Raw genomic sequence first — 57,671 nt, 5'->3', positions numbered from 1 at the left:
CGCGCCCCGCGTGGCCAAAGCCTGTGCCACAAAGCACCTCAAGTAGCGTGAGCCTTTAGCTCACGGCTGACCGCTGACCTCTGTTGGCTGAATGCTTATCTCATAACTCTATATCTCATCTACTTGAGTGGTGGGATGAGTTCACTTTTATCAGCAACGCCAAACAAAATTTTTTCAGTGATAGTATCCAAAGAGACATCAGATATTTGTAAAGAATTGTATAGTCGTTATATTGAAATATAAGTTCACAGGAAATTTTAAGTTATTTATATTATTGTTGTACTAATTGGTTGAGGTGCAGTGTAATTGACTTAATCGGGAAGAGGTAAATGGTGGGAGGGAATAAAAGATGGAAATTAAAACTAAAATTTCGAAATTTTTCCTAAATTTTGCCACTTTTCTATTGATTCTCTAAATTTGACTTCTATAACCACAACTGCCCCAGAAACTAAGTCATCTTCGATGGGTTGTGTAGGTAGTTAACAGGTTGACCCGAAAATATTTCCTTTACACCCACAAAAATTCCTCCCCTAACACGGTTTTATCCTGACTTAATCAGGGTGCTCGCTACATTCGCGCTTGATTTAACATTGATTATTTAATAGTAGGTCACGTCGCCTGCGGTTGCTAGATAAACCCAGAGTGAGAGGCTGATGGGTGATTAAAAGTTAAAGATTTGCAAATAAATATTGCAGGAATTTAAGCAATGCCAAGTTTCAAGACTGATAACCCCTGTATACGATTTGGTATATTGCATTCCTTAAGAGGTACTATGGCAATTAGCGAAGCCCCCCTGGTGGAAGCTGAGCTGATGGCGATCGCAGAAATTAACCAAACCGGAGGAGTTCTTGGTCAACCTATCGAAGCGATCGTTGAGGATGGCGCATCGAACTCAGCGGAATTTGAGAGCAAGGCCAGAAAACTGATTCAACAGGATCAGGTAGCCACAGTCTTTGGCTGCTGGACGTCTGCTTCTCGTAAGGCAGTTTTGCCTGTATTCGAGGTGTTAAATTCTCTGCTATGGTACCCCCTACAATATGAGGGTCTGGAATGTTCCCCCAATATTTTTTATACCGGGTCTTGTCCAAATCAACAAATTGAGCCAGCGGTGAACTGGCTGGTGAAAAATTACGGTAAGCGATTTTATCTGATCGGTAGCGACTATATTTTCCCCCTGACTGCCAACAAGATTATTAAAGCGCAACTGAAACAACTGGGGGGGACAGTGGTTGGGGAAGATTACATGGCTCTAGGCACTCAAGATATGGGTGAGGTGATCACCAAAATTAAACAGGTTCAACCAGATGTGGTCTTCAACACCCTCAATGGTGACAGTAATGTAGCCTTCTATCGCCAGTACAAATCCTCTGGAATTAGAGCTGATGAGATTCCGATTATGGCAGTGAGTGTGGCTGAGGCGGAACTCCAAAGGATAGGGGATACAGCGGCGGGACATTATGCCAGCTGGAGCTATTTCCAGAGTCTGAACACTCCTAATAATCAACGGTTTGTCCAGAATTTTCAGCGTCGTTACGGAGCTAACCGAGTGACTAGTGACCCCATTGAAGCCGCCTACGCCCAGGTTTACCTTTGGAAACAAGCCGTGGAATCCGCTCAATCATTTGAAGTAGACCGGGTACGGGTGGCAGCTTATGGTCAGAAATTTGATGCTCCGGGAGGATTAGTCCAAATCGAACCGAATCACCATATTGCCAAAAAATGCCGGATTGGGCGGATTTTGCCTACTGGACAATTTGAAATTGTGTTTACCAGTGAACGTCCGATTAAACCCCTACCCTGGTTAGGGGTTGAAACCTATAACTGTGCCTGTGATACACAAACTCACCAATACAATGGGTCGGCTAGGGCCACACCATTGATCGAACCCTACAGCACAAATGTGGTGATTGAATTATTGGCTGAGGTGGCTCAATGGATTGAAAAAGCTAGGTCTTTCGAGACCAATGCACAAGTATTAGAAATGGCAACGGCACAGTTGAAACATGAAATAGTTGAGCGGCAACGAATTGAAGCAAAACTCCAGAAAGCGTTCGATGAGCTAGAGCTAAAGGTTGAACAACGCACAGCTGACTTAAAAGCATCTAATGCTCAGCTAATTACGGAGGTGCGAGAGCGTCAGCAAGCTCAAGAAGAACTCAGGGCAGCTAAAGATCAGTTAAAGGCCGTGTTGGAAGCGGTACCGGGGATTGTCTCTTGGATTAGTTCGGATTTGCGCTACTTGGGTGTGAATCGCCATTTAGCCAAAACGTTTCACTTGCCCTCAGAGGGGTTTGTGGGTCAAGACATTGGGTTTCTTGAGGCTAGCTCAGAGTTTAATGACTTTGTCAAGGAGTTTTTTGCCAGCCCAGAGCAAGATGCTTGCCGAGAGGTCTTGGCTATTGTTAATGACGAAAAGCACAATTATTTAATTGTTGCCCAGAAGTACAATCAAGGCTCAGCTGCTTTCACCGTTGGGATTGATATTACCGAACGTCAGCAGGCCCTTGAGGACCTGCGCAAGACCAAAGATCAGTTACAGGCAGTTTTAGGCGCAGTACCAGGGATTGTTTCTTGGATTAGCTCGGATTTGCAATACCTAGGTGTGAATCACCATTTAGCCAAAACGTTTCACTTGCCCCCAGAGGCTTTTGTGGGTCAAGACATTGGGTTTCTTGAGGCTAGCTCAGAGTTTAATGACTTTGTCAAGGAGTTTTTTGCTAGCTCAGAGCAAGATGCTTGCCGAGAGGTGTCGGCTATCGTCAATAACGAAAAGCACAATTATGTGATTGTTGCCCAGAAGTACCATCAAGGCTCAGTTGCTTTCACTATTGGGATTGATATTACCGAGCGTCGGCAAGCTGAAGAAGCCCTGAGGCAAGCTGAAGCGAAATATCGCAATATCTTTGAAAATGCTGTAGAAGGTATCTTCCAAACCACCCCCTCAGGACGTTACCTCAGTGCTAACCCAGCTTTAGCTCGTATCTATGGTTATGAGTCCCCAGAAGTATTAATTAATACTGTCACGAATATTGAGCAGCAACTTTATGTTGATCCGAACCGTCGCTCCCAATTCATCCAGTTATTGGAAGAAAATCCTACCTTAGTGGATTTCGAGTCCCAAGTCTATCGCCAGGATGGCAGTTTGACTTGGATTTGCGAAAATGCCCGTGCCATTAAAGATGAAGATGGCAATCTGCTGTATTACGAAGGTACTGTAGAAGACATCTCTGAGCGTAAGCAAGCTCAGGAAGCCTTGCAAAAAGCCAATGAAGTGTTAGAAACCCGAGTGGAGGAACGAACAGCAGCACTACGGGACGCCAATCATCAACTACGGATTGAGATTGTAGAGCGCAAGCACATCGAAGCAGCACTACGTAAATCCGAAGCTGAGTTGCGGGTACTGTTTGGGGCGATGACAGATGTGATTACCGTTTTTGATGCTCAAGGACGATACATGAAAGTAGTCTCGACCAATTCTGAGGTTTTATATAGTCCAACGACCGAACTACTTGGTAAGAGTGTCTACGAGGTTTTTCCCCCCAAGCAAGCTGAACTTTTTGTCACCCATATCCGGCAAGTCTTAGATACTAAACAAACCCTGAATATAGAATACAGTTTACCTATAGGACATTATCAAGTAGGAAGTATTAAGGATGAAATTAGTTCTAACTCAGACTTGAATGGCCACAAACTTTCGGACTTCGATTCCAAGAATATAGGGCATCACACTAACAACTATTATCACAATTCATCCGATTATGAAAAATTTTCGGAATTCAATGGCCAAAAGCTAGTGGGGCAAACTGAAAAACCCTTTCATACTTCACACTTTAGAGGTGATAATTCCCAGGTGTGGTTTGCTGCGAGTGTCTCACCCCTGCCAAACAATTGTGTGATTTGGGTCGCTCGTAATATTACGGAGCGCAAACGGGTTCTAGATGCACTCCAGGAAGCTGAAGAGAAGTATCGTAGCATCTTTGAAAATGCCGCTGAGGGGATTTTTCAGATTACATCGAATGGGCAGTACCTGAGTGTCAATCCAGCTTTAGCTCGGATGTATGGCTACTCTTGCCCAGAAGAAATAGTTACTAAAGTGACCGATATTAAACAGCAACTTTATGTCAACCCCAACAGCTATGCTGAGTTTATTGCTGCGGTTGAGGAGCATGGTGCTATCTCGGATTTTGAAGCTAGGGTTTATCGACAAGATGGCCAAATCATCTGGACATCCCAGAATGCTCGTGTTGTGCGTGATGCTCAAGGGAAACTACTGTACTACGAAGGCACTGTAGCCGACATTACCAAGGGCAAACAGGCAGAAGCAGCGCTGAGAGCTGAACAAGAAAAGTCGGAACACTTGTTGTTGAATATTTTACCTCACTCCATCGCCCAACGATTAAAACAAGAGCCAAAAGCTATTGCGAATCGCTTTGAGGAAGTAACAATTCTGTTTGCTGATATTGTGGAGTTTACCAAGCTTTCTGCTCGCATCTCTCCCACAGAATTGGTTAATCTACTTAATCAAATTTTCTCAAGCTTTGACCAACTAGCGCAGCACCATGGATTAGAAAAAATTAAGACTATTGGAGATGCCTACATGGTTGTTGGTGGTCTACCAAACCCTAGGGATGACCATCCAGAAGCGATCGCAAACATGGCATTGGATCTGCAACAGGAAATTACTCGTTTCCAGCGGGATGATGGAGAACCATTCCGCCTGCGCATCGGGATTAACACTGGTCCTGTGGTAGCTGGGGTGATCGGTATCCAGAAGTTTATTTATGATTTGTGGGGGGATGCGGTTAATGTGGCATCTCGGATGGACTCTCAAGGGGAACCTGGGAGAATTCAAGTTACTGCTGCCACTTACGAGCGTTTAAGAGACAAGTATTTGTTTGAAGAGCGAGGAATTATTAATGTGAAGGGCAAAGGAGAGATGATCACCTATTGGCTGACTGGGCGAAAGTAAGTGATTGTGGAAGGTTGTTCGCTCTTGGCGTCCGAAGTAGGGTGGGTTGAGGGTTGTTCGCGTAGCGTGGCCAAAGGCCAAGGTTGAGGGTTGACCCCCTGCCGATCTTTGGGAGGATCAAAGCTTTAGTGTTAACTAGCAATTACCTGATTCATCTTCCATCGGCCTCTGCTCTATATATTTTTTTTGACTTTTTTGTAAAAACGTTTCACCAACATGCTAGCATTTTAAGCTTTGCTTGTCAGTAAATACACTTTGACACATCGTGCCGGTTTTTTGTGAAAGAGTTTGTCCAAAATTCATCCCACACTCAAAACGAAGTGTTGAGATGTGGGATGAATTTTGGCGGAAGCTAAGAAAGGGATAAGCTGTCTGTCACTATCCAGAATTCCAATAGGAATGCTGTATTATATAGTGTAATAGCCGGTGAAGCAAGTGTTTAATTTTAATTACAAATGACGAAATCAGTGTTGTGGTCAATTGCCCTATTTTCAATTGCCCTATCTGTACCTTTAGTCTTATCGAAATCCCTGTCACCTGGCTCTGAGTTAGAAACATCTTCCTCAACGTCTTCTGCTCCAAATTCCCCAGATCAAGTTTCCCCTGAGTCGGATGGGTTGGCTAACTCAGAGGATACTCCCACATCCGAACTAACATCTACCGCCACAGATCCAACACCATCCCCATCTCCTACCCCCAAGGATGAGAATTCCACTGTCTCTAAGTCACCACCCTCACCAACCCTAGCCCAAACTAAAGCTACCGAAGCATCAACCTCTAGCAAGCAAGACACGAAACAATCTACTGCTACTACTAAGGATAAATCCCAGGATAAATCAGATCAATCAGCCAAGACTGAGTCTTATAATCATAACAACCAGCCGCCCAGCCAGTCTGAAGGAGCTACCAAAAATCAGCAACCAGCACCAAAGCCATTGAATGATGCTCCCATCCTAGAAATGCGAGTTGCTGTAGCCAATGGTGTTAAGTCTCTGGTAGTGGCTACTTCAACACCGGGTGAGTTGCTAGATGCTAGGGGTCAGCCCCTGGGTAAACTAACGGCCAATCAGGGAAGTAATGTAAAACCATTAGGGGACTATATTCAAATTGGTAACTATAAGACCCCCGCAGGGCTTTGGGTGAAGCCAACTAACGGAGGGTATGTATTAGTGGGAAATCGCTGGTATCGAGGGGATTTGCTATTGATTTCTAAGGGAGATAGCATCTTGGCAGTAAACTACGTTGACCTTGAGCTTTACCTGACTTCGGTGGTGGGAGCGGAAGTGTATCCTAGTTGGCCAATGGCAGCTCTGAAAGCACAAGCCATTGCTGCTCGCTCCTATGCTTTGGTTCATGCGATTCGACCTGCTAGTAAGTTCTATGATTTGGGAAACACTCAGCGTTGGCAAGTTTACAAAGGAATCAAATATGAGTGGAACACCACGGCTCAGGCAGTTCAAGAAACTCGCGGCATTTTTCTAAGTTACAAAGGTGGGGTGGTAGAATCCTTGTACGCGGCTTCTGACCATATTGTCAAAAATGTATTTGGTGGTCAGGGTATGAGTCAAACCGGAGCTCGTGACTTGGCTAAGCAGGGTTACACCTATCAAGAAATTTTAGGCAACTATTATCCAGGCACTAGTTTGGCTTGGATTGATACTGTTGAAGCGGATTACGATTAGAGTTCTGTGCCAATTGAGCAACCCTATTCTGGAAATATGTGGATAGAATAGATATTTTGTTGTTTTCCACAGGGTGAAACTATCATGAGCCGTGCTGAAAAAGTTGTTCTAGCATATTCCGGTGGCGTAGATACGTCGGTTTGTATCCCTTATCTTAAAGAAGAATGGGGAGTAAAGGAGGTGATCACCCTAGCGGCAAATTTAGGTCAGGGAGATGAACTAGAACCAATCAGACAAAAAGCCTTGGACGCTGGGGCAACAGAATCCTTGGTTGCTGATGCGACCTACACCTTTGTCAAGGACTATGCGTTTCCAGCCATTCAGGCTAATGCTCTTTATGAAAGTCGCTATCCCCTCTCTACTGCTCTGGCTCGTCCCCTGATTGCTAAATTATTGGTGGAGGCTGCTGAAAAATACGGTGCAGATGCGGTAGCTCATGGTTGTACCGGTAAGGGCAATGACCAAGTGCGTTTTGATGTGTCGATTATCGCCCTTAACCCCAACTTGAAAATATTGGCACCAGCTAGGGAGTGGGGTTTCTCTCGTGAAGATGCGATCGCATATGGTGAGCGCTTTGGTATTCCCTCACCAGTGAAAAAGTCTTCCCCCTACAGCATTGACCGTAACCTGTTAGGGCGGAGTATTGAAGCGGGGGTGCTTGAAGATCCGATGGTAGAACCACCAGAGGAAGTTTATGCCATGACAAAAGCGATCGCAAATACACCAGACGAGCCAGAGTATATTGAAATCGGCTTTGAGCGAGGTATTCCCACTATTCTTAACGGTAATCTCCTTGACCCCGTGACTTTGATTAGTCAACTCAACGAGTTAGCTGGCAATCACGGTGTGGGACGGATTGACATGGTTGAGAACCGGGTAGTTGGTATCAAAAGCCGAGAAATTTACGAAACACCAGCCCTATCGGTGTTGATCCAAGCTCATCGTGACTTGGAAAGTCTGACTTTGACTGCTGATGTTACCCAGTACAAGCGAGGGATTGAAGACACCTACAGTCAAATGGTCTACAAAGGCTTGTGGTACAGTCCCCTTAAGGATGCTTTGGATGCTTTCATTCAAAAAACCCAGGAGCGGGTATCCGGTACAGTCAAGATTAAACTTTTCAAGGGTAATGCCATAATTGTAGGACGTCAGTCAGAGAATTCTCTCTACACTCCGGAACTAGCTACCTACACCTCGGAAGACCAGTTTGACCACAAGGCCGCTGAGGGTTTCATCTACTTGTGGGGATTACCAACTCGGGTGTGGTCAGCAAAAACCAGGAGTTAGGAATTTTGCGTTACGGTAATTGGGTTAAGGTAATCCTTAACTACCAATTACCGATTACCGTTTGCCAATTTAAACTAATCCCCCATCTCCAATTTCTGCCTACGAGACTCAAACCATTTAGGAACAACAATCGAGCCAATCACCAAGATCAGAGCAACAATCGCAAATTTAGATACCGAAGAGATTAATAGCTCCAGAGGTATCAAGCGTCCGCAAAAGTAGGATAAACTCACCATCACTGATGCCCAGATCGTAGCACCAGCTAAATTGAATAATATAAATTTCGGGTAAGGCATCTGAACAATCCCTGCCATTGGACCAGCAAAGATCCGCAGTATTGCCACAAATCGACCAAAAAAAACGGCCTTAGCAGCGTTCTTACGAAATTCGGTTTTAGCCTCTGTCAGTTGTGCTTCTGTGATCCGGACTAAACCCCCAATTCGCAGTAGTAAGGGCCAACCACCGATTTTCCCAATCCAGTAACCACAGTTATCTCCTAAGACAGCACCAGCGATCGCAGAGCATAGGACTACCCAATAATTGAGTTCGCCGCTACCTGCACCGAAGCCACCTACCAGGGTAATGGTTTCTCCCGGTATGGGAACCCCAGCGTTTTCCAGGGCAATCCCAAAAAAAACTGCCCAGTAGCCATAGTCCTTAGCTATGTCCTGGACTGTTTCCAACGATAAAAGCTCAAAAGACATCCAGCGTTACAAAAATTAATACTTTTTAATATTTTGGCTCGATCGTGTCTTTTGTGTCAATTAAAGCAGTATTATAGAAAATACTGGACAAACACAACCAGAACCAATTCGAGCTTTTATCAAAAGCTTGCTCGGTTAAATTAAAACTTGACTGGCGATGAATCCCATGCTGATCTTAGCTACAGAGTGGAGCTTATCGCCAGAATACCTAAAATTCACAATCCCATCAGGTGGGTACCAGTTCACCAGGACGAAGCTTTGCCCACTTCCCAGTTTCCTGCTTAAAGCTATTACACCCCACAACGTCCCATTCCATTTCGATTATATCTTCAGTAGAACGGATATTGACATTGATGGTGGGCTCAACCGCTTCAAAGTTGGGAGATTCCGTCAGGTGAGGTACCTGATGCTGGGTTTCCACAGCATGGTATGTAGTACACCGGTCTACGTAGTGGCAGTTAATGCAAATACACATTGCTTAAACTCCATTTCCTTTATTTTAGCATAGCTCAATTCAGAAATTTATTAGCTAGCTTATAATATCAAATACTTAAGTATTGGCTACTCTGTTTGCTACTTTTATAAAGTTATATGTTCGAGTTTACCACAATTGATATATAGTATTATTTCTGAGATTTCAGAAAATGACTAATGACTAATTACCAAACTGCTATATCACCCCAAAATTGGCCGTTTAACTGGGAGTTACTCCCTTCTGAGGCTTGCTTGGTGGGTGGTGCGGTTAGGGATGCTCTGATCAACCGACAGTCGGATTACTTAGACTTAGACTTTGTTTTACCCACTAAAGCAGTACGGACAGCAAGCAAGCTGGCAAGACGTTATAAGGCCGGATTTGTGGTTTTGGATGCCCAGCGTCAAATAGCTAGGGTAGTGTTTGGCAACGCAACAGTTGACTTTGCTCAACAGGACGGGGATAGCTTAGAGGCTGACTTACATAGGCGGGATTATACGATTAATGCGATCGCATTTAATCCCCACACCAAGGAATTCATTGATCCATTACAAGGTATCTTGGATTGCCGTAAAGGGATAATCCGGATGGTGTCACCAGAAAACTTACAAAATGACCCATTACGATTACTGCGGGCTTATCGACAAGCTGCTCAGTTGGGTTTTCAGATTGACCCAGCCACCCAATCAGTGCTAAGAAAGGTAGCACCATTATTGAGCCAAATCGCAGCAGAACGGGTACGGACAGAATTGGGCTATCTCCTCAAGTCTCCTCAGGGTGTACCTTGGCTAAAAGCGGCCTGGGAGGATAATGTATTACGACCATGGCTGCCTGATGCCACCGCTGAATCTTTCGAGTACATGACAGCAATTAACCCATCCGCGATGGTACTGGCAGAAACCTGGCCTAAGCTTGGGGTGGAATTGAACTTAAAGGTGACTAAGCATTCTTTATCGTTGCTAAATTTGGCTAAGCTAGCAAATTTATTATCATCAATACCAGCAGTTGCTGAACAACAGCTGTTAGCTCTAAAGTACTCTCGTGTTCAGACTCGAATAGTAGTCAGGGCAATCCAACATTTGCCCCAATTGCTGTCTTATACTACTGCCAAGGATATCCCATTACGGGACCAGTATTTCTTCTTTCTTAACGTTGGAGCTGTCTTTCCTGTGGTAGCGCTTTTGGCAGTTGCCAGGGGCATGGCTGTGGATACTATAGCACCCTTGATTGAGCACTATTTGAATCCCAATGACCAGGTTGCCCATCCCACACCACTGGTTACTGGTAAAGATTTAATCAAGTCTCTTAAGTTATCCCCTAGTTCTAAAATTGGTGAGTTACTGACTGAGATTCAACTTGCACGGATTGAGGGCAATATCGATAGTATTAAAGGTGCTCTGGAATTTGCCGCAAAGCTGGACTCAATCAACTGTGGCTCTGAAGACAAAAACAAATAACACATGATATTAAATCCGATTAACTTATTATCATAAGCTATCAGCTATCAGCTATCAGCTATCAGCTATCAGCTATCAGCTATCAGCTATCAGTTATCAGCTTATGGGCTATGGACAGGCTACTTGAGGTGCTTATGGGCATAGGGTAAGCAAAGGGAAGAGCTTTTGAATAAAACAGGTAAGCATTAGTTTAATCTGAGTTATGGAAAGCTGTTCGCGTAGGGTGAGCTTTTAGCTCACGGCTGACGGCTGACGGCTGACCGCTGACCGCTGAATGCTTACATCAGCAGTCATTTTGACCGCCGATTGATAATTCGATCCACAATAAAAGCAAAAATCGTAGCAAGGACAACACCAATCAAAACATGAAATAGCACAAACCATAAAGTGTAACTCAAGCAAGGCTGGAGTCCAGCTTCAGGACAATCATCTAAGGATCCCTTCCATTCTAGTGTGCTCAAGATCGCTTCTAGAGGTTGTTTAGCGTCGCTTTGGGACGAAATACTACTGACCGCTAGGCCAGTACCCACGAAGGTGATCCAAAGTTGTAGTCTTTTCTCCTGTTTATCAGCTTCTTTGTCTCGGGCTCGATCAGCCTCTTCCTTATCTCTGAGGGCTTTTTCCAAAGCGCGATCGCGTTCTGCTTGTTCAATTTCCACAATACCTCTGATTGAGGAAATCGCTTTGTCTAATAGGCCAGAACTATGTCCAAAATAGCTTAAGTTTATTTTAATTTGCTCTTGATAAGTATGGCTTATTTTATCAGAAAATACTGACAAAATCCTTAAATCATCCTTTGGTAATTTTTCTTGAAGTTGTTGAAGCTTTTCGGAATAATTTTGAGCATTAATCTTGATTGTCAAGCTATAGCTTTCTAACTGTCCCAGCAAGTCTGAATAGTTCAAGTCTAGCTTCGGCAGTATTCTCAGCTTATGCTTAAAGTCCAACAGTTCTGCTTCAGATAATGATCTCTGATTATCTTGACTTTGAGCTGTGGCACAGGCTTCCAGCCTGTGATCTGTCGTTTTATCTTGACTTTGAGTCGTGGCACAGGCTTCTAGCCTGTGATCTGTCGTTTTATCTTGACTTTGAGTCGTGGCACAGGCTTCTAGCCTGTGATCTGTCGTTTTATCTTGACTTTGAGTCGTGGCACAGGCTTCCAGCCTGTGATCTGTCGTTTTATCTTGACTTTGAGTCGTGGCATAGGCTTCCAGCCTGTGACCTGTCGTTTCATTGATTATTTTTTTGATATCTTGATATTGTTGTTTAACATCACTATACACCTCCCGGCTGATTTGATAAGCTCGAATAACTTTTTGGCGATAAAAAAATAAATCAATAAAGTTTTGATAAAACCAGCAAAAATTTTCGTCAGCTCGGGCACTATAGTTGCCATTCACCTCTTCTCCTAAAAATAGCCAAACAAAAATTTGGCCATAGTCTTGAGATTGATCGGGAATGCCATATTCAAAAATTGGACTATCAAATAATTGACCTTCTTGATACAGCGGTGGACAGTTATCCTTATCCTTTTCTCCCAGAAAATTCTGCACACACTGATCAGCTATCTCTTTCCATACATGGGAATCTTGCTGATGCTTCTGGGGTAGCCAAGCAGTTAGTAACAGAATTTGTCCTAGGGAACTGTTAATGTTACTGTTAATTTTACTGGGAAGAAAGCACTGGTCTGGATTAAAATAGTTGAATACAGTCAGGTCTACGTCTTCAGTTTTCTGATTATTCTCAACTTCAGGAATCCGAATATTCAAACCGAGAGCATAACTATCATAGATCTGGAGTGGACAAGCTTGACCAGTAATCCTTATTCCTTTGCCATTCTTCAGAGATAATTTTCCCTCCAACGGTAAGAGAATATTATCAGTTGTGGATCCTTTTAGTAAAGCAATGCGGGAACCTTCGGCAACGTCTCTCAGGTCTAGCTTATCTTGAATTTGAAATTTAGCACAAATCTGATCGTACTTGTGCCAAAGTAGTTTGCTGTTATAGTCGGTGTCTGGTTGGGAATCACTACTAGATGCATTCCTAAGATGGAAGGCAAAGAGATGAATATTAGGTGCGTAGATTTTATGAGTCATTGTTTGAGATTTTTAGTAAGCATTCAGGCGTCAGCCGTCAGCTGTCAGCTGAATGCTTATTTTATTCAATAGCTGTTCGCGTAGCGTGCGCGTAGCGCATAAGCTGATAGCTGATAGCTGATAGCTTACCTGACGGCTGACGGCTGATAGCTCAATGCTTACCCTTGTTTTGATTGCTGACTCTTGTCTTGATCCTGTTGATTAGTTTTAGCTTTAATAACTTCTTGGTTGGTTTGTCGCAGTTCAAATAGATTTTGAAGAATACTTGCTTCGGAATTAGACGGAAGCTTGGGCGAATTCTTTAATTCCTTATTAGTTTCAGCAAATGGGCGTAGAGTATCTCTGACTTCTGTATGGGTTTGTAACCAATTAGTTAGTATCTGATCTAATTCAGCTTCTGTTGGAGTGTCTAAAGTTACTAAAAGTTGGTCTAAGTCTTGCAAGTCTATAAGTTCAAATTTTTTCGAGTGAGTTTTTAGTGCTTGCGTAAAAGCTTGAATAATTCTTGAAATTTCCATTTTTTTTGTTTAGGTAACTAAAAATATTATTGTCCAATGGCGCAGTAAGCCGCCCAATAATAAGGATAATAAAAGGGTTTTTCTTCACGGTTAAAGAACCGGAGTACTTTCTTAATTTTCTTATTAAAATTATTATCCAATTTCAACTCTTGAGTTAACTGTTTAGCCCAATCTAGTAAGTCCTGTACAGTGGCATCCCGCAGCCAGAGTTGGGATTGATTCAGGGCAAGTGCTAAGGACATCGGCTCTCGCAGATTCTGATAAAATTTAATCATCAACAACGCCGTAGATAAATCCTCTACCCTCCACAGGCTACTAACAACTGCTGGACTTCCGGCAACTAGGAAACCACTGGGTAAACCAATGTATTCATCGCTGGTGTTATTAAAATCGATTAATCCTGTTTCGCAAGCAGAAAGGGTAACAAGGCGACATTGTTCTAATTGTAACTCAAAGACTTCATCGATAGTCAGACATTGCTCTAGGTCAAATACTTCCTCTTCACTTATTCGTAAATAGCGCTCCGAATTGGGTTCAGCAGATGCCGGTTTCTGGGCATTGGCCAGGATTAGAGCCGATTTCCGTGGTTCTTGGTAATTAAAGTAACCGTGACAGCTAAAATGGACAACGTGGAATGTGTTGAAAACTTTGCTATCTATGGCGGCTTTGGTGGCAGCGTTTTCCACCAGAACTTCTGTATCTGGTGGTGAATTGAAGTAGCCTTTAATTACTTCTACTTCTAGGTTAGTGTAAACTAAATCAGCACTGGGATTTTGGACGGCAAACAGATGGGTAAAGTTGGGGCGTTTTCTGGTTTGAGCAAGTTGGAGTAGTTGACAGCTAGGAGCGTAACTTACCCCTGCTGGAAACTGTTCCATTAGAATTTGAGATGTAGCTTCTCCCTGCTTACTGGTAATCGGTAAAGCATGAAGGGGCAACAAATGTAAATACCGATGGGGGATTAAAATTAAGCGATCGCACCTTTCGGTAATCTGCTCAATGATGTCATCAATGGACAGAATATCAGCCAACTCATGTAGGCGGTTACTCAGGTCGTTTTGCCAATTATTTTTATTGATTTTATCAGCTTTGTAATCTCGTAAATACTCATCTTTCCAATTTACAAATTTGTCTAAGTCTTGTGGCTCAGATTGCCAAACTATTGGCTGTTGAGTTTGACCGGTAAAGATAAACGTGAGCAGTTTATCCCCTGTAATGTAAAATTCTACAATAGCAGTGTGGTCATCTAAATTGTTCTTAAATTGCTTAAACTTAAACCTAGAACCGATAGGTAAATATTGGTATTGTAAATCATTACGCTGCTTTCGCAACTGTTGGAGATGTTGTGCTAAGACTTTTGGATTGTCAGCGTTACCCTGTTGGATTTCGTACTGACCTGCTGCTATTTCATCCCTGTATTGTTCTAGTTTAGTAACAACTTCTGGGTGAAAGATGGTTTTCAGGTCACGGCTGAGAATCTTGTCAACTAAATTCTGGGTTTTGCTCCGTTCAACATATTCAATGGCTGCGGTGATATTATTTAACTCTAGGCAAACTTCCACCATGCCTAGATAGCTTCGGTTGTACTTTTCAGCTAGTTTGGTTTTGTAGTCTTCTACTCCAGAACCAGAAATAATTTCATCTCGCAGGAATTCCACTGTTTCAATGGCAGCATCAAAAGCCTTGTAAGCTTCAGGGAAATTTTGAGCATCTTGGTAAGCCAAACCAAGGTTATTGTTAGTATCTAGATAGTCTCGGGGAAAGCTCTCACGGGTGCTTACTTCTAAAGCCAATTGGTAGCAAGCGATGGCAACTTCTAGGTTTTGTGCTTTCTCACCTTCGATTCTTTGAGCGTAAGCTTCACCGAGATTGTTTTGAGTCATTGCCCAATCAATAGGAAACGCCTCACGGGTGCTTACTTCTAAAGCCAATTGGTAGCAAGCGATCGCATCTTCTAGGTTTTGTGCTTTCTCACCTTCGATTCTGTATAAGTAAGCAATACCGAGATTGTTTTGAGTCGATGCCCAATCAATAGGAAACGCCTCACGGGTGCTTACTTCTAAAGCCAATTGGTAGCAAGCGATGGCAACTTCTAGGTTTTGTGCTTTCTCACCTTCGATTCTTTGAGCGTAAGCAATACCGAGATTGTTTTGAGTCGTTGCCCAATCAATAGGAAACGCCTCACGGGTGCTTACTTCTAAAGCCAATTGGTAGCAAGCGATCGCATCTTCTAGGTTTTGTGCTTTCTCACCTTCGATTCTGTATAAGTAAGCAATACCGAGATTGTTTTGAGTCGATGCCCAATCAATAGGAAACGCCTCACGGGTGCGTACTTCTAAAGCCAATTGGTAGCAAGCGATGGCATCTTCTAGGTTTTGTGCTTTCTCACCTTCGATTCTGTATAAGTAAGCAATACCGAGATTGTTTTGAGTCGATGCCCAATCAATAGGAAACGCCTCACGGGTGCGTACTTCTAAAGCCAATTGGTAGCAAGCGATCGCATCTTCTAGGTTTTGTGCTTTCTCACCTTCGATTCTTTGAGCGTAAGCAGCACCGAGATTATTTTGAGTCGTTGCCCAATCAATAGGAAACGCCTCACGGGTGCTTACTTCTAAAGCCAATTGGTAGCAAGCGATCGCATCTTCTAGGTTTTGTGCTTTCTCACCTTCGATTCTGTATAAGTAAGCATTACCGAGATTGTTTTGAGTCGATGCCCAATCAATAGGAAACGCCTCACGGGTGCGTACTTCTAAAGCCAATTGGTAGCAAGCGATGGCATCTTCTAGGTTTTGTGCTTTCTCACCTTCGATTCTTTGAGCGTAAGCAATACCGAGATTGTTTTTTGTCATTGCCCAATCAATAGGAAACGCCTCACGGGTGCTTACTTCTAAAGCCAATTGGTAGCAAGCGATCGCATCTTCTAGGTTTTGTGCTTTCTCACCTTCGATTCTTTCTAAGTAAGCATTACCGAGATTGTTTTGAGTCATTGCCCAATCAATAGGAAACGCCTCACGGGTGCTTACTTCTAAAGCCAATTGGTAGCAAGCGATCGCATCTTCTAGGTTTTGTGCTTTCTCACCTTCGATTCTGTTACGGTAAGCTTCACCGAGATTGTTTTGAGTCGTTGCCCAATCAATAGGAAACGCCTCACGGGTAAAAACAGTTAGTGCCACTTCATAGCCAGTGATGGCAATTTCCATAGTGCTGGCTTTGTCACCCAAGGGGAATTGCTTAATTAGAATGCTAAAATTGCCAATAACTGCTGCTAAGTATTCCGCTTCATCTGCTTCCGCTTCCGCCAGCTTACTTGTTGGCCAATCCCGCAATTTTTCTGCTAACGTCTGATTAAGTTTGTCGATATTTGCTTTCAGTAATGGATAAACTACCTGCTGATCAACATTACTGTCTGCGGTTGCTTGTAGAACCTCTAAGAGAAAGTCAAGTTGGGCATCAGATGTATTGTCAGGCATTGCCATCAACTGCTATACAATAGTTATTGAAACATTATAGCGTTTCTTAAGAAGTCAGAATTCAGTGCGTAGGGTGAACAAAATGATATTATCTAGAATTGTTAAAAGAACCAAAGGGTTTTTGCCCACCCGACAAGCTTTGCTGACTGGCGCGTAGCGCTATACCTAATTGCAACACTGAGATGCACCTAACCAGTCCTGCCATGTGAGAAAATTGTACTCGTTTATTAGCAACAAGTACTAGTTAATGAGAAACTAGTACTTGTTAAGAAGAAACCGATACCCGTTTGTTACACACCAGTACTGATTTTTGTAAACGAGTACTGGTGTGTGAGAAATTAGTACTCGTTAGGAAGAAATGGGTACTGGTGTGTTATAAATGATTACCTGGTCTGGTGTATTGTTAACCCTTGAGCCTTATAGCCCTATTGCCTATTGCTTACTCCCTGCTCCCTAAAAGCCCAGACGTTGTACCTAACAGCAATTGCAAACCGCTGTATTGATAATTGTGATATTTTTGCCATCATGGAAGTAACTCCTATTTAGGTGGGAGGAAAACCGCGCTGGCCTCGCTTAATGGTTTTAACCAGCGCGGTTATTAGTCTCAGTCTCAATATCTATAGTATAGATAAATCCTGAAAAAGATGCAAGGGGTAATTTATTTTTTTTACATTTATTTACAAATACTATTGTTAGGGATTGATGCACTCAATTATGGATAAATTATGATAGCAATGTAAGTCTAGTTTAGGACATTTTTTTTATTTAAAAGGTAACAATAACGTAAGTATTCAGCAATCAGCTATCAGCTTAAGCGCTACGCGCACGCTACGCGAACAGCTATCAGCTAATGCGCACGCTACTTGAGGTGCTTTTGAATAAGCGATGCAGCGCTAAATTTCTGGGGGGGTTTCCCCCCCTTGGCCAAGGGTTTGGTCTGATAGCATAGGATCACATCCGAAAGTTTCGGATATTCTTCTGACATAGGTCATTGAAATAGCTGTGGATAGTATTTCTACGGCTATTTTTTTTTTGAATTTAGAATTTAGAATTGATAATTAAGCATTAAGAATTAAGAATTGATAATTGAGAATTGAGAATCGGGAATCGGGAATCGGGAATCGGGAATCGGGAATCGGGAAGAGTGTGGGGCGGGGGCGCGGGGAGTGTGGGAAGTATGGCAAGTGTGGAAATTTTATTATAATTTTTGCCTAATTTCATGCATTGAGATGCACCCAATACTTGTGGTTTAATAACCTTCCCAACATCATCAAAGTATGATAAAATTCTTAATTGTAACTAGCTAATAAGCTAATACAGCGTTTTCCATAACTAAGAGGTACACAGGATTTTTACCTCTTGCCTCTTGCCTCTTGCCTCTTACCTTCCCCTCCTGGGAGGGGTTAGGGGTGGGTTCCTCTTACCTACTCCCGACTCCCGACTCCCGACTCCCTATTCCCTATTCCCTATTCCCTATTCCCTATTCCCTTTCCTATCAAAAAAATGCAATTAGAAGACTATTTTAACTTCCTCAGTGTGGACGATATTCGGCTCAAAGGCACAAGAATAGGAATAGAAACTATTCTCTATGATTATATCCATCGTGCCCGCACTCCCGAAGAAATTGCCGAAACTTATCCATCCCTAAATCTAGAACAGGTCTACGCCACTATTCTTTATTATCTACACAATAAAGAAATGGTCAGCCAATATGTTGCTGACTGGTTAGAGTGGAGTCACCAACAACTGAAAGCACAGCAACTTAACCCCTCGACTTCTGCGCTGCGATTGCGGAAGTTGAGAGCAGAACGGAAAGTAATGAAAAAAGCTGATGACTCTCAACTATCTATTGGATGAAAATGTCAAATCGGGAATCGGGAATCGGGAATCGGGAATCGGGAATCGGGAATTTAGAATTTAGAATTTAGAATTTAGAATTTAGAATTTAGAATTTAGAATTTAGAATTTAGAATTTAGAATTTAGAATTTAGAATTTAGAATTGGGAATTGGGAATTGGGAATTGGGAATTGGGAATTGGGAATTGGGAATCGTGAATTGGGAATTGGGAATTGGGAATCGGGAGTAGTGTGGGAGTTTTATTATTTAGCGTTATGTAAGCATTCAGCTTCGATGTAAGCTAACATTTCCTCAAATTGTGAATCGTCCTGATATTTTCCAGCCAATTTTAGCCAAGGATTTTCTTGAACTTCTAATTCGTTCTGGAGTACCTTAAATACAGCTTTTTTTCCCTCTAAGGGTAATTGCTTTACTAACATGATGACTTGCTCAACTGTTATATCTAAGGTAGGCATACCGATGACGTCACGTTGTAAATTTATACTTGTTTTATTATAGTTTCAGTGGCTGGAACGGGCATGTTGGTGGCATGGGCATGTTGGTGGCATGGGCATGTTGGTGGCATGGGCATGTTGCTGTGGAATGGGCATGTTGGTGGCATGGGCATGTTGGTGGCATGGGCATGTTGGTGGCATGGGCATGTTGGTGGCATGGGCATGTTGGTGGCATGGGCATGTTGGTGGAATGGGCATGTTGGTGGAATGGGCATGTTGGTGGCATGGGCATGTTGGTGGAATGGGCATCTTGCCCGTTATCAATCTTTGGCGAGCCGGTCTCTAAGCCACCCTACGCAATTCCCGACTCCCAACTCCCTGCTCCCTACTCCCTACTCCCTATTCCCTTTCCTAGATCCACTTACCAAATACTGCTTAAATCCAAAACAAAACCAGGGAGAACCTCTTCTCCAGATAGACTTGTCGGAAATTCTAAAATTTCTACTGGTTTCCCCTGACGATAAATCTCAATTCGCCTATTTTCCCGATCGATTAACCAACCCAAACGGGCTCCATTTTCTTGATACTCCTGCATTTTTGCTTGTAGCGATGCAGCGCGGTCTTGGGGGTTTCCCCCATGAGCGACTGCCGTGGTTTCCCCCATGAGCGACTGCATCAAGACATCTCTTGAGAGAATCAGTAGGAGAGCGCAACTCAACCACAAAATCAGGACACAAAGGCACAAACTTTTGTTTTTGCTGTAGAGTCAAAGTGTCCCATCTTTCTTTAGTTATCCATGACGCATCAGGAGAGCGGTCGGCATTATTAGGTAGTTTAAATCCACCAGAAGAGTCAAAAACAACCCCTAAATTATGCTTTCTATTCCATGCTTGTAATTGATAAATCAGATCAGCCTTGCGATTGCTGGTTTCTCCACCAGTTGGAGACATGATCACAATTTATCCCAATACAGTACGTTCAAAGCGATAGTCACGGTTATCTTGACAAAATTGCCAAAATTGCTCATCAGTTAGTTCAACGATTCCCTTTAAGTCTAGGGTAATGGTATCCATGATTATCGATCGTGATATATCTCTTTGGTTTTTAATATAGCGGTTTTCAATTAGGTGAGGTTTTTAGGGAACAGGGAGCAGGGAACAGGGAATAGGAAACATCACCTGCAACCTTGGCCAATAGGCCACGCTTCGCGAACAACCAGCTAACCTACCCGACACCGAACGCCAAGGGCGAACAACCTGCGATCGCATAAACAAAGCTAGACTAAGGACAATTACCCAAGTAACACTAGCGGGGAATCTCAACAATGCTCAAACCCAAATTAACCTTGATTGCTTTCCTATCAACCACTGGAATTGCCAGTGCTGTTTTGTTGGGTTCAGTTAGTCCAGCTGAATCTTGTATGTACAAGAAGTCCATTAACTACATAAGAGCTGAGCAAGTGAATTGGTTACGCTCTCCTTGGGCAGCGGTTATTACCTTGCCAGGATTAGCTATAGCAGCAGCTTTGTACCTGGGTAATCGCTATTATCTAAGCGATCGCCAGTGAGCTTGTCAGCATTCAGCCGTCAGCATTCAGCCGTCAGCTTTGTGGCACAGGCTTCTAGTTTGTGGCACAGGCTTCTAGTTTGTGGCACAGGCTTCGACGCATCGGACCTAACGTAGCGTGGCCAAAGGCCAAAGCTTACCTCTTTTATTCACAAGCTGATAGCACCTCAAGTAGCACCTCAAGTAGCGCATTAGCTGATAGCTGATAGCACCTCAAGTAGCATGGGCATTAGCTGATAGCTGATATAGCAATCCGTGTAGGAATTGTGCGAATTTTTGTTCCCTGTTCCCTACTCCCTACTCCCTGCTCCCTGTTCCCTGTTCCCTGTTCCCTGTTCCCTTGGCTATAGCTGATAGCTGATAGCTGATAGCTGATAGCTGAATGCTTACCAAAAAATTGATTACAATAGTATAAAATATACTAGTCCTAAATCAGTGGAGAAATCACTATGAGTCAGGAAGAGGAAGTAACTTATACTCAAAAGACAGAGCGCATCCAAGCCTTTACCCAACTGATTAAGTCAGTCGCTCCACTGATTTGGACTTTAGTAATTATTATTGTATTCATTCCCTTAGTCAGCAAACTTATCATCCCCCATTCGAGCAATCCGGCTCAAATTACCCCCTCTGCTGAATCAACAGTTGTTATTGAACCTCATCCCGACTTTAGTAAAGTTAATCAAGCAGTTGCTGATGCCGTCAAACAATCTCACGCCAGTGCTGAAGCCTTTGCCGCCCAGGAGTTAGATGTTTGGGAAGCAGAGTTAATCCCCCGTGTAGATAGTTTTTTGGATTGGTATTTTGATTATTTCAATCAAAAAAAGATGGAACTTTCAGTTCCGTTTATGTGGGGAGCGTCGGCTATCATGCATCAAATCAATCCCAACCTTCCCTCTGGCAAGCAAGCCATTGACGCCAAACTTACCGAGACATTCCAAAAAGAATTTTCTAAACGAGTACTAGTTCCTCAGAATGCTCAAATGAGGATGGAACTAATCACGAATGATACGATTGAATTATATATGGCTGAGTTGGGCAACAATCTTAGTGACATCCAAAGCCAATATCAAATTACTCAAGGTCAGTGGGATAGATATATTAACGAAATTTCGACCACAATTAATGATACGGAAGGAAACCTATCCAATATTTCCTTGAAATTGTTAATTGGCGGTAGTGGTTACTTGGTAGCTAAACCTATCCTGGTTTCCATGGGAGGAAAAGTAGCGAGTAAAGTTAGCAGCAAACTAGCTGGCAAAGCCGCTAGCAAAATGGCCGCAAAAACTGGTGGTTTAGTGGCAACTGAATTAGGAGCAAGTATCATTGATCCCCTGGCTGGTATCGGTTTATTGATTTGGGATGTTTGGGATTACCGTCACACCCTGAAAGTAGAGAAACCTATTTTACGCAGCAATATATTAGGATACTTACAACAGGTCAAAAAATCTCTGTTGAACAATCCAGAAACTGGGATTATGACAGCAATTTATCAGTTAGAAGATGGGATTTTACAGTCAGTTGAATCTACAACTTAGTAAGCTGAAAGCAGTCAGCGGTCAGTGGTCAGCTTATTTTATACAAAAGCACCTCAAGTAGCGTGCGTGGCTCAGGCTTTGGCCTTGGCCTTTAGGCCACGCTACGCGAATGGCCACGCTGTGCGAACGACGCTGGGAGGTAGCCCATTAGCTGATATAGCAGTCGCCAGGGCAGGCGCGGACATGACAAAAGTCTCAAACCTAAGTAAGCGCAAGAGTTTGACTTCTGACTTCTGACTTCTGACTTCTGACTTCTGACTTCTGACTTCTGACTTCTGCTATAGCTGATAGCTTACCCTTGACCCTTAAACCAGCCACCTTGGCCAATAGGCCACGCTACGCGAACAACAAACCTTCAACAAACCTTCAACTTTAAAAGATTGATGAATTTGGTCTATAAATGTGCCTAATCCCTTGACATATCCCCAAAAGTTAGAGTAGACCATCAATAATATATGCTTACAGTTTAAACCGGATTGGATATTACTCAACCTGGGGCATCCTATGGAAATTTCCTTAATTAAACAAGGGCAATTAAATGCCCAGAACTGGTCTGGCAATAACATCACACCAGACCTATCAGTGGTGGTACCAATCTACAATGAGGTGGAGAGTTTGCCCCACCTGATTGATGCGATCGCATCCAGCTTAACCGATACTCAGCTCAGCTATGAGCTGATTTGTGTCGATGATGGCTCTACAGATGGTTCCACCCAACTGCTCAAGGAGCAAGTCCTCTCCCGCCCTAATGTGCGAGGGGTAATTTTGCGTCGTAACTATGGTCAAACAGCTGCCATGGCAGCTGGGTTTAATTATGCTCGGGGTCGTGCCATTGTTACCTTAGATGGTGACCTACAAAATGATCCAGCTGACATTCCCATGCTGCTTGTCAAACTTGAGGAAGGCTATGACTTGGTTAGTGGCTGGCGCAAACATCGGCAGGATGCGGCTGTAACTCGCTTACTGCCATCCAAAATTGCCAACTGGCTGATTGCACGCACCACTGGGGTTAAACTCCATGACTATGGCTGTTCTCTGAAAGCTTATCGCTCGGAATTGGTAGCGGACATGAACCTCTACGGTGAGTTACATCGGTTTTTACCAGCCTTAGCATTTATTGAGGGGGCAAGAATTACCGAGTTACCCGTGCGTCACCATGCTCGTCGCTATGGTAGTAGCAAGTATGGTCTGGGGCGAACGTTCCGGGTGCTAATGGATTTGTTGACCATCTTCTTCATGAAGAAATTCCTCACCCGACCCATGCATGTATTTGGATTACTAGGTCTGAGTTCCCTAGGCACGGGCATAATCATTGGGGCTTATCTGACCATTCTCAAGCTAGGACTGAATCAAGAAATCGGGGATCGGCCTTTACTGATCTTGGCAGTACTTTTGATCTCGACTGGTGTACAACTGTTTAGTCTTGGTCTACTGGGGGAACTACTGATGCGTACTTACCACGAATCTCAGGGAAGACCGATTTATCGGGTCAGAGAAGTGGTGTCCTCTAATGTTGAGCAACCTTAGTGATATCACTTAGAAATCCAGTTGGTTAGTGGCTAACCAAAGTATCATCAGCCCCCATTCACAATTTAAATTGTGAATGGGGGTGCTTTGGGGAGATAGGGAGATGGGGAGATGGGGAGATCTCACAGGGGTAGGTTTTTTACATTTGGGCGAGTACGTACTTTTATTGTCTTTATCCAGAGCACGAGTGGGGGAAATATTGTCAAGTACCAGAGCGCGAGTGGGGGAAACCACGGCAGTTCCATCAAGACAATGATGATTTTTAACAACAAATTAGGTATATTTTCTTATCCCCCACACCCGGTCACCCCACACCCGGTCACCCCACACCTAAGGTCTTTGTAAAAAACCTACCCTTATGAGGATGGGGAGATCGGGAGATGCTCAGATGCTAGACCAGCTTTTGCACAAGTGGCTCGTACTCAAATTTAAATGCATATTAGCTTAGCCACCAACCAAAGGGATTTCTTGAAGATTGGCAATTTTTAAAGATTATATGAAGTTTCTCATCAAGATTTCATTAAGCTCCAGATTACTCGTTGATTTGTATAATTTGTTTAGGGTTTAATTAAAAGAGAATTTTTTTGGAGAAAAAATCCCTTAAAACCAGTTCTGCATAACACTTAGTTGTGCAGTAAGGTTCATCCTCAGGGAATAAATTAGGAGCAGTTTTAGTTTCTAGTTAAACAATTATTTAATCCATTTATATCGGTGTTTACCATTGAGTCATACATTCTTGCTCAGTGAAGGCTGTTAGTCATAGCTGAAATTAACCACTGGTTATTGTTAAATTATTTTAAGCTCTACCGTAAAATTACTGAGCAATAGTGAAGCTTTAATCAAGCTGGCTTGGAAAGCGGGCGCTCTTGCTCAGGGTGCTTTGAATAACATAGGGGGAGATCAACGTGTATTTAAAGAGCAAAACTAATCGGCTTAGAGATCGGCTTGAGGTCAAAAGCAGCAGGGATAAATGGACTGTCTGGGATAATAAACCAGTCTCCTATGATCAACGAAATGTCAGTAGGATGAACATTCTATTGCTCGCTCCTCATCCGTTTTATCAGAATCGTGGCACACCCATCGCAGTCAACCTGGTCTTGAAAGTGCTTTCTGAACGGGGAGACAAAGTTGATGTCGTGACTTATCCTGAAGGGCGTGACATCAATTATGAAAATATCAAGATATACCGAACCCCTAAGCTTCCTTGGGTTCGGAATATACGACCAGGCTTCTCCTGGAAGAAAATCGTCTGTGATGTTTTCATGTTGCTTGCTGTAATTCGCCTAGTGACTAAGAAACGCTACGATTTGGTTCATGCTGGAGAAGAATCCGTCTTTATTGGTTTAGGGCTCAAAATCCTGTGTAAGATTCCCTATATCTATGACATGGATTCATCTATAGCCCAACAAATGATTGAAAAGTATCCTTTGCTACATATTTTTTCGTCAGTATTCAACTTTTTTGAAGGACTGGCTGTGAAGAATGCCAAAGTCGTGGTTTCAGTTTGCGATGCTTTGGCAGCAGATATTCAAAAGTACAAGCCCAGAAAAACTGTAGTTATTCCAGATATATCCTTGCTTAACTCTAATTTTTAACAAATTCCTAAAAAGTAGTTAAAGTTAGACTAAATATTGAAACCCTCTAGACTTTAGAATTGGAGGATAATAAATTAACTAATAATTGTTAATGATAAACAAAACCTATTGTTAGGATGCCCTAAGACTAAGTTTTATTTTGTAAAGAAAGATAATTATCGTAAAAATGTGCAGGTTATTGTAAATTGTTGCTGAAAAATTCAACAGTTTCAAGTTCAAGATTCAAATTCAAGATTCAAATTCAAGATTCAACATTGGTGTAACTATGTATAGTACTATGTATAGTAATTTGAGACGTGAGCTAGCAATCGATAATCTACTCCTGATGTATGTAGGCAATCTGGAGACTTATCAGGGGATTGACCTACTTCTAGACAGCTTTGCGTTGACCCTTGAGCAGACTGATCAGGCTGAGTTAGTCATTATCGGTGGAGAAGCGGACGACATTCGGAAATACACGAATAAGTCTCACTGTCTTGGCATGCAACAACATGTCCATTTTTTAGGACCGAAACCAGTTGATGATCTGGCTATCTATCTGGAGCAAGCTGATATTTTAGTCTCTCCGAGAACTAAGGGTAAAAATACCCCGATGAAACTCTACTCCTATCTCGATAGTGGTAAAGTCTTGTTAGCCACAGATTTGCCAACCCATACCCAGTTGCTAGACAATCACGTTGCTCTGCTGAGGAGCCCAGATGCCAAAGCTTTCGCGGAGGGAATGGTGGCTCTGATCGCTGATGAAAAGCTACGACTGAGGCTGGGCAGTGCTGGCAAGAAATTGATTGAAAAAAGGCATACTTATGCGGCTTTTCGGCAAAAATTAAACAGTCTTTATGATTGGCTACATCACGAGTTAGTAGAGCATATAGCGTAAGCACCTAGTGTAAGACAAGTAATGAAAAGGAACCTAGTAGAGTTAGCCAGAAACTCTTACGACCTATTAGTGATCGGTGGTGGCATCTATGGAGCTTGCGTAGCTTGGGAAGCAACCCTCAGGGGATTGTCAGTAGCCTTGGTAGAAAAAGCTGATTTCGGTGGCGCTACCTCTGCTAATAGTTTGAAGACTATCCACGGAGGATTACGGTATCTCCAGCATGCTGACCTTAAAAGGATGCGTGAATCCATTCATGAACGCACCAGTTTAATGCGGATTGCGCCTCACTTAGTTCATCCATTACCAGTATTGATTCCCACCTACGGCCATGGCATGAAGGGAAAAGAAGTGCTATCTGTGGCACTTGCTATCAATGACCTGATCAGTTGCGATCGCAATCGCCAACTCGATCCCCAAAAACACATATCCAATGGTCGGGTAATCTCTAAGCAAGAGTGTCAGCAGCTGCTTCCAGGAATTCCCCAGGAAGGGCTAACTGGAGCAGCAGTCTTTTATGATGCTCAGGTCTACAACTCTGAACGGTTGACCCTCTCTTTTCTACGCTCAGCTGAGCAAGCTGGGACAGTGGTGGCTAACTACGTAGAAGTTACTGGATTTCTCCAAGCTGGAAATCGGGTTACGGGTATTCAGGGGCAAGATGTGTTAACTGGGAATCAATTCGACATCCGCGCCAAGACTGTGGTCAACACCAGCGGACCATGGACAAATCGGGTGTTAAGTTTACTAAACCAACCCCAGCAGCAACCCCAGCAGCAACCCCAGCAGCAACCCAGAGTTCCCCTTGCCAAAGCCATGAACCTGGTGATTCGCCGTCCCCTCTGCCAAAGCTATGCTGTGGGTATTTCCACGCCATACTCCTATCGTGACTCCGATGCCATAGTTAACAAGGGGTCTCGCTTACTATTTATTGCGCCCTGGCGTGGTAAATCCCTGGTCGGTACATCCTATGCTGTTTGGGATCAAGACCCGGATAACTTCAAGATTACTGAACAGGATATTCAAAACCTACTCGATGACATCAACCAAGCATGGCCATCGGTTAAACTCAACCAAGCCGATGTCGCCTTCGTCCATGGTGGCTTGCTTCCTAGAACTGGCATTACTGAGACCGGAGAGCCACAACTGGCTAAAAACTATCAAATCTTCGATCATGCCAAAGAAGAATTGCCAGGATTGATCTCGGTGGTTGGGGTGAAATATACCACTGCCAGAGATGTGGCTGAGAAAGTCGTTAACCAGGTATTTCGGTCATGGGGGCAAAAGCCTCCCAAGTCCCTGTCATCAGTTACACCAATTTACGGTGGGCACATCGAACAATTTGAAGTGTTTTTGCAGACAGCAATCTTTAAGCAACCCTATGGACTGGGGCAGGAGGTAATGGGCCGCCTCGTGTATAACTACGGTAGTGCCTATCAAGATGTACTGCTATATTTGGAGCGAGGATCAGATCACTCCTGTACACCTACTGATGATTTAGCTGTACTCAAAGCTGAAGTCTTGTATGGGGTTGTTGAGGAAATGGCTCAAACATTAGGTGATGTGGTGTTCCGGCGAACGGAACTGGGTAGTGCTGGTCATCCCGGAAACGAGGCCCTCAGAATCTGTGCTGAGGTGATGGGGGCGGAATTAGGATGGAGTCGGTCACAAATAGAGCTAGAGTTAGACAAGGTTAATCACATTTTTAATGTTGGAGGTGTATTAAGTCAGGAGAAAAGTATTGGAATTGAAACCCTTAACGGTCCGGTAAGTTTAGCCCAGAAGATCCGTTGAGGTTTTGGTCCAAGATTTTAGCTGAATCTGCTGGAAGCAGCACCAGTTTATGGAAATCAGGGAAATTCTAACAGAAATCCATGGTAGCTACCGCTCAAAACCATCAATTAATCCTAATTGATGGTCACGTTCACCTTCATGACTGTTTTGATATCGATCAACTGCTGACCTCAGCTTGGGAAAATTTCCAGCAATTTTCTGGTCAAGCAGGTGATGGAGAAAATTTTCAGGCTGTATTGTTATTGACAGAAATAGAGCATCAAAAATGGTATAAGAAGTTAGCTGATTTAGCTCAAAACAATAATCAGTCTAGGGTAAGCCAGGGAAAAACTTGGATGTTCCACCGTACCCAGGAAGATTTATCCTTATATACCTGTAACGCCTTAGGGCAAGGAATGTTCTTAATTGCTGGTCGCCAAATTGTGACAGCGGAAAACCTGGAAGTATTAGCCTTGATCACTGACCAAAACCTTGAAGATGGTTTACCCTTAGACGTAACGATTAGAGCAATCCTTTCCGCTGGGGGAATCCCTATACTACCCTGGGGAGTTGGTAAATGGATCGGAAATCGGGGAAAACTATTACATAAGCTCTTGGAAGACAATAATTTTACCAAGCTTTTTCTAGGAGACAATGGTGGACGTCCTGTATTCTGGTCACGACCAGTTTTGTTCAAACAAGCAGAGAAAAAAGGATGGCGGATATTACCAGGAAGCGATCCACTTCCTTTGGCTTCTGAATATTGTCGTCCTGGAAGTTTTGGATTTACTATCCAGGGTTCCTTGAGTAATCAAGAACCAGGAAAAGATATCAAGGAAATGCTCCTCAATCCCCTGACACCTATTCAGGGGTATGGTTCTCTAGAAAACCCCTGGCGATTTATTCGTAACCAATTAGCAATTCGGTCTAAAAAAAATAGCAATTAAAAATAAACAAATGACTAAAGGAATTTAACAGTGGTTTCTACAGGTGATTTTCCCGAAACAGCCGATATCGAAACATCTTCTGAGGATTATGCCTCCCGTTTTGCCGGGGAAATTGGGGCTTGGCTACTGAAAGTCCAGGAAGACGCTACGTTGAAAATGCTGACTCCTTATCCTAAAGCCACCATCCTTGATGTGGGAGGAGGACATGGTCAACTCACAGGGGCTCTGATTCAAAATGGTTATCAACTAACTGTGCTTGGTAGTGCGGATGTCTGTAAGGGGAGGATTCAGAATTTTATTGATGCTAATCTTTGTTCCTTCAAGGTGGGCAATGTTTTGGATCTACCTTACCCAGATGGAGCTTTTGATGTTGTGATCAGCTATCGATTCCTCGCTCATGTCACTCAATGGCAGTCTTTTTTAACAGAACTAAATCGAGTAGCAAAGCAAGCTGTCATCCTAGACTATCCTACAGTGAGGAGCGTAAATGCTATTGCCCCCTATCTATTTAAGTTCAAGAAAGGGTTGGAAGGAAATACACGAGAGTTTGTCTGTTATCAGGAACATGAGCTTCTAGAATTTTTTAAATCTATTGGTCTGAGCAAAGCTGAGCGCTATCCTCAATTCTTTGTGCCTATGGTACTGCATCGTGCTTTGAAATCTCCTAGCTTCTCTTCATTTATGGAGAAGTTAGCTCGACTATCAGGCTTGACTAATTTGTTTGGTTCACCAGTAATTTTAAAGCTTACCAAGACTTAAGCCAGATGCCGATTAAAATTAATTGTATAAACTTGCTTGGTGAAATTCCAATATTTTTTAGGTTAGCTCAGAAAGTAGAATATGGAAGATCCTCAATTCAAACTCCCAACTGGCAGTCGCGTCTTAGTGACTGGAGCTACAGGGTTTACAGGTTCAGTTCTTGTACGTAAATTAGTGGCACAAGGTTTAGATATCGTCGCTATTGCACGTCCTAGTTCTAAACTTGAGCCTTTCAATGACCTTAAAGTTGAATGGATTAGAGGGGATGTTTTTGATGAAGAGTTAATCAAGAAAGCCATAAAAGGAGTTAACTATATATTTCATATTGTAACTCCTTTTCGAGAAGCAAAATCTGCTGACAATGTCTACTATAATGTCCACGTTTTAAGCACACAATTGCTAGCAAAATACGCTTTAGAAGAACCAGAGTTTAAGCGTTTTGTTCACGTTTCAACAATTGGTGTTCATGGTCATGTCGAAAATCCTCCTGGTGATGAAAATTGTCCAATGAATCCTGGAGATATATATCAGGAAACCAAACTAGAAGGAGAACTGTGGATCAGAGATTTTGCTAAAAAGGAAGGCTTACCAGTCACTGTGGTACGACCCTCAGGAATCTACGGTCCTGGGGAGAAACGGTTTTTGAAAATTTTCAAAATGGTTGGCCGTAAGTGGATACCAATAATTGGCAATGGCAGTAACTTACTGCACTTAATTCATGTTGATGATTTGACCAATTTTTTTATACTATCAGCCACCCATCCTAAAGCAGTGGGAGAAGTTTTTATTTGTGGAAGTAAGGAGGCGATAACCTTTAAAGAAATGGTCTATATTATTAGTGAATACTATGGAATTTCCTTTAAATTCATTAGCTTGCCAGCTGCGCCACTGTTTGCCTTAGGGGATTTTTTGGAATTCATCTGTCGTCCCCTGGGTATAGAACCACCTATTTATAGAAGACGGCTAGCATTTTATACGAAAGACCGCTCCTTTAACACAGCCAAAATGATAAATTTACTGGGGTTTGTGCCTGTCCATTCCGATGAAGAAGGGTTAAAGGAATTAGCCCAATGGTATCTTGACCAAGGATGGATATCTCTTTGATTTGGGTTAATGGGTATTCAATCAGTGAAAACTGGCTGGTTATACTGAATGAGTAAGTTGAATGAGTAAATCCTGATTAGTATTCTGATTCCTAACTTCTTGGCACAACTATTTGTATCGTTCATCCCGTGAAAACGTAATAATTTGGTAGTGATTGAGGAAAAAATGAAAAAAATTACAGTTCTCGGTAACTTTTCAGGTCGCAATGCAGGAGATGCTGCTATTTTAGGCAATCTGCTCGATGATATTGCCGCAGCACATCCCGATGCGTTGTTTATAGTACCAACTCTCAACCCACGCTTCGTCAAACGCCATTTTGGCCACCACAATCTCAAGGCACTTGGATTAATGCCTTGGAATGGTGCTATTAAGATTTTTGGTTTGCCAACTTTCCGAGCAATGTTGCAAGCTGATCTGGTGCTAGTAACCGATAACATTCTGTTTGATCGCAAGTTACTCAACCCACTGTTTAACTATCTCTCCACAATTTCCTTAATCGCCCCAGCTTGTAAGGCACGCGGTATTGCGATCGCACTTTACAACGCCAGTCTAGGACCAATTACTACATCACTGGGCAAGTATGCTTTGCAAAGAGTTCTTGATGCTAGCCCAATGCTGATCCTGCGAGATGAGCAATCAAAGCAACTGCTTGACCAACAGAAACTGAATTACCAGGACGTTTACATCAATGCGGATTGCGCCATCAACACTACCCCGCCACCAACAGAACGCATGGAGGAGATCATAGGCAAAGAGGGGCTTTTCAAAAATCCGAAAGGCACTATTGGTTTCAATATCAATGCCTACATCGATAACTGGCGCAAGGATAACAAGACTTTTGGGCGCGAACGCTTTTTGCAGGCAATCGGGTCTACTCTCGACCGACTGATTGAGGAATTAGACATTGAGATTATGTATACCATCACCCAAGTCATGGATACCAAGATTACCAACGAGAGTTTGAAGTATGTCAAGCGGCGCGATCGCATCCGGGTAATCAGTAATGCTACTTATACCTACCAGGAAATTGCTGGCTTGCTACAGCGGGTAGAAGTCCATGTGGGGATGCGGACTCATTCCGTAATTTTGGCTTCAGGAGTTCTCACCCCTGTAGTGGCCATTAACTCCTACCCTAAAACAGCAGGCTTCATGAAAACCATTGGTCAGGACAACTGGTTGATCAACTTTGATGAACTAACCACCAACACCTTGACAAATTTAATTAAGTCTGCTTGGGAACAGCGCCATGAAACGCGAGCGGCAATGACACCACTGGTGCAGCGGGAGCAAGCTAAAGCCCGCAGTAGCGTTGAACTGGTGAGCCAATTGTTGGCCCAGAGGCAGCAATCTGAGGTGCAAGTTACAGCTTGAGCAACAGAGAGGAAAAATTGAAAAAATCGAAGGCAACAGAATTAAGCATGTCTGAAGATGGCTATTTGCCACTTCACAAACAGCAGCAGACTGAGCCATTGTATGTGGTTCCCAAGGATCTGTGTACCCGTTGCGGTGCTTGCGATCCCATCTGCCCTGTAGACTGCATTTCCTTTGACGAACACCGATACCCAGTTATTGATACTAAAACCTGTGTTGACTGTGGACTCTGTGTAAAAGTTTGTCCCGGTATAGACTTTGACTACACTGCTCAGTATAAGAAAATGTTCGGCGTTGAGCAGGCACCAGAGGGGCTTGGTGGCATTTACGAGAGCGCCTTTTTGACTTTTGCTAACAATCCCCAGGTGCAGGCAGAAGGTAGTGGTGGTGGACTCGTTTCCCAACTGCTGATTGGTATGGTCAAAGAAGGGATAATTGATGCTGCCCTGACTGTGGGTTATGAGCCCGATGATCCCATCACACCCACACCTGTGATTTGCCGCACCGAGGCAGAAATTCGCGCCACGGCTGGCTCCAAGTATTGTGTTGTACCCCATGCCAAAGTCATACGTGACGTCAAAAAACTGGAAGGCAAGTTTGCCTTTGTCGGTGTAGGCTGTCAGATTGAGGGTTTACGGAAATTGGAGAAGGTCTATAAGCCTTTGGTACGTCGGGAAATCTTCACCATTGGCTTAGCTTGCCACGGCACCCTAGAAAAAGAAGGTACTACTGAGTTGCTATCCCACCGTCGTCTTCCCCAAGAGAAGATCAAGCGCTTCTTCTATCGTGGTGGTAACTTCCCTGGCAAGTTTCAGATCGAAACCCTCGACGGTCAGCGCCTCGACCTGCACAGGTTTGATTACAAGGATGGTGCCTATAATTACCTCTACCATCTCTATACACCCCAGCGTTGCCTGATGTGTCCTGACTATAGTGCTGAGTTTGCGGATATTTCAGTTTCCGACTTCTGGGTGCGCGGTGAGGATGGCGAGTACCTACACCCGGAAGGTACAAGCATGGTCATGTGCCGCACGGAACGTGGTCAAAAGATTTTACAACAGATGCGTGAATCGGGCTATATTACCGCTATGCCTTTAGGTAAGCAGGAAGTGGAAGCCAGTTTTGATCACCTCTACCGTGACAAACGTGTCTCTCCCTTCGTGCGTATCCAGTGGCGTGAAGCCCAGGGAATATCTGCACCCCAGTACCATTTACCGATTTCCCCACCAACTAAAGAAGACCACCGTCACGAGGGTTTGCGTCAGGCTACCTTTATTTTCTCTAAGCGCAAATGGATGCGCCAGTTGATGCTGGCCATCTTTTTCTCACGGTTTGGGGAAGTGTTTACAGCAGTGAAAATGCGCTACAAAGCCTTCAAGGCTGCACGGCGCTTACGCAAACAAGCAAAAAAAAGGCAAAAACAAGACCCTGCCTTGGATACCCAATAAATAATTGACATCAAGTAAGTAAGGTAAATCTAATGATCAGTATACATGAGCAAAACTCCAAAACCTCAATCTGGTAATAGTAGATAGTAAACCAATTACCAATTACTAATTACCAATTATTAATTACTAATTACAAATGACAAATTACCAATGAAAAATCTTTAACAAGCTCTTGGAATGCCGAAAAACTCGACACTACGTTTTGTCCGCATTGCTGGCACAACTGCACTATTAGTATATGTTGTTCACAAGGCAGGGTTGTTCAGCGCTGACGGACGGCGGGATTTGTTAGACACCTTCGTTCACGTCAAACCACCATTTTTGTTGGCATCGATTGGGTTTGGGCTGTTGCTTAATCTATCTAGCGCCTTCAAGTGGTACATGCTTTCGCGCTCTCGTGGCTTGCCAGTTAATCTTTGGCGGCTGTTTGCTTACTATATGGTTGGTCAATTCTTCAATCTGGTGCTGCCAAGCAGCATTGGGGGCGATGTGGTCCGGATGCATCAACTAGGGCGCTACACTGGACGCTACGCCGATGCTGTAGCCTCAGTCTTTGTGGAACGTTTCACTGGTTTGGCCACCCTGGTCTTGTTAGCAATGGTGGCAGTAGTGGTCAACCTGCACCTGTTCAACCTGCCCTGGTTGACTATTGGCCTTGCCATCGGGTCAATAGGCATTGCATTGATCTGCTGGTTGATTATTGACCAACGACCATTCCGATTGACCCAGAAGCTATTGGCAAGGCGTGTACCCTTGCTGCAGAAACTCTTCGTCAAGATTGAGAAATTTCGGCAAGCAGTGCTGGCCTATCAGAGTGACCCAGGGGCAATCTGGGGGGCTCTAATTAATTCTCTAATCTTCTACTTCTTAGCGGTCATGAATGTCTGGGTTAGTGCACTTGCCTTCGGCTCCAAGATCGATTTTGTCAGCATGCTCGTAGCAGTGCCAGTTATCCTCTTTATCATGAACTTACCAATCTCGATTGGAGGTATTGGTCTGATGGAGTTTGCCTACAGCTTCACTCTTGGGTTGGTAGGTGCTACCCCTGCACTAGCATTTTCAACGGCATTGCTGTTGAGAGCAAAGACCCTGTTCCATGCTGGAATTGGTAGTCTACTTTATCCGTTCGTCAGTGATGGTAGCCCCATCCGTGAGGGAGTACCGATGGAAGTGACGAACAAATACGGAGAAAATGGTGATGACTAGTAAACATGAACAGTTTCGCTTCAGCGCTGTCTCAGCTGATAGTAAAAGCTCGTTTATAAAAAAGTATCAGGATTTAGTCTTAGGTGATCGTAGTTGGAGGCGACTTCTACAATATGAACTGCTGACGCTGCTGGTAGGTCAACTCCCTGGTGCTCTTGGGCTAGGGCTGCGGCGCATCTTATACCCGCAGTTATTCGGTAGTGTGGGTAAAAATGCACTCTTCGGTCATCACCTCACCTTGCGTGCACCGGGTCGTATTCACCTGGGTAGCAATGTGGTACTCGATGACTATGCAGTACTGTCCGTAAGGGGTTTTGAAGATGAGCGGATTGAGATTAGTGATGGGGTGCAAATTGGTCGCTCGGCTCAACTCAAGACCCGTGCTGGCTCTATTTTTATCAGTGCCCATGCCAATATTGGTGCAGAGTGCCGCATTGACTCGACTACCGAAGTCCATATTGGTCAGCACTGCATTTTCGCTGGTCGTTGCTATTTAGGTGGTGTTAGTCACCAATTTGATCGTACTGACATCCCAATTGTCCAACAACCACTAGCAACTAAGGGTGGTGTACACATCGGTGATGATGTCTGGCTAGGAGCACATGTGATTGTTTTGGATGGGGTAACTATTGGTACAGGTGCAATAGTCGGTGCGGGTGCAGTAGTAACCAAAGACATTCCAGCATACGCGATCGCGATGGGTGTGCCAGCACAGGTACGAAGCTGGCGCAAGGTAGAGCTTGCGGAGAGTTATCAAAATGGATCAACAGAATATAAAAAACCCTAGTTTAGGATACCAATCCCGCAAAAACAGATGGGATTTTGGTCTATTTTCAGCATTTTTATTGTTCAGTTTTATCAACTTGGGATGTGTGAGTCAGTCCAGCACGGAAAAATCAAGGACTCAGGCTAATAGTTTAGCTTATTCTCAAATTGAACCCCTAGTCATTCCTGTAGGTGGACCAGCTCCAGACAGGCGTATTGGTGGGCTGATTACAACAGATATTAACGATGACGGCCAACAAGATTTTATCATCACTAAGTCAGATTATATTGCAGTTCACGATCATTCTGGAAAAAAGCTCTGGGCAAAGCAGATCAACATTCAAGTGGTAGGGAAGTCGGAGCAAAACGGACTACCTGGAACTCATGGACCAGGTGTCCAAGCAGCTGATGTAGATGGAGATCAAAAGACAGAAGTTCTGTTTTTAACCAAGGACAATACCCTTCATATTGTTGAGGGGGTTAATGGAGAGACTCAGAAAACTATAAAACTCCCATCTCTAGAAGGTACAGAGGGTTGGGAGCACCTAGTAGTAGCCAATTTCCGGGGCAAAGGCGATCGCGATTTACTACTTCAGACCACTAATGCTGAAGGATACCGTATGGGTCGTTATCTAGCAGCCTATTCCCTAGACAACCTACTCAAAGGTGAAAACCTTAAACCTTTGTGGACCCGAGATGATTTCCTTGCCAATGCCCACAATGGGGCACGGGTGGCAGATCTCGACGGAGATGGCAAAGATGAGGTTTTGGGCGGGACGATTATATCACCATTAGGAGAGCTACTGGTGCGAATTCCCATAAAAGGTCATATTGACTCCCTGTTTGTGGCTGATGTGCGTCCAGACATCCCAGGATTAGAGGTGGTAGCTCTGGAAGAGGGGGGTGGCAATCGGGTTTTCCTTTATAACCGCGATCGCGTAATTTGGAAAACCCACTACAAGCATCAAGAACCACAAAATGCTGCCATTGGTGATTTTGACCCCCAACGACCGGGATTAGAAGTGTGGTGCCGCAGCCGTTACAACAAGCACCAGAAACCCTTTGTATTTGATGCCCAAGGTCAACTGATTGCTGACTATCAAATGGATGATGTTGCTCCCAAGGGATGGACAGAAAAAGGTGTAGAGGTGATCTTCCCGATTGATTGGACAGGAGAGTCGAGGCAATTAGTGGCTGTCAAAGAGCGCCATAAACCAGGAGACGTAGGCATTTTCGATGCCCTGAGTGGAGAATTTCTCCATCGGTTCAAAGAACAGGCGGCGAGACTTTACGTTGCTGATGTGTCTGGGGATTGGCGGGAAGAGGTGATGGTTCTCAATGGGAATCAGCTGCACATTTACAGCAACCCCGAAGCTAATCCCAATCTTGATCGCCCACGGCTATGGACTCAAAACCAGTACCGCCGCAGTAAGATGACTTGGAATTACTACAGTCCATAAACTAAAAAACAATGGAAAAAAGGTTAGCTGCTAGGAAAAAATTGATTCTTACGATAATTAAATGCGGCGTTTCCATAGTGCTACTGTCTTGGGCGTTGCGCAAGACAAATCTGCCCGAAATTTTCCTAGCTGTGAGTTCTGCCAACATTCCTCTTTTAATAGCAGCGTTTGTGGTCTACTTAGCCAGTTACTACATCAGAGCTCATCGGTGGCGGGTACTGCTTTTGGCTCAGAATGTGAAAGCTAGGATCCCTTATTTGTATAAGTCCTACATGGTCAGCATATTCTTCAGTAATTTTTTGCCCTCCACTATTGGTGGGGATGCTATTAGGGCTTATGATGCCTGGCGCTTGGGAACCAGCAAGTCAGTCGCACTAGCCACTGTGTTTTTGGATCGTTTCCTCGGTTTACTGGGTTTGATGCTGTTTGGCCTCGGGGCGCTGTTTTTTTCTCAGACATTGATCGCCCAGTTACCATTACTTCACCTGTGGGTAATGCTAGGTACAGCAGCAATTATGCTTGTAGTCTCGATGATTTTCATACCCTCTCAGAAGATTTCAAGGGTTATTAGCAAGATAAAACTACCCTTTTGGCACCCCATAAAAAACAAGGTATTGAATATTATTAAAGCTTTCCTAGCCTTTGGGAACCGCAAACATGCCTTGGCTATATCGATGGGGTTGTCACTGATGGTGCAAATCAGTGTCATCGCTCATTATTACCTAATTTCCAAGGCACTGGATTTACCGGTTCCCCTTCTTAGTTTCTTTGTGATCATTCCCCTAGTCTCCTTGATCATGGTGTTGCCTGTATCGATCAACGCGATTGGTCTCCGTGAGAATGCATTTGTATTCTTTTTTGCGGCTTACGGCTACAATTTTGCCAGATCCGAAGCCATTGCCTTTGCTTGGCTGGCTTACGGAATCGTGGTAATTCAGGGGCTGCTGGGGGGAATTGTATACGCTTTGCGCAAGTAAAGGTGATTAACTCAGATCAGGTAAGGTCGTGATCAGGTAAGGTCGTGATCGGGTAATCGGATGATCAGGTAATCAGGTGTAATGGTGATCAATAAACAATAGTCAGAGCAAATATAAATTACCAAATATAAATTACCAAATATAAATTACCAATTACCAAATATAAATTACCAATTACCAAATATAAATTACCAATTACCAAATATAAATTACCAATTACCAAATATAAATTACCAATTACCAATTAAAATTACCAATTACCAATTAAAATTAATAAAATGCCATCACCAGTAGGACACACATTAGCCGGTATTTGTGGATTTGTTCTGGCACGCCCTTATGTAGCTTGGCATCAGCAAACTCGGCTGTTGTATGGTTCAGTATTGCTCACGAATTTGCCAGACATAGACATTCTGCCTGGATTGCTGCTGGTTGGAAATCCAGGAGCTTTTCACCGTCAGGCCACCCACAGCTTGATAGTAGCCGCCGTAATTGGCATCTTCGTTGCTTGGCTAGTGGGACGTTGGAGGTTAAATCGGCTCCGGTGGGGAATTTGGGCAGCTCTAGTTTATGGCAGCCACATTCTCTTGGATATGCTAGTAGCTGACCCAACAGCACCTTTCGGAGTCCAGGCACTCTGGCCTTTTTCCCTAGAGTATTTTATTTCACCTATTACCATCTTTGCCCGATTTGATTATTTTAATCCAGAATTGGGTATGGTGCGCACCATATTGAGTATTCCTAATTTCTTGGGAATACTGTGGGAAATCGTAGTACTTACACCATTGGTAGGACTGGCATGGTATGGGTTTGGGAAAACTGACGGCAGAAAACCATTGGCAAGATAGAGGCCAAGGGTGATGGGCTGATCAGGTGATCAGGTTATCGAGACAATAATAGATCTTTTGCATAAATGACTAAAACAAGGCTGATAAGTAATATGGCCGTGTGTCCCAATTTACTTTGGTAAGAGGTTAATCGTTCTTTGTTGATGGCGATCAACCATCTTTCCTGAGCCATGATGAACCCTCGTCTGATCACGGTGGTTCTTAATACTGATTGTAGATAAGGTTGGTCAGATCCATGAAAGCAGAAAAACTTAATTCAACAGAAACCTCAATCCAAGCCGATTGGCTTTGGGAATCGATTCCCATCGCCTTAATTTTGCTATTGGCGGCTGGGTTTGACCTCTATCAACTCGGCACAGAGAGCCTGTGGGTGGATGAACTCTACAGTGTTAATGATGCCAAAGGCTTACCAGGCCATCTGGGTCTAATCCGCCCAGTGTATTTCATCCTCCTGTGGCTCTGGATGCAGTTTGGCACCAGCGATGCTTGGTTGCGGGGGTTGTCTGTCTTGTTTGGATTGGGCAGTGTATTTCTAACTTACCAGCTTGGTCGTCGTGTAGCGGGAAAGCCAACAGGCTTGATTGCTGCCCTCCTCTTAGCTCTATCGCCGCTGTTCATCAATTTTGCCCAAATGGTTCGTATGTACACCCTAGGCACTTGTCTCGGTCTAGGTGGTACCCTAGCGCTAGTGCATGCTCTTGAGAATCCTACTACCACCTCAATGGCTTGGTGGGCTAGCCTACGACTGTTGGTAAACCTAACTGCCCCACTCAATGCCACCCTGCTCTTCGCGGACATCTGGTTGGTATGGTTTCGGTTTCGCAAGCAACGGGCTACATTATTAGCTTTCGGCAAATGGCTGTTGCTGGTGATCCTGTTGTGGTTACCATCTTTGTTATCTCTAGTGTCTGGAAGCCTGCCCTTCCTAAGCAAGGCCCTTAATCCCATCGCCAAAATTGATGCATCGGCTACTCGACACTCATTTCCGAGTTTTGTGGATGTTTTACGTAAGTTAAAGAATTTTACTGCCTTTCCATTTCCTTCCACATCGAAGGTCAGCAGCTTGTTTTATCAAGCCTACAGTCTACTATTAGCTGCCTTGGTCGGTATTGCCATCATCCACAAAAACCACAAACCACGCCTGTGTTGGATTGCTGCTTGGGCGTTTATACCGTCAGTCATGATTTTTTTAGTGTCTAAACGATTATGGATAGACCGTTACATACTGTTTTTATCCCCATACATTTTGATTATTCTGGCCGCTGGCTTGATGGGATTGTGGCGTTGGAAACGGAGTTTAGCGATCGCAGTAGCAATTATCTATACCATTACCGTTAGCAGTGGGCTAATACGCTATTACACCGTGCAGGATCGCCAAGATTGGCGAAATGTAGCGCAAACAATTAGCATGAATGAAAAACCTGGTGATACCATCGTGTTATCCATAGGTTCGCCAAAAATGACCTCAGCGCTGGGTCATTACTATAATGGAGATGCCCCGATCTATTCTCTGAAGAAACTTTGTCCTTCTGCTCAAGTCAAAAAGCCTGACGTAGAGGAAGCACTAAATAACTTGCCACCTATTTCCTCGCGGCTCTGGCTAGTTTGCGGCACAGGTTTTGACCAAAAAAAGTTTCGCACTGTTTTCAAAGAACATTTTGACCTGGAAAGACACGCAGAATTCACTAACGAGAACTTTTATAGACAAAATGATTTAATGCATCTATTTCTGGTCATACCCAATTCTCTCAATTCTACTGATACTCCAAATCCTACTGATATCAAAAACAAATCAACATCGGTCTCAGCTCTAGGGCTTTGATTATTAGAGAGCATGAAAGCCAACAACTACAAAACAGCAGCGCTCCTAGAGCGAGGAAATTGGTTCCGACCATGGATGCCCATTACCTTAATCTTACTATTAGCCACTGGATTGTACCTCTATCAACTTGGTACAGAAAGCCTATGGGTTGATGAACTCATTAGTATTCATCGTGCCAAGCACCTAGAGCAAGTCTTTAATAGTACACGCCCCCTATATCAGATCCTTTTACGGATCTGGATGATAGTTAGCAGTAGTGATGCTTGGCTGCGGGGATTGTGCGTTGTGTTTAGTATTGGTACTGTTTTTGTTACCTATCGGCTTGGTCGGCGCTTAATGGGAGAGTCCACTGGCTTAATTGCTGCCCTCATCGTTGCCCTCTCACCCCTGTTTATCCATCATGCCCAAGAAGTCCGGATGTACGCACCGAGTACATTCTTTGGTGTTGCTGGCACACTGATCTTAACCCACGCCCTAGAACGTCCAACGACTCCTTTACTATTAGGATGGGCTGGTCTGCGATTCTTGGCAATTATCACCACACCCATTAACGTAGCGCTGCTGCTCCCAGACATAGTTGTGTTTGGCTGGAAGTATCGGAATCAACCTCGTGTTTTGTTCCGTTTCGGGGTCGGACTGTTACTGATTGGTATTTTATGGTTGCCATGGGTGTTTCCCCTAGTAACTAAAAGCGCCAAATTTATGGGAGGTGTAAAAGTACCTGGTACATCAGTTCGTGATCTCGGTGGACGCACTAGTCCTGGTTTACTGCATGTGATCATGCAGCCAGGTCGCTTTACCGCTTGGCCCTTTGGTCGAGCCAATTCCAATGCCATCTACTGGTTTTACAATGCCTACTCTGTCATGTTGACCTGTTTGCTAGGTGTTGTCCTATTCAACAAACCACGCTCAGGTAAGCTGGCTTGGATTGCGGCTTGGGCGTTTTTACCCTTAGTTCTGTTCTTTTCAGTGTCCCAAGTCTCTCGCTCTCTTTGGGTTAATCGTTACCTACTGTTAGCAGCTCCATACCTATTTATTCTTTTAGCAGCCGCTGGGCTCGGCATTTGGCGTCGATGGCGTATTGGTGCGTTGGTGATAGCCCTGATCTATGCCATTGCTGTTGGTGGTGGGCTAAAGCGTTACTATACCGTGCTGGATCGAGAAAATTGGCGTGGTTTAGTGGAAACCATTGCCACCAAAGAACAACCGGGTGATGTGATTGTTTGGTCCATTGGTCAGAGAATACCTGTAGCATTAAATCATTACTATCATGGCTCTGGGAGTATTGAGATTAAGGATGTACTCCCGCGATCGGTTAGAAAAAACGATCAGCAAGCGATAGAAGGTTGGGTTAGCAGTTTGCCCCCAACCCAATCTCGTTTATGGCTAGTTTATGTCAAGTCGTCGAAACTATTTCGGTCTGTTGTTAAAGAGCAATTTCAGATTGAAACCCGAGAGAAACCCATTGATGGGATAGAAATCTTTCTGCTTAAACCACGTTCTGCAGATCAAACCTCTGACGAGTAGACTTCGCCGCAGTTGTCTATTGAAGTAAGCCTAGAAGTAGTTATTGCCGGTTTTTTGCGATCGCGTAGCGTGGCCTACGGCCAATCGCAATTTCCTGAAATTACTCAAAGCGCAATTAATTCAAGAATGATATTTAGAAGAATTTATCACCCTAATCTAGAGATTGTACAGATAAAGAGTATTCAATATAGAATTATAAAACAGCACTTACAAGCCTGTAAACACAATGAAAAAACTATATTTTTTGAGCAACAGGGGATGTAAAGATACTAATCGTAAAGGCTGTCATCTTTGGGGAGTTTAGTATTTTCAATCAGTTGGAGTCTAATGGGCGACTTTCCAACTGAACCCAATTCCTTGGAAACAATTTCAGGTTAGGTGCAATTTGTAAAGCTGCTCGTAAAAAATTGTTACTATCCCTCAACTTACTTGGCTGCTCTAGGGTTTGAGATTTTTGTCCGTTGGCGATCGCTAATGAAATGCTAATTAAATTGTGCTTTGGCTCTGTCGCCGGAACCCTTGCCGTACGCCAACTCGAACACACAATACCCTCGAAAATTATCCTGGCATATAAATAATTGACTACAATGTTTAAACTAAAAATAGCAAAAAAATGAGAGGTTTGTAAAAATTTATAAATTAATCCTTGACAAAATAATTTTTTTATTAGATTTTAAAACCTGAGCCCAATTTACTTAAATTCTCAGGACTTCACCATTGCCCCCTAAATCCTAGAAACTAGGGGGAATTTATGAGAATTACCCCCCAGATTTGAGGGGAGGGGGGGTAAAACCCCCTAAACTTACTAAGTCCTAAGTCTGCTACACTTAGCAACTGTTCTACCCGCTAACTGTAGGTAGAAATAAAGTGAAGACAGATTCTAGATATCTAGAATCTGTTAAGTCTTTAAACGAAAATTCAGGAGAATAAAATGACAACAGCTACAACAGATATGGATCCGATACGGGCAACCATAGCCAAGTGGTATTTGAAGGAAATTTGGGGCTGGGATCTCGATAAAATGGCTAAAGTCGAAGAGCTATCCAACTCTATACAGCTCGAGACCATGCTAAAGTCCCTTCTTATTGCTGCAAATGGCGATGGAGAACTCTCAGAAGCGGAGAGAAAGTGGGTGATTGGACGGGGAGCAACCGCTGGAGCATCAGAGTCCTTATTGAAAGAGCTAGAAACCTATCCCGCCAACCAAGACATCTCGGAAGTCGTGACCAGTACCCCAGTCACCAGCAAGGGTCGTAGAGCAATAATTTACATTGCCATCAAGGCGGCTGCTTCGGATGCAGAATATGCGGAAGGGGAAAAGGCAACCATCCGCAAGATGGCCAAAGCCATCGACATCTCCGAAGAAGTTGTTAAGGAAATTGAAGACCTCTGTCTGGAAGAAGAGCGCATCAAGCAGAAGCGTATTTCCCTCTGTTTGCCTGAGGGTGACCCCTATAATTAGCGTCTGCGGCCATTAAACTAAGCGGTAGTGCGAAAGATCTAGTGGTTTGGCTACGGTCTGGTAAAGGTAACGGAAGCTAAAATCACCAATTGTGTACCACTACCAACTCCCCAAAGCTTTCATAAGGTAGTAGCAGCACCATAGTGACTCGGTTATGGAAATACTTGAATGAACAACTATCTTGGATATCGATATAATTGAGAGTTTCTGTCCCGGCTTCGCTCCTCGAACCTTTGATCCTCGTATCTTCGCTCCTCGTATCGTTGAGGATTGTTGTTCCAGTTCATATCCCAACGCAGATCCCTTTCAAATTGGTGCAAAATCCTGCCCAAAACATCTTTCATATTCTCATTATCGTCATAGTTGTAGGTACGACACTCCCTGGTGTTGTAGTAGTTACGGCGGTCTGCAACCTGACGCCGCTGACCTCTGTAGCGGCGACCGTAATATCCATGACGATAGCCACGGCTAAACTCGCCCCCTGCGGTGCGCTCTTCATAAGCTATACCCCTCCTGGCATCACGTCGCCCCTCCTGATAACCATCATCGTAAGCTTCACGATGGTTAGCTGCATCCTTCTCAACGTAGTAACGAGGGACACTGTAACAGTATCTGATTTGATCCGCTTTTACTGGGGGAGCAAACAACAGAAGTCCCGAGAGTGTAGCGAACATGAGTAGAGTACTAGAACCGATTTTTTTCATTGTTGAACCTCGTCATATATTTGGGATATTTGTTCTCTAGATATCCGTAAATACACTGTAGGTTCCATAAATTTCCAATCTCGAAATAAAACTTAATATTAAGAGTAAGGAAATACAGCAATTCTCCTGAGGGGGCGACGAAATAAGCTAAAACGCAGACTCTACGGCGGTTTGCATAACTATCAGGTACACAGGATTGTTTTCCGACTTCCGACTTCCGACTTCCGACTTCCCTCTTCCCTGCTCCGAACGCGCCCCGCGTGGCCCACGGCCTCAGTCCCTAAAAACCCAGAACTTTGTACCTAACTGAATTGCAAACCGCTGTATAAGCGACTTAGCCCTTAGACCTCGTTGATAATACTTTCGTTTATGACTGAAGTTCCCCCATACACGTGTACTATGAATCCCTGAACTCTTACGGTGCCTACATTTTGACAGGTAGGACTAATGTACTACTGGGTACAAATCGATTCATCGCCTTATGTAGTGCTGATGCAAGGCGCTCATCTATTAATTTTTTATTATAGAGCGTACACTTATCAAAAACAAACCTTCACATGGCGTAGGGGTTTTCTGGCCATGGGATACTAAGTTGTGCTATAATGAATAGCCAATGCGTACGCGCCACACTAGTCTAACGTCAGTTTTGGATAAGGAGGAGCGAAGCAGGTAGGCTGAAAGTGCCAACCGTCAACCCCTAGCTTGCCCCATGCTTAGTATAGAAAACCTGTTTTGCCATGTCGTTCGCGTAGCGTGCCCGATAGGGCAATGACTTCTGTCAAACATTTGAACCCTTATGGAACAGACAACTACTAGAAGCGGGCGCAGAATATCGCAATCGGTCATCGGGTCTATGTTTGAGTGAACGGATGACGATTGTGATTGCCTTCCATCAAATGGGCTACCGCACTTTTAAGGACTTTTATCAAAAACTGGTTCAACCTTACTGGCACGAGGCTTTTCCTGGTCTGGTCAGCTACTCACGTTTCGTACAGTTACTCCCTTCAACCTTGTTACCCCTGTGTGCTTACCTGCGATACTGCTTTGGTTAAAATACTGGGGTGAGTTTTATCGATTCCACGAAGCTGAAAGTTTGTCATAATCGACGGATTTCTCAACATCGTACCTTTTCTGGACAGGCAGCGCGTGGACGCACTTCTGTAGATTGGTTCTTTGGCTTTAAGCTTCATTTGGTAGTCAATGATTGCGGAGAACTACTCAATATCACCCTGACACCGGGGAATGTCGATGACCGCAAACCCGTTCCCGCGCTGGTTAAAAGCTTGACGGGTAAGCTGTTTGGAGACAAAGGCTACATCTCCAAAAAACTCAGTGAGCAACTTTGGCAAACTACAGGTTTACAACTGATTACCCCGTTGAAAAAAAACATGAAGAACCGACTCTTGCCGTTGTGGGACAAGCTATTGCTCCGCAAGCGAAGCATTATTGAGACCATCCTCGACCAGTTGAAGAACATTTCTCAGATTGAACACACCCGCCATCGCAGTCCCGTCAATTTTCTGATTAATCTGTTGGGTGGGCTGATTGCCTATTGCCACCAGCCCAAAAAGCCTTCCCTCCGCCTAGAACAGTTATTACCTGCTTCCGCTTAACCAAAACTGACGTTAGTCTAGTACGCTGTAATCTAATCATAGCAATAGGTACAAGCATTTTCTCAAACTGGTTGTACCCAGTAGTACTATTGTTCTACAGCACTCAAAGCTAGGATTGGCATAACTTTTGGGCATAGATAGTACATTTGTACAGGGGAACTTCAGTTATGAACTGGGGGGGCGACATGCAAGCTCAAATCCTTTTGCATGTCGCCCCCCAGGCACAAAAGTCTCTTTTGTCAAGTGAGCTCTATCCCAAAGAACTGCAAAAAATATGGTATTGTCTGTAACATAAAAAATAACTGAAGGAAGGAAAGTAGATTGAATACTTGGCTCGTGATCACAGTGGCGACAATAATCATGTTGATAGTTCTGGGTTTAGAATATGTAATTCATATCAAAAACCTAATGTCTATACCGGTCAGAATCCATGTAAATGGTAGCCGGGGAAAATCATCGGTCACCAGATTAATTGCTGGTGGTCTTAGGGAAGGGGGTTTCAAGGTATTTGCCAAAACCACCGGAACTCAGCCAAGATTAATTACAGATAAAGGGCGAGAATTGCCAGTTTACAGAATAAAGTCGAAAGCTAACATAATCGAGCAGTTAAAAATAGTGGCATTTGCTGCGAAAAACCAGGCGGAAGTGTTGGTAATAGAATGTATGGCACTTAATCCTCGTTTGCAGGCGGTAACAGAGTTAAATATGATTAAATCAACTCATGGAGTAATCACCAATGTACGTGCAGATCATCTTGATGTTATGGGCCCGAGAAAGCGGGATGTGACTCTAGCACTTTTGGGAACGATTCCCAAAAATGGGAAGCTGTTCACAGCAGCACAAGATTATCGAGAAGATTTTCAGATGGCTTGCCAAGATCGTAATAGCGAACTATTGGTTGTATCACCAGCAGAATTAGAGAGGATATCAGATGAAGACATGAGTAAATTTGCTTATATAGAACATAAAGAAAACGTAGCTTTAGCGCTAACAGTATGCAGTGCTTTAAATGTTTCCAAAGACATTGCATTAAAAGGCATGTATAAAGCTACTCCAGATATCGGATCAATGAAGGAGTATACTATTGACAAAGGCGGTGAAAAAATAGTTTTCATTAATGGTTTTGCAGCTAATGATATAGAATCGACAGAAAAAAATTGGAATAATGCTGTTTTGCGCCATAGCGAAAAACCAACAAAAATAATGGTAATAAATACGAGAAAAGATAGAATTAGCCGTTCCCAGGAAATTGGTCAATATATAATTCAATGGAAGCCAGCTGATAAGTATATAGTAATAGGAGAAAAATGTGATGTCCTAATTAAAATAGCGATCGGGCAGGGAATAGCTGATTCAGAAATAATTAACGCTGAAGGATTGATAACGGAAGATATCTGGGAAAGAATAGTAGAGATTTCTGAAGCTTCCTCAATGGTGATGGGTGTTGGAAATATCAAGGATGGGGGAGTAAATCTAATCGAACTGGTGGAGAAGAAAGCGAAATTAACAGGAGAAGTAAATGTGGGAAAATAGTTTGACCGAAGCGATCGCGATCGGGATAGTAATCAGCGTCTTGTTTGCCAACATTACAGGATTTTATCCGGGGGGAATAATTGTTCCGGGATATATTGCTCTTTACCTGGATAGACCATTGAGTATGGTAGTAACTTTTGCTGTGAGTTTCCTGGTATATTTAATTGTTCGTGTTCTCAGTTATAAGCTGATTATATACGGTAGACGAAAAACAGCGATCGCCATACTTTTAGGATTTGGATTCAAATTAATCTGGGATATATTATCGCCAGGAAATTTAGGAGGTGGTATGGAGATGGGACAAGACTCACTTAATGTTATTGGTTATGTTATTCCAGGATTGATTGCGAACAATATGGAATCTTATGGTTGGGTTGAAGCTTTATCAAGTGTGATAATAGGCAGCGTACTGGTTAAGTTAATCCTAATTTTGGTGAGCTAATAGCACTAGGAGGTTTTTGAACATGAAAAGACTGTACTGGCAATCGGAAAAACAGACTTGGAAAATTATCCTGACCGTCGCTATAGTAGCGTTGATAGGTTTAATGGCTGTGGAAAATATTTCGGTGAAAGCTGGAGAGACAGAGATAAAAGCTGCCCAAATAATGCAAGCTGGTATGGAGACTATAAAAGAGTATCGTCAGAAAGAAGTTGGCGAACAATACTACGATCAATATGATGCGGACAAACTTAATAAGTTTATTGAGTCGGGGATGATAGGAGTGCTATCATCCCCGATAACAACAATGGTAGTTGCTCCTACCGCTAAAGTAGCAACAATTAATCCAAATTGGGCGGCATTAATGGTCGATTTATACATAAAAGCGGGAGTAAAAAATGGAGATACTATAGCTGCAAGCTTCAGCGGTTCCTATCCAGCTTTGAATCTTGCTGTTATGGCGGCAGCAGAAGCAATGGATATAAAAGTTATTGCGATCTCCAGTGTTGGCAGTTCCTCATGGGGATCTAATCTTCCCAATCTAGCATGGCTTGATATGGAAAGAATTCTCAACGAAAAACAAATTATTTCCAATCGGTCTGTAGCTGCTTCTCGGGGTGGATTGGAAGATTTAGGATTAGGACTGGAAGCACAAGCAGTACAAATGATGGAAGAAATTATCAAGCGCAATAAGATGTACTATATTTACGAAATAGATCGAAGACAAAATATCGACCATAGAATGAGTATTTACAGTCAATATAGTGATAGTGATACAATCAAACTTTATGTAAATGTAGGAGGTGGCAAGATATCTGTAGGTGACGATACCAAAGAAAGAATTTTCCAGGCTGGACTCAATAAAAATATGCGGATAAAACCAGGTACTTCTGACAGTCTGATGAAAAGATTTGCGGAAAGTGGTATGCCTGTAATTCAGATGAGACATATGACAGAACTTTGCAAAAGACTTAATATGCCTTGCGATATTGAAGAAATACCTCTTGTCAGTGAAGTAAAAATATTTAGCCACTATAATAAGTTTTTGGTAATTGCGGTTTTCACGGTGATTACTGCTTTATTGTTGCTATTGGTCAAAGAAAGGCAAGGAACTATTATCTTGAATTCGGCAGAGACAAACTTGGCAGAAAAAGACTTGCCAGTTGCATAAAACCTCCATAAAAATGTCGTTAGGAGGATAAAATATCGTGAAATATAAAAATATCCTAGAAAATATCCTAGGACATCGAGCCAGTATTCTCAGTATAATTGATATTTAACCTTTGGGAATAGGTAGTTTTCCCCAGCCAGATATTCAGACTCTCTTGATTGTGGCTGCGAACTTGCAATACTTTGAGATTATTGGGTGTCGGTAATTCTTGAGGCAGCGGGGCAAAATCTTCTTGCCATTCAATCAGCATTAAGCCATCAAACCAAGCCCGGTTATTTGCTCCCTCAGTCGAAGCATTTTGGCAAACAATGTCAACAGCCTCCGTGTTTTCGGGAGGCTGAAAATCGAAACTGAACAATTGCCAAGGAACAGACTCAGATAAGGCCATCGCAGTTTCACTGGAAATGGGTGGCAAAGGGCGATCGCTATAATCGCTGTAATATTTGGATCTGCGTCCTTGGTGAGTATAATACTGGATTTCAACCTTAGCTTTGGCATTTTGCTCAGTTTGCACGTAACCTAAAAGGGTGTAGTTTTTGCCAGACTCAACGGGAATTTTCGATGTCAGATTTGCTTGCCCGTCGGAACTGTTGCTAGACATCCCAGTAATTTGCAAAGAACGTTGGCCAAATTTAGCCACAGAATCATCGTACAATTCACCCGATCCGTTCAAATCCCATAAATTGATTTCAGATTCTTCAAATCCACTCAACCAGAGAAGATCCCGACCAAATCTTGCTTCTGCTTTGGCATCTGCGGAAACCGAAGAAAGCAACCAAGACTCGTCCAGAACAATGGGAGTGGAGAGACTGTACTTGTCCTGGGTTGGCTGAAGGGGAATTGTTGTTTGAATAACCTTGTTATCCTGGGATATGCTATCTCGATCCAAAATGATCCGTCCGATATTCTCTTCAGGTAAAACCAATGTCGAAAATTTAGACGAGTAATCGGCAATTTCTTTAATAATCGAGTTAGCCAGATTACCCCTAACGGACTTCGGCACATAATCAGCGCGATAAATAGGATGGAAAAACGCTTCAAAGACACCATCCTTATCGATCTTGCAGGTAAGAATCATACTCGGTAAGGTTTCAAACCAAGGTTGGTCAAAGACAAAGTTAGCCAAACTATGGGCAATCAGTTTTCCTTTGTACATTTCCACCCCTTGTAAGACGTGGGGATGATGAGAAACAATCAAATCTGCGCCCAAGTCAATGGCCAAATGCTCTAATTCTCGCCAGCTTCCGGGTTCGCTGCTGTATTCTTTCCCACCGTGAATCGACACAATCACCACATCAGCTTGGTCACGAACAGTCTTGATTCCCTCTTCTAAATAATGGCTGGTTAGTCGCATCGAACCAGCGCGATCCACATCAGCATACAGCCAGGGAGGTTGCTTGCCGGTAATTCCAGAGAAACCAAGAAAGGCAATTTTAATTCCGTGTATTTCCATTAACAGTGGTTTAGCTGCGGCTTCAAGGTTCATCCCTGAACCGAAGTGCTTGATATTGTTGGCATTTAGCACATCAATGGTCTGTTGTAACCCTTCCTCTGAGAAATCTAAAGTGTGATTGTTGGCAAGGGAAACTACGTTAATACCTGCGTAGGTTAGTCCCGATACATATTCGGGCTTGGTGTGGAATTTTACAAATTTGCTGGGGTGAGGAGTACCGCGATCGCTCAACGGAGTTTCCAGATTGGCGAAATTAATATCTCCCTGGGCAAAAATCTCCCGAGTCGGCTCAAAAATTGCATTGACCCCGTACTTAGGGATAAAACTATCAGGGGTGTTTTCCCATCGCCTTGTCATCATCACATCCCCAACAAAGTTAGCAATGATATAGTTTTTTTCCTCTACTTGGCTAAGAGAAAGTGCTTGACCCGAATAAAATAAGACCATAAAGAGCATGAATATAGCCCTAGCTATTATCCATATCCTCTTGCTATTATCCATATCCTCTTGCGCCGTTGTTTGATAATTTTTCAACGAATTGCGTTTAAAAAAAAATAAATCATGGTGCATCCCAGTTTGGCAATGAGCACAACTACTCATAAAATGCTGTTGCTGAATAGTGGAAGGGTTAACCAGAAAGGTAATTTTTTTGATACTTTAAATAATAAGTAAAAAGCCTGATTGTTAGACTTTAAAAAACAGGTAAAATTCGATCGCTTGCTCTGTTAACGGGGGATTTAGTGGGAAAAATGACTATTCGGATTGGCAACGGTTACGATATCCATAAATTGGGCAAAGGTCGCCGTCTGATTATCGGAGGTGTGGAAATTCCTCATGAATTGGGATTAGTCGGTCACAGTGATGCCGATGTCCTGACTCACGCCATCATGGACGCCATGCTGGGAGCCTTGAGTTTGGGCGATATTGGTCATTATTTCCCCCCAACTGACGAAAAATGGGCGGGTGCGGATAGTTTGGTATTGTTGAGTCAGGTGAATCAGTTGATCCAATCCCATGGCTGGCAGATTGGCAATATTGATTCGGTAGTGGTGGCAGAGCGTCCTAAGCTTAAGCCTCATATTAAGACGATGCGCGATCGCTTAAGTGTAGTCCTAGACCTGAAGCCTGACCAAATTGGCATTAAGGCAACCACTAATGAAAAGTTGGGCCCGGTGGGACGTGAAGAGGGAATTGCCGCTTATGCTGTAGCGTTGTTAGTGGGAGATTGATCGGAAATAGTGATTGAATAGTTAATGCGATCGCATTTCTAGATCAAATACTCAGCTTCTATAAATAATGGTTCAAACCTCTTCTAACTGGCCCAGTTTGTTGCAACAGTTGTTGGATGGGCAATCGTTATCCAGTGACCAGGCATCACAACTGATGCAGGGATGGTTGAATGAAGAAATTCCCACCGTCTTATCTGGCGCACTTTTGGCAGCTATCCAGGCTAAAGGAGTATCCGCTACCGAATTGGCAGGGATGGCTCAGGTGCTACAATCCCAGTCTTTGCAAAAGACAACCATTGAACACAACCAACCCGTTATTGATACTTGTGGTACCGGTGGGGATGGCGCGTCTACGTTTAATATCTCTACCGCAGTAGCCTTTGTAGTTGCGGCAGCTGGAGTGCTGGTGGCTAAGCATGGTAATCGTTCTGCCTCTAGTAAGGTCGGTTCCGCTGATGTGCTCGAAGGCTTAGGAGTAAATTTATCAGCAGCACCGGACAAGATTCAGGCAGCCCTGGATGAGGTAGGGGTAACGTTTCTGTTTGCTCGGGGTTGGCATCCAGCCATGAAAGCAGTGGCACCGTTACGGCAAACCCTCAAAGTACGGACAGTGTTTAACTTGTTAGGACCATTGGTAAATCCCTTGCGTCCCACCGGTCAGGTAATTGGTGTCTATGCTCCCAACTTTGTAGAAACTGTAGCGCAATCGTTGTGTTTAATGGGTACTCCCAACGCAATAGTTCTCCATGGCAGGGAAAAATTAGATGAGGCGGGATTGGCAGATGAAACTGACTTGGCACTGCTATCGGGGGGTGAGGTGCGACTTTTGAGTCTGAATCCGGAACATCTCGGTCTAACTCCTGCTCCTACTGAGTCCCTACGAGGCGGTGATGTAGCGGAAAATGGAGCAATTTTACGGAATGTTTTGCAAGGTAAAGGAACACCAGCCCAGCAGGATGTGGTGGCATTAAATGCTTCATTAGCCCTTCAAGTCGCCGGTGTTATACCTCTCGAAGACCACACAGCAGGGATTGCTATGGCAAAGGATGTTATGGCGAGCGGTGCCCCTTGGTTGAAGTTAGAGCAATTGGTGAAGTTTTTAGCTTAACTCACCAGCAGCCCCAGGTCTGACTTGTCAGGGTAACCTGGGATTAATGGCTGAGGGTGCTACCCAATGTCGAGATCCGAAGTTAGCTATTCCCTATTCCCTTCACCCAGCGCTATAGTTAATGACTGGAGATATTTTCCCCACTCCACTGCCAACGGAATTTCTGTAAAGGGAATTTTGACTGGATCTATGGGTTTGAGGAACTGAAATTCTAATGCGATCGCACGACCTTTATCCGGTGGTTGCTCTAAGTCAACCACTTGATTATCAACTAGCAAGTTGATTGATTTAACGTCTTTGAGGGAAAAGGTTTCTAGATTTACTGGTTCATTTCTAGTGGGTTTGCCCCAAGTCAGGTCACTGCCGTTTTGACCAAGCACGGCATAGATATCATACTTTGCCCGTTCAAACTGTTCAGCCCAGCGGCGATAAGCTTCAATCTTTTGGTATTCGTTCCAACCTGACCAAGCCAGCCAGCAAAATGCTGCTAGCAGAGGTAACCATAGTAAACCACGTTCCATTCAGTTTTTTGGATCTTTACAACTAAACTATAGTAAGAATATATAGCAGTTCTGAATTGCTTGAAGTACCTCGTCCTAGATTTTAGGGAGTAGGGAGTAGGGAGTAGGGAGTAGGGGTCATAAAATTAAATCGACCCCATAAGTTATGATTGCTGATAGCTGACCGCTCAAAGTAGCTTTCTGATTACTTAACCAACCCGCTAGGTTTGTTGCCAGTTCATACGGTTGCGAATCAAGGTTTCTGTCATCTTCGCTAACTGGTCTAGTTGAGCTTTCTTGTCCGTGGCGCTTTTCTCATAGTTCCGCTTCCGCATCAAAGCCGCACGGGCTAAGTCTTCTCTATTGTTTTTAATAGCTTGAATTGCCACTTGCTGCCAGACATTAATTTCTTTAAGTTCCTGTTTATACTTAGGTTGAATCTCATCCCAAACCACCCTGAGATCAGATAATGCTTGATTAAGTAACTGAGTTGTATCGTCTTGCTTTGCTCCCTGAAGTGCTTGTTTTATAGCTTCGTACAAACCCTCGATATTCGTATTACTAATTACCGGAATAAAATCCTTGACTTGCTGGCTTTCATTTTTCCCAGTCTTGCACCAATTAGCAAAGTGTTCACAGTTATTAAAAATTAGGTTATATTGCCTTTCCCCTAATCGACTTTCTGCCCGACGAATCACAACATCTGGAATTAAACAAACTGAGTACTGTTTGACATAAATTTTTGTTTCACCTAGAGCAAAGGTAGCCATAGAATTACGTTCAATTGTCTCAGTTTTTTTGCGGTAGTGGATCACACTACCGTCTCCACAGTCAATACCATGATGTTGGTAAACCCCTTCAAAGTTAAGAAACTTTTGGAATACGTAAATTTGATCTCCTCGCGCCATTATTTTCTCTTGGTTTTCTCCGGCACTAATCAAATAAAATTAACCAAAACTATCAAAGCCCTCCATTATCAAAGGAGACATCCTCCTTGCTGGGAATTATCGGCATTTTATCAGAATCGGAAACATCTACTGAATTATTCTCTTGTGGCTGCTGGCGGCGTATGCGAATTTGGTTTAGGCGCGCTCCAGAAGCAGACACAACGGTCAATTCTAGATTGTCATAATTTAAGGTTTCACCGGGTACAGGAATTTTCTGAAACTTGTCGAGCAGAAAACCGCCCAAAGTGTGATAGTCATCAATTACAGGTAGGTTTAAATCCAAAAGTTCGTTGACTTCTTCGATATTCATCTGAGCTTGCACCAGGAAGGTATACTCGTCCAGAATTTGTACCGTCAAGTCCTGGGTTATGTCAGATTCAGGTCCATCACCAATAATTTCAGCAATTAAATCCTTGAGGGTGACTAATCCAGCTGTACCTCCAAACTCATCCACCACCATCACCATTGCCAAATGCGATCGCTGCATCATCGGCAGTAATTCACTCAATGGGGTAGTTTCTGGGACAAACTTAGCTGGGCAAACCAACAATTTAATCGGTGTCTGAAGTCCTAGCTTCCCTTTAGATAAAGGTTTAGCCAATTTTTTGAAGTCGATAATGCCACGAATATCATCTAGGGATGCCCCAATCACAGGATAGCGAGAGTGACTAGTCTTGGCAACTTCCTCTAACAAGATTTCGAAGGTTGCTGCATGGGAAATAGCAATAAGACTGGTGCGGGGAACCATTACCTCTGCGGCTGTTACCTCCCCAAACTCAAACACATTTTTCAGTAGTTTTCTCTCTTCTGCTTCCAGTCCAATAGACTCCCGTTCAGTGGTAATTATGAGTTGCAACTCTTCCGGCGTTACACGGCTATACCAACCTTGACCAGAATATTGAACACCCACCAACCTCAGGAGCCAGCGGGTAGATTGATTCAAAATCTGGATAAAAGGATTGAAAAACCTGGCAATTACCAGACTGGGTGGCCCCAGAAACCGTGCTAGTTGTTCTGAGTAAAGTAAAGCCAGGGATTTGGGGCAAAGTTCCCCCAAAACAATTTGTAGATACGCAATCAGGAAAAATGCCACCAGGATTGCTAGGGAATGGGTAATAACTGGACTTAGATCTGGCGTTATTGGTAGCTTTGCTATCCCAGCTGCTACCAAAGTTGCCATGGTAGTCTCCCCAATCCATCCCAGAGCAAGGCTCGAGAGGGTAATCCCTAACTGAGTTGTAGATAGTAATCGGTCAATGCTCTGTTGCAAAGCCTGAACCGTCTTTGCTTGCACGTCACCCGCATCTACTAATTGGCTAATCCGCGATCGCCGCACGGCCACCATCGAAAACTCAGCCGTGACAAAAAAAGCATTGATGGCTATCAGTAGTAGCACTGATAACAATCCCAGAAAAACCTCTCCCTCAGAGAGGCTAATAGAAGCATCCACTGTTAGAAGAACCATCAGGTTGGCAACCATAGAAAAGGTGAAAGGTAAAAGCAAATAATTTTCATTTTTTGCTGGTTACGGTTGCCTTCTGATGTATCTTCTTAGAGCTAGGGCAGCTTGGTATGGAGTTATCGGTTACCATCAAAAACTTATCAGTTGTATTATGGGGTTTTCAGTTGTATTACTAGCATTTGCTTGAGCTAGTTCACGAATGCCAGTCAAGGAAATTTCTGAAACTGGCTGTGAAACTGGCTGTGAGACTGGCCGTGAGACTGACTCTGAAACTGCCTTAGTTGCTTGCTATCAACATAAGATTTTAGGATAGCGTCAAGGTTTTCTCCTTAACAACCATTCCCTCGAGCTGCTTCCTTATCTAACTACAGGAATCTGAGACATTTTCAACTGTAGTTTTTGATCCGGATAATCGGTCAGTGTCAGGGAAAGCTTCTCGGAGTTCTCTAGTAAAGCTGTCGGTATGCTCACTGTTCCAGAAAATTCCTTGCCATTAGCCGGTAATTCTCCTGGTAAGCCTTCCGTAATTGCACTTAGGGCACGACCGCGATCATCGGTAACATTCAAAAAGCTGTACAGAAACCTGACTGGATTAGAACTCTGATTCTTCAAGCTGACATCCAACATTAAAGAACCCTCCTGCACACTGGCAGAATTTACCGCTAGGGTGACTCCCTTATCCTGACTTTTAACCGGTAAATTTAGCTTAGGGTTTTTCCGAGTGAAGGATGCCTCTTGAGTCAATACATCAGACGACGACTCCTTCTGAGCGGGCTTAGACCAACTAATTTGCTTAGTTTTCTGGCTGTTTTTCTTAGCCGAAGGATTTTTACCCTTATTGTGTATGTGGGCGTGAACGTTAACCAGGATATCCTTCTCGCTCACAATCAAGACCCCTTCTTTCCCAGAAGAAGACCCCTTCTTTCCTGTCAACTTTTTCTTAGGGTTAGTATCCGGTTGAGTAACTCCTTTGAGGGCTTCGTGACCGAGAGAGAATCCCCAAAAGGCACTCACGACACCTGCACCTAACATCATTGTCAGTAGAACTATGGTTAGCGCTACAGTTGTGTTTAATTTCATAGGGTGATTAACGTTATTCCGAATTACCGCTGGTTCCGTGCTGTATTATAGTGCTGCTATACAGCTAGATTATCTTATGTTCTCAGAATTATTGGATAAATCGGGAATTTATAGTTAGTGGTGTTGCAATAACTTGATTCAGGCTACCATAATAATATAAAGGAATCACCCAGGGTTGGCCGAGCGGTTGAGGCAGCAAACTCATAATTTGCCCTAGGCAGGTTCAACTCCTGCACCCTGGATTGGACACTTGCGGTCAGCTACTACTATCACCCCATACTGATCTCGCCCATACTCATCATCTACGCAGCTGTGGTATGGGCTGCGGTGCCAAGAAAAATTCTTGGTTTTCCACTTGGATTGGTATATCACTCGATTGCTCTAGCAACCGTAGGGAAGTATTGTAGGGGTTTGGTAAATCCAGAGTACGAATGACAGGACCGCTCGAAACCTGCTGCTCTAGTAGATCCCGATAAAGATTACTGACACGCTCAGCATCCCGCTCAAGTGCTAGTTCTGGAAACGCAGGTGGCCATCCGGAACCGAAAATTGTATCGATTTGACTCTTGATGCTCCTGTTTTCGAAAAAGTCCCCAGAGTTATCAAAAAAAGCGTTTTCAAAAGCCTCAGGTAAGGTTATTAGAGGAATTAGCTCCAACTCCTCCGAATTAGTTTCTGCTATGGCACCACCTGCTCCTAGACTAGCAGTGGCTGCTATAACTACAACACTAAACAGCTTTGCCCAACGCATTTGCATCGTAATCACCCGTAGTTTTCCTCAATAGTATCCGATATTAGGGGGAAACTACCCCAGCGGGTGAAAGAATACCCACCAAATCCAAATCAACCGGTTTGATGGTAGCTTGTAGGCTCCCATTTTCCCTTGACTCTAGGTTTTTTTCAGTAAGTTTCATGAACA

General features: G+C 43.6%; 48 protein-coding genes, 1 tRNA gene and 2 pseudogenes. 35 read left to right on the top strand and 16 right to left on the bottom strand.

The features are described from left to right. Positions 1-706: 706 nt before the first annotated feature. The 3 genes from urtA (at position 707) to F6K53_RS03380 (ending at position 7,938) form a co-directional block, all read left to right on the top strand. Complete coding sequence (urtA, locus tag F6K53_RS03390; protein WP_293079897.1) at positions 707-4,969, top strand: urea ABC transporter substrate-binding protein; 4,263 nt, start codon at positions 707-709, stop codon at positions 4,967-4,969. 455 nt (positions 4,970-5,424) lie between these two features. Beyond that, positions 5,425-6,651 carry a SpoIID/LytB domain-containing protein gene (locus tag F6K53_RS03385; RefSeq protein WP_293065077.1) on the top strand — a complete coding sequence of 409 codons (1,227 nt, stop codon included), beginning with the start codon at positions 5,425-5,427 and terminating at the stop codon, positions 6,649-6,651. 84 nt (positions 6,652-6,735) lie between these two features. Then, positions 6,736-7,938, top strand: coding sequence for an argininosuccinate synthase (locus F6K53_RS03380; protein WP_293065079.1), 1,203 nt, complete (start codon positions 6,736-6,738; stop codon positions 7,936-7,938). A gap of 74 nt (positions 7,939-8,012) precedes the next feature. Here F6K53_RS03380 and F6K53_RS03375 read toward each other — a convergent pair whose 3' ends face one another. Then, positions 8,013-8,642 (bottom strand): DedA family protein, encoded by a 630-nt coding sequence (locus F6K53_RS03375; RefSeq protein ID WP_075898074.1) that lies wholly within the window; start codon positions 8,640-8,642, stop codon positions 8,013-8,015. 226 nt (positions 8,643-8,868) lie between these two features. Beyond that, positions 8,869-9,117 carry a Ycf34 family protein gene (locus tag F6K53_RS03370; protein ID WP_044492409.1) on the bottom strand — a complete coding sequence of 83 codons (249 nt, stop codon included), beginning with the start codon at positions 9,115-9,117 and terminating at the stop codon, positions 8,869-8,871. A 176-nt stretch (positions 9,118-9,293) separates the two neighbouring features. Between F6K53_RS03370 and F6K53_RS03365 the strand changes: the two genes are divergently transcribed. After that, on the top strand, positions 9,294-10,571 hold the full coding sequence (locus F6K53_RS03365) for a CCA tRNA nucleotidyltransferase (RefSeq protein WP_293065082.1): 1,278 nt from the start codon (positions 9,294-9,296) through the stop codon (positions 10,569-10,571). Between the two features lie 290 nt (positions 10,572-10,861). Here the strand turns inward: F6K53_RS03365 and F6K53_RS03360 are convergent, their stop codons facing one another. From F6K53_RS03360 to F6K53_RS03345, 4 genes are all read right to left on the bottom strand, one after another. After that, positions 10,862-12,667 (bottom strand): hypothetical protein, encoded by a 1,806-nt coding sequence (locus F6K53_RS03360; protein ID WP_293065084.1) that lies wholly within the window; start codon positions 12,665-12,667, stop codon positions 10,862-10,864. 158 nt (positions 12,668-12,825) lie between these two features. Beyond that, positions 12,826-13,185 (bottom strand): hypothetical protein, encoded by a 360-nt coding sequence (locus tag F6K53_RS03355; protein WP_293065086.1) that lies wholly within the window; start codon positions 13,183-13,185, stop codon positions 12,826-12,828. Between the two features lie 26 nt (positions 13,186-13,211). Further along, the gene (locus F6K53_RS03350; protein WP_293065088.1) at positions 13,212-16,655 is read right to left on the bottom strand and encodes a CHAT domain-containing protein; all 3,444 of its coding nucleotides are present in this window, start codon (positions 16,653-16,655) and stop codon (positions 13,212-13,214) included. Between the two features lie 1,065 nt (positions 16,656-17,720). Further along, positions 17,721-17,876, bottom strand: a complete 156-nt coding sequence (locus F6K53_RS03345) for a hypothetical protein (RefSeq protein ID WP_293065091.1) — start codon at positions 17,874-17,876, stop codon at positions 17,721-17,723. 282 nt (positions 17,877-18,158) lie between these two features. Between F6K53_RS03345 and F6K53_RS03340 the strand changes: the two genes are divergently transcribed. After that, positions 18,159-18,512 (top strand): DUF433 domain-containing protein, encoded by a 354-nt coding sequence (locus tag F6K53_RS03340; RefSeq protein ID WP_293039996.1) that lies wholly within the window; start codon positions 18,159-18,161, stop codon positions 18,510-18,512. A 243-nt stretch (positions 18,513-18,755) separates the two neighbouring features. Here F6K53_RS03340 and F6K53_RS03335 read toward each other — a convergent pair whose 3' ends face one another. Beyond that, positions 18,756-18,968, bottom strand: a complete 213-nt coding sequence (locus F6K53_RS03335) for a hypothetical protein (RefSeq protein WP_293065094.1) — start codon at positions 18,966-18,968, stop codon at positions 18,756-18,758. A gap of 29 nt (positions 18,969-18,997) precedes the next feature. On the opposite strand from F6K53_RS03335, the gene F6K53_RS03330 reads away from it, so the two are divergent. Continuing rightward, positions 18,998-19,465 carry a hypothetical protein gene (locus tag F6K53_RS03330; RefSeq protein WP_293079894.1) on the top strand — a complete coding sequence of 156 codons (468 nt, stop codon included), beginning with the start codon at positions 18,998-19,000 and terminating at the stop codon, positions 19,463-19,465. On the opposite strand, the pseudogene F6K53_RS03325 reads toward F6K53_RS03330, so the two are convergent. Both F6K53_RS03325 and F6K53_RS03320 read right to left on the bottom strand, forming a co-directional pair. Beyond that, positions 19,369-19,897: pseudogene (locus tag F6K53_RS03325) on the bottom strand (Uma2 family endonuclease). The gene F6K53_RS03330 and the pseudogene F6K53_RS03325 sit on opposite strands and share 97 nt — an antisense overlap. Before the next feature lie 186 nt (positions 19,898-20,083). Then, on the bottom strand, positions 20,084-20,272 hold the full coding sequence (locus tag F6K53_RS03320) for a hypothetical protein (RefSeq protein ID WP_293039986.1): 189 nt from the start codon (positions 20,270-20,272) through the stop codon (positions 20,084-20,086). Here F6K53_RS03320 and F6K53_RS03315 point away from each other — a divergent pair. The 22 genes from F6K53_RS03315 (at position 20,272) to F6K53_RS03210 (ending at position 43,513) form a co-directional block, all read left to right on the top strand. Beyond that, complete coding sequence (locus F6K53_RS03315; protein ID WP_075898082.1) at positions 20,272-20,514, top strand: hypothetical protein; 243 nt, start codon at positions 20,272-20,274, stop codon at positions 20,512-20,514. The two genes, F6K53_RS03320 and F6K53_RS03315, sit on opposite strands and share 1 nt — an antisense overlap. 448 nt (positions 20,515-20,962) lie before the next feature. Beyond that, entirely contained in the window at positions 20,963-22,048 is a 1,086-nt protein-coding gene (locus F6K53_RS03310; RefSeq protein WP_293079891.1) for a hypothetical protein, read from the top strand. 24 nt (positions 22,049-22,072) lie between these two features. Then, positions 22,073-22,285, top strand: a complete 213-nt coding sequence (locus F6K53_RS03305; protein ID WP_293079888.1) for a hypothetical protein — start codon at positions 22,073-22,075, stop codon at positions 22,283-22,285. 267 nt (positions 22,286-22,552) lie between these two features. Continuing rightward, the gene (locus F6K53_RS03300; protein WP_293018320.1) at positions 22,553-23,575 is read left to right on the top strand and encodes a glycosyltransferase family 2 protein; all 1,023 of its coding nucleotides are present in this window, start codon (positions 22,553-22,555) and stop codon (positions 23,573-23,575) included. 103 nt (positions 23,576-23,678) lie between these two features. Beyond that, the gene (locus F6K53_RS03295; protein ID WP_293039980.1) at positions 23,679-23,831 is read left to right on the top strand and encodes a hypothetical protein; all 153 of its coding nucleotides are present in this window, start codon (positions 23,679-23,681) and stop codon (positions 23,829-23,831) included. Between the two features lie 769 nt (positions 23,832-24,600). Next, on the top strand, positions 24,601-25,170 hold the full coding sequence (locus F6K53_RS03290; protein WP_293018316.1) for a glycosyltransferase family 4 protein: 570 nt from the start codon (positions 24,601-24,603) through the stop codon (positions 25,168-25,170). A 265-nt stretch (positions 25,171-25,435) separates the two neighbouring features. Then, positions 25,436-26,047, top strand: coding sequence for a glycosyltransferase family 4 protein (locus F6K53_RS03285; RefSeq protein ID WP_293039974.1), 612 nt, complete (start codon positions 25,436-25,438; stop codon positions 26,045-26,047). A gap of 21 nt (positions 26,048-26,068) precedes the next feature. After that, on the top strand, positions 26,069-27,838 hold the full coding sequence (locus F6K53_RS03280) for a glycerol-3-phosphate dehydrogenase/oxidase (protein ID WP_293079883.1): 1,770 nt from the start codon (positions 26,069-26,071) through the stop codon (positions 27,836-27,838). 80 nt (positions 27,839-27,918) lie between these two features. Next, on the top strand, positions 27,919-28,764 hold the full coding sequence (locus F6K53_RS03275) for a hypothetical protein (RefSeq protein WP_293079880.1): 846 nt from the start codon (positions 27,919-27,921) through the stop codon (positions 28,762-28,764). A gap of 30 nt (positions 28,765-28,794) precedes the next feature. Continuing rightward, positions 28,795-29,523, top strand: a complete 729-nt coding sequence (locus tag F6K53_RS03270; protein WP_293079877.1) for a class I SAM-dependent methyltransferase — start codon at positions 28,795-28,797, stop codon at positions 29,521-29,523. 81 nt (positions 29,524-29,604) lie between these two features. Further along, entirely contained in the window at positions 29,605-30,627 is a 1,023-nt protein-coding gene (locus F6K53_RS03265) for an NAD(P)-dependent oxidoreductase (protein ID WP_293079874.1), read from the top strand. A 165-nt stretch (positions 30,628-30,792) separates the two neighbouring features. Beyond that, the gene (locus F6K53_RS03260) at positions 30,793-31,998 is read left to right on the top strand and encodes a polysaccharide pyruvyl transferase family protein (protein WP_293018305.1); all 1,206 of its coding nucleotides are present in this window, start codon (positions 30,793-30,795) and stop codon (positions 31,996-31,998) included. Positions 31,999-32,015: 17 nt separating this feature from the next. Continuing rightward, positions 32,016-33,446 (top strand): Coenzyme F420 hydrogenase/dehydrogenase, beta subunit C-terminal domain, encoded by a 1,431-nt coding sequence (locus tag F6K53_RS03255; RefSeq protein ID WP_293018303.1) that lies wholly within the window; start codon positions 32,016-32,018, stop codon positions 33,444-33,446. A gap of 177 nt (positions 33,447-33,623) precedes the next feature. Beyond that, the gene (locus tag F6K53_RS03250) at positions 33,624-34,652 is read left to right on the top strand and encodes a lysylphosphatidylglycerol synthase transmembrane domain-containing protein (RefSeq protein WP_293039956.1); all 1,029 of its coding nucleotides are present in this window, start codon (positions 33,624-33,626) and stop codon (positions 34,650-34,652) included. Beyond that, positions 34,645-35,439, top strand: coding sequence for an acyltransferase (locus tag F6K53_RS03245; protein ID WP_293065120.1), 795 nt, complete (start codon positions 34,645-34,647; stop codon positions 35,437-35,439). The genes F6K53_RS03250 and F6K53_RS03245 overlap by 8 nt, the downstream gene beginning before the upstream one ends. Before the next feature lie 85 nt (positions 35,440-35,524). Beyond that, positions 35,525-36,877: a hypothetical protein gene (locus F6K53_RS03240; protein ID WP_293065123.1), complete on the top strand. Its 1,353-nt coding sequence runs from the start codon at positions 35,525-35,527 to the stop codon at positions 36,875-36,877. A gap of 11 nt (positions 36,878-36,888) precedes the next feature. Further along, complete coding sequence (locus F6K53_RS03235; RefSeq protein WP_293079870.1) at positions 36,889-37,854, top strand: lysylphosphatidylglycerol synthase transmembrane domain-containing protein; 966 nt, start codon at positions 36,889-36,891, stop codon at positions 37,852-37,854. A 278-nt stretch (positions 37,855-38,132) separates the two neighbouring features. Further along, positions 38,133-38,702 (top strand): metal-dependent hydrolase, encoded by a 570-nt coding sequence (locus tag F6K53_RS03230; protein WP_293018291.1) that lies wholly within the window; start codon positions 38,133-38,135, stop codon positions 38,700-38,702. A gap of 235 nt (positions 38,703-38,937) precedes the next feature. Further along, a complete protein-coding gene (locus F6K53_RS03225; protein WP_293018289.1) occupies positions 38,938-40,524 on the top strand; it encodes a glycosyltransferase family 39 protein in 1,587 nt (528 codons plus the stop codon). Positions 40,525-40,536: 12 nt separating this feature from the next. Beyond that, positions 40,537-42,051, top strand: coding sequence for a glycosyltransferase family 39 protein (locus tag F6K53_RS03220; RefSeq protein WP_293018287.1), 1,515 nt, complete (start codon positions 40,537-40,539; stop codon positions 42,049-42,051). A 12-nt stretch (positions 42,052-42,063) separates the two neighbouring features. Beyond that, positions 42,064-42,315, top strand: coding sequence for a hypothetical protein (locus tag F6K53_RS03215; RefSeq protein ID WP_293044861.1), 252 nt, complete (start codon positions 42,064-42,066; stop codon positions 42,313-42,315). A 688-nt stretch (positions 42,316-43,003) separates the two neighbouring features. Further along, on the top strand, positions 43,004-43,513 hold the full coding sequence (locus tag F6K53_RS03210) for a DUF533 domain-containing protein (RefSeq protein WP_293046720.1): 510 nt from the start codon (positions 43,004-43,006) through the stop codon (positions 43,511-43,513). Positions 43,514-43,689: 176 nt separating this feature from the next. On the opposite strand, the gene F6K53_RS03205 is transcribed toward F6K53_RS03210, so the two are convergent. Next, positions 43,690-44,217 (bottom strand): hypothetical protein, encoded by a 528-nt coding sequence (locus tag F6K53_RS03205; RefSeq protein ID WP_293046718.1) that lies wholly within the window; start codon positions 44,215-44,217, stop codon positions 43,690-43,692. A 709-nt stretch (positions 44,218-44,926) separates the two neighbouring features. Between F6K53_RS03205 and F6K53_RS03200 the strand changes: the two are divergent. The 4 genes and pseudogenes from F6K53_RS03200 (at position 44,927) to pgsW (ending at position 48,973) form a co-directional block, all read left to right on the top strand. Next, positions 44,927-45,830 (top strand): annotated as a pseudogene (locus F6K53_RS03200) (IS982 family transposase). A 321-nt stretch (positions 45,831-46,151) separates the two neighbouring features. After that, a complete protein-coding gene (pgsB, locus tag F6K53_RS03195) occupies positions 46,152-47,363 on the top strand; it encodes a poly-gamma-glutamate synthase PgsB (RefSeq protein WP_293065130.1) in 1,212 nt (403 codons plus the stop codon). Next, positions 47,350-47,805: a poly-gamma-glutamate biosynthesis protein PgsC gene (pgsC, locus tag F6K53_RS03190; protein ID WP_293065133.1), complete on the top strand. Its 456-nt coding sequence runs from the start codon at positions 47,350-47,352 to the stop codon at positions 47,803-47,805. The genes pgsB and pgsC overlap by 14 nt, the downstream gene beginning before the upstream one ends. 22 nt (positions 47,806-47,827) lie before the next feature. Further along, on the top strand, positions 47,828-48,973 hold the full coding sequence (gene pgsW, locus F6K53_RS03185) for a poly-gamma-glutamate system protein (protein WP_293065136.1): 1,146 nt from the start codon (positions 47,828-47,830) through the stop codon (positions 48,971-48,973). A 67-nt stretch (positions 48,974-49,040) separates the two neighbouring features. Here pgsW and F6K53_RS03180 read toward each other — a convergent pair whose 3' ends face one another. After that, positions 49,041-50,873, bottom strand: coding sequence for a CapA family protein (locus F6K53_RS03180; RefSeq protein ID WP_293065139.1), 1,833 nt, complete (start codon positions 50,871-50,873; stop codon positions 49,041-49,043). Positions 50,874-51,175: 302 nt separating this feature from the next. On the opposite strand from F6K53_RS03180, the gene ispF reads away from it, so the two are divergent. Together ispF and trpD are read left to right on the top strand one after the other, a co-directional pair. Further along, a complete protein-coding gene (gene ispF, locus F6K53_RS03175; RefSeq protein ID WP_293065141.1) occupies positions 51,176-51,655 on the top strand; it encodes a 2-C-methyl-D-erythritol 2,4-cyclodiphosphate synthase in 480 nt (159 codons plus the stop codon). Between the two features lie 67 nt (positions 51,656-51,722). Next, entirely contained in the window at positions 51,723-52,763 is a 1,041-nt protein-coding gene (trpD, locus tag F6K53_RS03170; protein ID WP_293065144.1) for an anthranilate phosphoribosyltransferase, read from the top strand. A gap of 86 nt (positions 52,764-52,849) precedes the next feature. On the opposite strand, the gene F6K53_RS03165 is transcribed toward trpD, so the two are convergent. The 4 genes from F6K53_RS03165 to F6K53_RS03150 form a co-directional block, all read right to left on the bottom strand. Then, the gene (locus tag F6K53_RS03165; RefSeq protein ID WP_293046716.1) at positions 52,850-53,284 is read right to left on the bottom strand and encodes a hypothetical protein; all 435 of its coding nucleotides are present in this window, start codon (positions 53,282-53,284) and stop codon (positions 52,850-52,852) included. Positions 53,285-53,484: 200 nt separating this feature from the next. Continuing rightward, complete coding sequence (locus tag F6K53_RS03160) at positions 53,485-54,171, bottom strand: lecithin retinol acyltransferase family protein (RefSeq protein ID WP_293065147.1); 687 nt, start codon at positions 54,169-54,171, stop codon at positions 53,485-53,487. 52 nt (positions 54,172-54,223) lie between these two features. Then, complete coding sequence (locus F6K53_RS03155) at positions 54,224-55,675, bottom strand: hemolysin family protein (protein ID WP_293065150.1); 1,452 nt, start codon at positions 55,673-55,675, stop codon at positions 54,224-54,226. A 354-nt stretch (positions 55,676-56,029) separates the two neighbouring features. Next, positions 56,030-56,752, bottom strand: coding sequence for a hypothetical protein (locus F6K53_RS03150; protein WP_293065153.1), 723 nt, complete (start codon positions 56,750-56,752; stop codon positions 56,030-56,032). Positions 56,753-56,921: 169 nt separating this feature from the next. Here F6K53_RS03150 and F6K53_RS03145 point away from each other — a divergent pair. After that, positions 56,922-56,994: transfer RNA gene (locus tag F6K53_RS03145), tRNA-Ile, on the top strand. 56 nt (positions 56,995-57,050) lie between these two features. Here F6K53_RS03145 and F6K53_RS03140 read toward each other — a convergent pair. Beyond that, positions 57,051-57,518, bottom strand: a complete 468-nt coding sequence (locus F6K53_RS03140; RefSeq protein WP_293018272.1) for a hypothetical protein — start codon at positions 57,516-57,518, stop codon at positions 57,051-57,053. Positions 57,519-57,671 lie beyond the last annotated feature (153 nt).

Source organism: Moorena sp. SIO4A1 (genome assembly GCF_010672065.1).
Classification (GTDB): Bacteria; Cyanobacteriota; Cyanobacteriia; order Cyanobacteriales; family Coleofasciculaceae; genus Moorena.
Note: the sequence above shows the minus strand (reverse complement) of the source record. Positions and strands in the feature narration are given on the sequence as shown.

Coding starts and splice junctions, on each gene's coding strand:
- urtA (WP_293079897.1), top strand. CDS start 707: ATGCCAAGTTTCAAGACTGATAACCCCTGTATACGATTTGGTATATTG.
- F6K53_RS03385 (WP_293065077.1), top strand. CDS start 5,425: ATGACGAAATCAGTGTTGTGGTCAATTGCCCTATTTTCAATTGCCCTA.
- F6K53_RS03380 (WP_293065079.1), top strand. CDS start 6,736: ATGAGCCGTGCTGAAAAAGTTGTTCTAGCATATTCCGGTGGCGTAGAT.
- F6K53_RS03375 (WP_075898074.1), bottom strand. CDS start 8,642: ATGTCTTTTGAGCTTTTATCGTTGGAAACAGTCCAGGACATAGCTAAG.
- F6K53_RS03370 (WP_044492409.1), bottom strand. CDS start 9,117: ATGTGTATTTGCATTAACTGCCACTACGTAGACCGGTGTACTACATAC.
- F6K53_RS03365 (WP_293065082.1), top strand. CDS start 9,294: ATGACTAATTACCAAACTGCTATATCACCCCAAAATTGGCCGTTTAAC.
- F6K53_RS03360 (WP_293065084.1), bottom strand. CDS start 12,667: ATGACTCATAAAATCTACGCACCTAATATTCATCTCTTTGCCTTCCAT.
- F6K53_RS03355 (WP_293065086.1), bottom strand. CDS start 13,185: ATGGAAATTTCAAGAATTATTCAAGCTTTTACGCAAGCACTAAAAACT.
- F6K53_RS03350 (WP_293065088.1), bottom strand. CDS start 16,655: ATGCCTGACAATACATCTGATGCCCAACTTGACTTTCTCTTAGAGGTT.
- F6K53_RS03345 (WP_293065091.1), bottom strand. CDS start 17,876: ATGAAATTAGGCAAAAATTATAATAAAATTTCCACACTTGCCATACTT.
- F6K53_RS03340 (WP_293039996.1), top strand. CDS start 18,159: ATGCAATTAGAAGACTATTTTAACTTCCTCAGTGTGGACGATATTCGG.
- F6K53_RS03335 (WP_293065094.1), bottom strand. CDS start 18,968: ATGCCTACCTTAGATATAACAGTTGAGCAAGTCATCATGTTAGTAAAG.
- F6K53_RS03315 (WP_075898082.1), top strand. CDS start 20,272: ATGCTCAAACCCAAATTAACCTTGATTGCTTTCCTATCAACCACTGGA.
- F6K53_RS03310 (WP_293079891.1), top strand. CDS start 20,963: ATGAGTCAGGAAGAGGAAGTAACTTATACTCAAAAGACAGAGCGCATC.
- F6K53_RS03300 (WP_293018320.1), top strand. CDS start 22,553: ATGGAAATTTCCTTAATTAAACAAGGGCAATTAAATGCCCAGAACTGG.
- F6K53_RS03295 (WP_293039980.1), top strand. CDS start 23,679: ATGGGGAGATGGGGAGATCTCACAGGGGTAGGTTTTTTACATTTGGGC.
- F6K53_RS03290 (WP_293018316.1), top strand. CDS start 24,601: ATGAACATTCTATTGCTCGCTCCTCATCCGTTTTATCAGAATCGTGGC.
- F6K53_RS03285 (WP_293039974.1), top strand. CDS start 25,436: ATGTATAGTACTATGTATAGTAATTTGAGACGTGAGCTAGCAATCGAT.
- F6K53_RS03280 (WP_293079883.1), top strand. CDS start 26,069: ATGAAAAGGAACCTAGTAGAGTTAGCCAGAAACTCTTACGACCTATTA.
- F6K53_RS03275 (WP_293079880.1), top strand. CDS start 27,919: ATGGTAGCTACCGCTCAAAACCATCAATTAATCCTAATTGATGGTCAC.
- F6K53_RS03265 (WP_293079874.1), top strand. CDS start 29,605: ATGGAAGATCCTCAATTCAAACTCCCAACTGGCAGTCGCGTCTTAGTG.
- F6K53_RS03260 (WP_293018305.1), top strand. CDS start 30,793: ATGAAAAAAATTACAGTTCTCGGTAACTTTTCAGGTCGCAATGCAGGA.
- F6K53_RS03250 (WP_293039956.1), top strand. CDS start 33,624: ATGCCGAAAAACTCGACACTACGTTTTGTCCGCATTGCTGGCACAACT.
- F6K53_RS03245 (WP_293065120.1), top strand. CDS start 34,645: ATGACTAGTAAACATGAACAGTTTCGCTTCAGCGCTGTCTCAGCTGAT.
- F6K53_RS03235 (WP_293079870.1), top strand. CDS start 36,889: ATGGAAAAAAGGTTAGCTGCTAGGAAAAAATTGATTCTTACGATAATT.
- F6K53_RS03230 (WP_293018291.1), top strand. CDS start 38,133: ATGCCATCACCAGTAGGACACACATTAGCCGGTATTTGTGGATTTGTT.
- F6K53_RS03225 (WP_293018289.1), top strand. CDS start 38,938: ATGAAAGCAGAAAAACTTAATTCAACAGAAACCTCAATCCAAGCCGAT.
- F6K53_RS03220 (WP_293018287.1), top strand. CDS start 40,537: ATGAAAGCCAACAACTACAAAACAGCAGCGCTCCTAGAGCGAGGAAAT.
- F6K53_RS03210 (WP_293046720.1), top strand. CDS start 43,004: ATGGATCCGATACGGGCAACCATAGCCAAGTGGTATTTGAAGGAAATT.
- F6K53_RS03205 (WP_293046718.1), bottom strand. CDS start 44,217: ATGAAAAAAATCGGTTCTAGTACTCTACTCATGTTCGCTACACTCTCG.
- pgsC (WP_293065133.1), top strand. CDS start 47,350: ATGTGGGAAAATAGTTTGACCGAAGCGATCGCGATCGGGATAGTAATC.
- pgsW (WP_293065136.1), top strand. CDS start 47,828: ATGAAAAGACTGTACTGGCAATCGGAAAAACAGACTTGGAAAATTATC.
- F6K53_RS03180 (WP_293065139.1), bottom strand. CDS start 50,873: ATGGTCTTATTTTATTCGGGTCAAGCACTTTCTCTTAGCCAAGTAGAG.
- ispF (WP_293065141.1), top strand. CDS start 51,176: ATGACTATTCGGATTGGCAACGGTTACGATATCCATAAATTGGGCAAA.
- trpD (WP_293065144.1), top strand. CDS start 51,723: ATGGTTCAAACCTCTTCTAACTGGCCCAGTTTGTTGCAACAGTTGTTG.
- F6K53_RS03165 (WP_293046716.1), bottom strand. CDS start 53,284: ATGGAACGTGGTTTACTATGGTTACCTCTGCTAGCAGCATTTTGCTGG.
- F6K53_RS03160 (WP_293065147.1), bottom strand. CDS start 54,171: ATGGCGCGAGGAGATCAAATTTACGTATTCCAAAAGTTTCTTAACTTT.
- F6K53_RS03155 (WP_293065150.1), bottom strand. CDS start 55,675: ATGGTTCTTCTAACAGTGGATGCTTCTATTAGCCTCTCTGAGGGAGAG.
- F6K53_RS03150 (WP_293065153.1), bottom strand. CDS start 56,752: ATGAAATTAAACACAACTGTAGCGCTAACCATAGTTCTACTGACAATG.